The organism is Roseateles sp. 22389, from assembly GCF_052044995.1.
In the GTDB taxonomy this organism is placed as follows: Bacteria; Pseudomonadota; Gammaproteobacteria; order Burkholderiales; family Burkholderiaceae_C; genus Roseateles.
Map to the genome: position 1 here is coordinate 34,908 of NZ_JBQEOF010000021.1, position 56,447 is coordinate 91,354.

A 56,447-nucleotide genomic window follows, 5' to 3' on the forward strand; every position below is an offset into this window, starting at 1 on the left:
CGCGCGCCTGGGCGTGGCCTTCCGCCACCAGCAGGTCGTAGGCGGCAACCACCGTGTTGCGGCCGACGCCCAGCACCTCGGCCAGGCGCCGCGTGGACGGCAGCGCGAAGCCCGCCGGCAGTTGCCGCTCCAGGATCGCCGCCCGCAGCTGACGATGCAGCGAGCGGGTCAGCCCGCCATTGCGGACGTCGTCCAGGTCCAGTTCAAAGGGCAGAACTGGTTCCATGAGATTGGTCGAAACTGGCGCTTTCATCGGGCCAGCGTATCCGTAGAGTACCGACTCATGCAACACCACCTCTGCGACACCTGCGGCACGCAATTCGCGCTCAGCGACGCGCCGCCACGCGCTTGCCCGATCTGCCAGGACGACCGTCAGTACGTCGGCTGGAGCGGCCAGCACTGGACCACCCATGAGGCGCTGGCCACGCGCTTCAAGCTGCGCATCGGCGAGGACGACGGCCTGCCGGCCTTCGCGGTGGCGGGCAGCTTCGCCATCCCGCAGCGCGTGCTGCTGCTGCCCACCGAAGCCGGCAACGTCCTGTGGGAATCGCTGAGCCTGGTCACCGGCGAGGCCGTCGCCGCGCTGCGCGAACGCGGCGGCGTCGACCGGATCGTGATCTCGCATCCCCACTTCTATTCGTCGATGGTGCAGTGGAGCGAGGCTCTCGGCGGCGTGCCCATCCTGCTGCATCACAACGACCGCGCCTGGGTGCAGCGGCCCGCGCGCTGCATCGAGCACTGGCAGGGCGACCGGCTGAGCCTGGGCGCCGGGGTCACGCTGGTGCGCACCGGCGGCCACTTCCCCGGCAGCACGGCGCTGCACTGGGCCACCGGGCCGCGCGGCGGCGGGGCGCTGTTCGTCGGCGATTCGCCGCAGGTCGCATCGAACCGGCGCAGCGTGAGCTTCCTGTACAGCTCGCCGAACTTCGTGCCGCTCGGGCCGCGCGAGGTGATGGCGATGCGCGAGCGCCTCGCCGGCCTGGCCTATGACGATGTGTATGGCTACAGCTGGGGGCGCAACATCATCGGCGGCGCACAAGCCGCGGTGGAGGCCTCGTTCGACCGCCACCTCCAGATCATGACCACGGCCTGAACCTGCCTGAATCCGCCTGAACCGAAGAAGGAGCCCCCATGCCACTCGTCCGCATCTCCCTGCTCAAGGGCAAGTCCCGCGAGCATGTGCGCGCGATCGCCGACAGCGTCCACCAGGGCCTGATCGACGCCTACAAGATCCCGCCCGATGACCGCTTCCAGCTGATCGATCAGCATGACCCGGAGGACTTCATCTTCGATGCCGGTTACCTGGGCATCCATCGCAGCAGCGACGTGGTGTTCATCCACCTGGTGGCCGGCAACTGGCGCGACACGGCGCAGAAGCAGGCGCTCTACCAGGCCATCGCCGACCGGCTGGCCATCAGCCCCGGCCTGCGGCGCGAGGACGTGCAGATCGTGCTGAGTTCCAACCAGCGCGACGAGTGGTCCTTCGGCAACGGTGTGGCCTCCTACGTGAAGGCGGACGGCACCGGTCCATGACCGACGCGTTCTAAGCGGCGCGCTCCTGCCTGCGGTCCGCGTGGCAAGGCCCTGGCCTGCCGCCATTTCGTTTCCCTGGCGGCATGGATGTAAGCCCTTGTGATCAGCGGGCGGCCAGATGCAAGCAAACGCGCGCTGAGCGCGCGCCGGGACCGGAGGTTGCCGCGTCCAGCGCATGTTTTCTCCTCTGAAAGGACCCGACATGCCGCCGACGCGACTCCTTGCCACCGCCTGCCTCGCCGCCGCGCCGCTGCTCTCCTTCGCCCAGGTCACCGTCAAGAACGACGGCCAGTGGCGCGCCCTGTTCACCGCCGGCGCGAGCGTCTCCTCCGGCAACAGCGACTCGACCACCGTCAACCTGAGCGGCGAAGCCGTCAAGGCGAGCACCACCGACAAGCTCTCGCTCAACGGCCGTGCGATGTACCTCAAGGACGACGATTCGGACTCCGAGCAGCGCTACGCCTTCGGCGCGCATTACCAGCGCGATCTCACCGATCGCATCTTCGGTTTCGGCCAGTTCGACGCGCTCAAGGACGAGCCGGCCAACCTGTCCTCGCGGCTGTCGGTGGGCGGCGGCGCCGGTTACCACCTGATCAAGCGCGACGACCTGACCTGGGATGTCTCCGGCGGTCTCGGCTACACGCACGAGCGCTACGTCGCGCCCGCCATCGTCGATGGCGTCACCCGCAGCCGCTACGGCAACCTCGAGGTGCTGCTGGCCGAGGAGTCCAACCACAAGGTCTCCGACAACACGACGCTCAAGCAGCGGCTCGCCTATCTGCCCGACCTGCGCAACAGCGGCGAGTACCGCGCGACCTTCGACGGCGGCCTGTCGGTCGCGATGACCAAGCGCCTGAGCTTGACCGCCACCGTCCAGCACCGCTACGACAGCAATCCCGGCGAAGGCCTCAAGAAGAACGACACGCTGTTCATCACCGGCGTGTCGTTCAGGATCGACTGAGCCCGGCGCTCAGCGTTCCATCTGGCGCGGGCCGGGTTCGCCGCGACCGCGCGGCGGTTCCGCACGCGGCGCCGGCGTTGGTGCCGGACGGGATGGCTCGGCGCGCGGTGCCGGCGCAGGCGCCGCCGGGCGTGGGGCCTCCATGCGCGGTTGCGGCTGCGGCATCGGACGCGGCGCCTCCACGCGCGGCTGCTCCATCCGAGGCTGTTCCATCCGCGGCTGCGGACGCTCGAAGCGAGGCTGCTCGGCGCGCGGCGGCTCGAAGCGCGGGGACTCCACGCGCGGTTGCTCGATCCGCGCCGGCGGCGCCACGCGCACCGGATCCTGGCGTTCGGGCCCTTGCCAGTCGCGGCCACGGTGGCCCCAGTCGCCCCGGCCGTTGCCGCGATCGTTACCGCGATCGTTAGCGCGATCGTTGCCATGGTCGTTGCGCTCCGCGCCGTCCTGGCCGCGCGGACGCCACGGATCCCGGTCACCTTCACGTCGCTCGGATGGACGCTGGACGTCCGGACCACGCTGCGGCACCACCGTCTGTGCCGCCGGTGACGGCGCGGCCGTGGGCAGCTGGGGTCGGACGGTGGCCGCGTCGGGTTCCGGTCGGATCACGCCGCGCACTGGCCGGCTGTCGCCGGGGCGTGCGTCGCCGATGTTGTCCGGACGGCCATCGCCATTGCGGTCGAGGTAAGGCCGACCTTCGCGGCCATCGGGGCGACCATCCGGGCGGCCGTCACGGTCGCGGTCGATGAACGGTCGGCCGTCCGGGCGGCTGTCGGCCTGCCCGCCCGGCCGCGGCGGCCAGGAGCGCTGCGGCTGCAGCGCCGTGGCGGGCAGCGGCGCGGCCACCGGCCGTTGCGTGAACAGGGCGCCATGCTCGCGTTCATGGCGGTAGTACGGCGGGCGTTCGCCCGGCCGGACGACGGTCGCGGGATTCGGCCCCGGATTGACCCGGCGCCAATAGGCCTGGCTGTAGCGGTAGGACGGCGTCCACGCCTCGCGCGGCGCCAGCGGCACCCAGCCACCGTAGCGCGGCGGCGGCGGACGACGTCCGCCCCCGACGACCACGCCGACCGAGATCCCCGGCCCCACCCAGCCCACCAGCGCCGGCGCGTAGGCCGGCCGGCGCACGTAGGGCCCCGGCACCCAGCACCAGCGGTCGCGCCAGTAGGCCCAGCGGCCGTAGTGGAAGGGCGCGAAGCCCCAGGGCATGTCGTCGACCCAGGTGTAGCCCCAGCGCGCGCTCCACACCCAGCGGCCGTAGCGGTACGGCGCCCAGTCGGCCACGACCACCGTCGGCACCCACACCGCGCCGTAGTCGGGGCTCTGCTCCCAGGCGCCGTAGCGCGCCAGGTCCTCGGCGCCGGTCATCTCGGGAGAGACATAGGGCACGGGCGTGCCGCTGCCCACCAGCGGCTGCGCGCCGAGGTCACGGTTGTCCTCGAGGATCAGCCGCGCGAAGCCATCCTGCTGCAGCGGTTGGCGCTCGGTGCGCGGGCCGTTGTCCCACCAGAACTCGGCCTGCTCGTTCGTGCCGAGCCAGACCGGCTGCGCGTCGGTCGCGCGCGAGTCGAAACGCAGCTTGCCCTGCCAGGCCTGCGCCTCGCTGCCGCGATCCAGCTGCGAGACGCGGTACAGGCCCTCGCGCTCGAAGCCGAAGCGGCCTTCCAGCGTGCGCAGCGTCCATTCATCCGCCGACTCCTGGCCGCGCACGCGCAGCCCCACGCCGCCCTTGACGATCTGCACCGCGATGCGGGAATCGGCGAGCGCGTTGAACTCGATCTCGCTGCGCTGGTCCATCCACAGCGTCGCCGTCCCGATCGTCACCGTGGCGCCGCTGCCGTCGTCGGCGCGCAGGCGGTCGCCCTCGCCGACGGTCTGGTTGCGGTGCATCTGCACCCATTCGCGCTCTTCGGCGTCGTACAGCCAGACGGTGCCGGTCATCTCGGCCAGTCGTCCGGCGCGGGACGGGGGATCCGCCCAGGCCGGCGCATGCGCCAGCGCCGCGGCCAGCGTGAGCAGCAGCATCGCCAGGGTCATCAGCCAACGCGCCCTCGGCACGCCGGCCGGCCATCGATTCAGGGACTCAGTCATGACCAGTAGCCTCCCCCGGAGGACGCCGGGGCTGCGGGACGCGGAGTTCCGCGATCGTTTTTTAACGCGGCGACGACAAGCCGGTGCACGGATGCTTACAACTTGTCGCCCTGTTGCCGAACCGTCAATCGGGCAGCGTACACCTGCGCCGGGGCCCGGCGCCGGGCCGCCTCAATCGTCGGTGTTCGGGTCCAGGCCCGGGAACAGGACCTCGGTGAAGCCGAAGCGGCTGAAGTCCTTGATCCGCATCGGATAGAGCGTGCCCACCAGGTGGTCGCATTCATGCTGGACGACGCGGGCATGGAAGCCCTCGGCCTCGCGGTCGATCAGGCCGCCGAAGGCGTCGAAGCCGCGATAGCGGATGCGGCTCAGCCGCGGCACCACGCCGCGCAGGCCCGGCACGGACAGGCAGCCTTCCCAACCCTCCTCGGTCTCGTCGGTCAGCGGCTCGATCGTCGGGTTGATCAGCACCGTCATCGGCACCGGCGGCGCCTCCGGGTAGCGCTCGTTGCGCTGGAAACCGAACACGACCACCTGCAGGTCCACGCCGATCTGCGGCGCGGCCAGGCCGGCGCCGTTGGCGGCCTTCATCGTGTCGAACATGTCCTCGAGCAGCGCGCGCAGCGCCGGCGTGTCGAAGGCCTCGACCGGCTGGGCATGGCGCAGCAGGCGGGGATCGCCCATCTTCAGGATCTCTCGAACGGCCATGGCGGGGTCCTCAATGCGGTGGGCTTCCGGGGAAGCGTGGGAACGGGCGAACGGGGAACGGGAGCAGGAGCGCGGAAAGAGCGCGTCCTGCGCGCGACGGCGCCCAAGGGCGGCATCGCGTAACCTGCGGGCCATTCTAAGAACCCGACCCGGAGACCTCCCGTGAGCGACAACACCGCCCTGCCCCCGGCCCCGGCATCGCTGCCGGCCTACCTGGAAGCGCTCGGCCCCGGCCTCTATGCCGTGGACACCGCCTTCCAGCGCGACCACTTCGATGCCGCCTTCCTGGTCGTGGACGGCGGCCGGGCGGCCTTCATCGACACCGGCACGCGCCATGCGCTGCCGCGGCTGCTCGGCGCGCTGGAGGCGCTGGGCCTGCCGCGCGAGGCGGTGGACTGGGTGATCCCGACGCACGTGCACCTGGACCACGCCGGCGGCGTCGGGCCGCTGATGGCGGCGCTGCCGTCGGCCACGATGCTGGTGCACCCACGGGGGCTGCGGCACATGGTCGATCCCTCGGCGCTGTGGGCCGGCGCGTTGGCCGTCTACGGCGAGGAAGAGATGCGCCGCTCCTACGGCGAGCTGGTCGGCGTGCCGGAGTCGCGCGCCCAGGCCAGCAGCGACGAGCAGCGCATCGCCGTGGGCGCGCGCACGCTGCGGCTGATCGACACGCCGGGACATGCGCGGCACCACCACTGCCTGTGGGACGACGCCAGCGGCGGCTGGTTCACCGGCGACACCTTCGGCCTGTCCTACCGCGAATTCGACGATCCCGAGCGGGGCGCCTGGATCCTGCCGACCAGCACGCCGGTGCAGTTCGAACCCGACGCGCTGCGCGACTCCATCCGCCGGATGATGGCGACGCGGCCGTCACGCATGTACCTGACGCACTACAGCGCCGTCGGCCGCGATGCGGCGGACGTCGAGCGCCTGGCGGCGCTGCTGCTGTCGCAGATCGACGAGATGGTCGCGATCGCGAGCGGCCTGAAGGACGCGCCCGATCGGCATGCCGCGCTCAAGCGCGAGCTGCTCGCGATGTTCCAGCGCCGGGTGCGCGAGCACCTCGGCGACCGGATGGCGCCCACGCGCGTGGCCGCCCTGCTGGCGATGGACGTCGAGCTCAACGCCCAGGGACTGGGCGTGTGGCTGGACCGCCTCACGCGTCGAGGTTGAGCTCCTGGATCTTGCGCGTGATGGTGTTGCGGCCGATGCCCAGCTTCTGCGCGGCCTCGATGCGGCGGCCGCGGGTCAGGTCCAGCGCGGTCAGGATCAGGCTGGCCTCGAAGCGACGGGTCAGCACGTCCCAGACGTTGGGCTCGCCGGCCGCGAGCAGCCGGCGCGCCTCGCGCGCCATCTCGGCGATCCAGGCGTCGGGCGACGGCGGGATCGGGACCGCCGGCAAGGGCAGCGGTGCCGCCGCGCCGGCGCCGGTCAGGCCGCTCGCGAGCGGCACCACCTCGGCCGAGAGCCCGCCCGAGGGCGCCGCGTGCGCGCCCGGCGTCGCGAGCAGCTCCTGCGGCAGGTCCTTGGCCTCGACCACCAGGCTGGGTGCCATCACGCTCAGCCAGTGGCAGATGTTCTCCAGCTGCCGCACGTTGCCCGGGAAGTCGAAACCGACCAGGCGCTGCAGCGCCGCCTCGGACAGCCGCTTCGGCTCGACGCCGAGCTCGCCCGCGCTGCGCTGCAGGAAGTAGCGCGCCAGCAGCGGCACGTCCTCGCGGCGCTCGCGCAGCGGCGGCAGCCGCAGGCGGATCACGTTCAGGCGGTGGAACAGGTCCTCGCGGAAGCGGCCTTCCTTGACCAGCGTCTCCAGGTTCTGGTGCGTCGCCGCGACGACGCGCACATTGGCCTTCTGCGGGCTGTGGCCGCCGACGCGATAGAACTGGCCATCGGACAGCACGCGCAGCAGCCGCGTCTGCAGGTCCAGCGGCATGTCGCCGATCTCGTCGAGGAAGAGCGTGCCGCCCTCGGCCTGCTCGAAGCGGCCGCGCCGCGTCGCCTGCGCGCCGGTGAACGCGCCGCGCTCATGGCCGAAAAGTTCCGACTCCAGCAGGTCCTTGGGGATCGCCGCGGTGTTGATCGCGACGAACGGCCCTTCCGCGCGCGGGCTGTGCTTGTGCAGCGCGCGCGCCACCAGCTCCTTGCCCGAGCCCGACTCGCCGGTGATCAGCACCGTCACGTGGCTCTGGCTCAGGCGGCCGATCGCGCGGAACACATCCTGCATCGCCGGCGCCTGGCCCAGCATCTCGGGCATCTGCACCTGCTCGGCCTCGCCGACCGCCTCGCGCTGGCTCTCCTCCTGCGCGCGCCGGATCAGCTCGACCGCGCGCGGCAGGTCGAAGGGCTTGGGCAGGTATTCGAAAGCCCCGCCCTGGAAGGCGCTGACCGCGCTGTCCAGGTCCGAGTAGGCCGTCATGATGATCACCGGCAGACCCGGCAGCTGCTTCTTGACCGTGGTCAGCAGCTCCAGGCCGGAGCCGCCCGGCATGCGGATGTCCGACACCAGCACTTGCGGCGTGTCGTCCTCCAGCGCCGCCAGCACGTCGCGCGTCTGGCTGAAGCTGCGCACCGGCAGCCCTTCGCGCGTGAGCGCCTTCTCGAGAACAAAACGGATCGAATGGTCGTCGTCAACAATCCAGATCGACTTCATCTATGGCTCCCCTTTTCCCCGTTGTCGACTTGTGGCCGCGGCTCAGGGCAAAGGCAGGGTGATTCGGAAATCGGTCCGGCCCGGCTGGCTGTCGCAGTCGATCATCCCCTGGTGCTGTTGGGCGATCGTCTGCGCCAGCGTCAACCCGAGACCGGAACCGCCATCCCTCCCTGAAACCAGCGGAAAGAAGATGCGGTCCTTGATCTCCTCGGGCACGCCCGGGCCGTTGTCCTCGACATGCAATTCCAATGCCAAGCGCCAGCGCTGCTTGCCGATCGTCACCTGCCGGGCCACCCGTGTGCGCAGGGCGATGACCGCGTCGCCGGCAGCGATGCGCTCGTGCAGCGCCTGCGCCGCGTTCTGGACGATGTTGAGCACCGCCTGGATCAGCTGCTCGCGGTCGCCACGGAAGTCGGGCAGCGAGATGTCGTAGTCGCGCTGCAGCGTCAGCCCGCGCGGGTACTGCGCCAGCACCAGCGAGCGCACCCGCTCGCAGATCTCGTGGATGTTGACATCGCCCACCACCTGCGCGCGCCGGTGCGGCGCCAGCAGCCGGTCCACCAGCGACTGCAGCCGGTCGGCCTCGTGGATGATGACCTCGGTGTATTCCTCGAGCTCGCCCCACAGGTCGGTGGGCTGCAGCTCCAGCGCCAGCAGCTGCGCCGCGCCGCGGATGCCGCCCAGCGGGTTCTTGATCTCGTGCGCGAGGTTGCGCGTCAGTTCCTTGATCGAGTGGACCTGGTCGAGGTTGCGTTCCTCGCGGTCCTGGCGCGTCTGCTGCGCGTTCTCGATCAGCTCGATCACCAGCCGCTGCGGATCGTCCGTCTGGCTGACGATGACATGCACCGGCAGCAGGTCGTCATGGGTGCGCGGCCCGCGGCGGATGGTCGCGTCGAAGCGCGAGCTGGAGAAGGCGTTGCGGCTGACTTCCTCCAGCGCCTCGACCAGGCGGCCGGTGTCGGTGAACCACTCCAGCAGGTTGCTGCCCTGCACCGCGCGGCGCGGCAGGTTGAACAGCGTCTCGACCGCGGTGTTGGCGAACTCGCAGGTGCCGTCGGGACGGACCACGGCGACCAGCGTCGCCAGGAGATCGAAGCACGCGAACGGCTCGTCGGGGGAAACGGGGGAAACGGGTTTGGGATTCATGCGGTGTCGCCCTCGTCGCCGTCGTCGCCAATGACGCGCGACACCGCGGCGGTGCTCCCCGCCGATCCCCGTTCAGAGGTTGGGCGGCGGCAGCTTCGCGAGCTCGCGCTTGATGGCCTGGACGTCGGCCTCCTGGCGCGAGACGGAGGCCTTGAGCTCGGTCGTGCGGTCCAGGTATTTCTGGTAGTTGCGCTCGTCGCCACGGCGCTCGGGCTGGCCGTTGTTGTACTCCTGCTGGAGCTTGGCGAGCTTGCCTTCGGCTTCGCGCAGTTCCTGCTCGAGGATGCGGCGGCGATCGTCGTCGCGCACGCGCTGGTCCTTGGCATCGACCTTGAGGTCACCTTGCGTCCCCGAGGCCGACACCGTCGGCGAACGCGGCTTGACCGGCGCGATCACCGAGATCGGCGTGCCCTCGATGCTGCGGCAGCCCTTCTCGGCGGCCTCCTTCGCGGACAGCGCGTCGGTGTACAGCACCGGCGGTCCGGGGCAGCGGTACACCACGCCCTGCGCCCCGGCAGAACCGGCGGCCATGGCCGCCATCGCGACCAGCACCAGCGCCGGCCATTCCCGTCCCACCCGCTTCTTCTGCAGCGTCATCTGCATTCCCTGCTTCCAACTGACCAGAGCCGGGAGGCATTGTGACGCAATCGGTCGCCGATGGGCATGGCGCCATGCGGAAGCGCTGTTGCCAGGTGTAGGGCTGTGGAGCGTCGGACACGCCGCGGCAAAGCAAAAGGGACGGCCATGGCCGTCCCTGCGCGCGGTGGCAAGCGTGCGGAGCGGGCCGTGCCTGGGCGGTCATGGCGCGCTCCGCGCTTGCGATCACAGCGAGTAGTACATGTCGAACTCGACCGGGTGGGTGGTCATGCGGAAGCGCTGGACTTCCTGCATCTTCAGCTCGATGTAGGCATCGATGAAGCTGTCGGTGAACACGCCGCCCTTGGTCAGGAACGCGCGGTCCTTGTCCAGGTAGTCCAGCGCCTGGTCCAGCGAGTGGCAGACGGTCGGGATCTTCGCGTCTTCTTCCGGCGGCAGGTGGTACAGGTCCTTCGTGGCGGCTTCGCCCGGATGGATCTTGTTCTCGACGCCGTCCAGGCCCGCCATCAGCAGCGCGGCGAAGCACAGGTAGGGGTTGGCCGAGGGATCCGGGAAGCGCGCCTCGATGCGGCGGCCCTTCGGGTTGGCGACGTAGGGGATGCGGATCGAGGCCGAGCGGTTCTTGGCCGAGTAGGCCAGCTTCACCGGGGCTTCGAAGCCGGGCACCAGGCGCTTGTACGAGTTGGTGCCGGGGTTGGTGATGGCATTGAGCGCGCGGGCGTGCTTGATGATGCCGCCGATGTAGTACAGCGCGAAGTCGCTCAGGCCCGCGTAGCCGTCGCCGGCGAACAGGTTCTTGCCGTCCTTCCAGACCGACTGGTGCACGTGCATGCCCGAGCCGTTGTCGCCGACGATGGGCTTCGGCATGAAGGTGGCCGTCTTGCCGTAGGCGTGCGCGACGTTCTGGATGATGTACTTCTGCAGCTGCAGCCAGTCGGCGCGTTGCACCAGCGAGCTGAACTTGGTGCCGATCTCCATCTGGCCGGCGTTGGCGACCTCGTGGTGGTGGACTTCGACGGGGATGCCCATCTGTTCCAGGATCAGGCACATCTCCGAGCGCATGTCCTGGCCGCTGTCGACCGGGGGCACCGGGAAGTAGCCGCCCTTGACGGTGGGACGATAGCCGCTGTTGCCGTGCTCGTAGTCCTTGCCGGTGTTCCAGGCGGCTTCTTCCGATTCGATCTTCACGAACGAGCCGGACATGTCCACGTTCCAGCGCACGCTGTCGAAGATGAAGAACTCGGGTTCCGGGCCGAAGTAGGCGGTGTCGCCCAGGCCGGAGGACTTCAGGTAGGCCTCGGCGCGACGGGCCAGCGAGCGCGGGTCGCGCTCATAGGCCTTGCCGTCGGTCGGGTCGATGACGTCGCAGGACAGGATCAGCGTCGGCTCTTCGAAGAAGGGGTCGATGTTGGCCGTGTTCGGATCCGGGATCAGCAGCATGTCCGAGGCTTCGATGCCCTTCCAGCCGGCGATCGAGGAGCCGTCGAAGGCATGGCCCGACTGGAACTTGTCCTCGTCGAAATGGGAGACGGGCACGGTCACGTGCTGCTCTTTGCCGCGGGTGTCGGTGAAGCGGAAGTCGACGAACTTGACTTCGTGCTCCTTCACCATGTTCATCACGTCGGCGACGGTCTTGGTGGCCATCAATCACTCCTAGGGGGGCTGGATGAGAAAGAAAGAGTCGTGGGGCTTCGGCCCAGCGCGGACGATTTAGCAGTTTGCATGCCAGCGGATGGCAATCCGGTGACAGCCAGGCGCCAGACCGGTGCATGAGGCGCAAGCCCTTGATGCCGAACGCGCCACCCGAGGGCAATGCCCGTCGTTCAGAGCACAGCGACGCCTGGGCGATCTCCGCATGATCCGGACCGAAGCCCGAATCGGTGCATCATCGCACCAACTCGGTGCTGATGACAGCACCAAATTGGACAACGCCCGCGCGCAGGGCCTCGTAGGCGGCGTCCATGGCCGCCGCATCGCCCTTGACGCCCAGTTCGATGTGGCGTCCCCACTGCGGGTGATCGACGCTGGGCAGCGAGAACACCTTGATGCCGGGGAACTCGGATTCGATCCGCTCCATCAGCGGGGTCAGGCTGGCTTCCATGGCGCCCTGGACGATCAGCGAGCGCTCGCGCGTGCCGACCGCGCGGTGCAGCTCGGCATGGCGGTGGTCCAGCACCCACTCGATCATCGGATGGGCCATCACCGGGAAGCCGGGGACGAAGTAGGCCGTGCCGACCGAGAAGCCGGGGATCTTGTTGTACGGATTCGGAATGATGGCCGCGCCCTGCGGGAACACGCCCATCTCCATGCGACGCAGGGTGTCGGGGTGCTCGCGCTCGGGCGTCGTGCCCTGCTCCGCCGCCATCTGCTGAACGCGTTGCCAGATCAGCTCGGCCGCCTCCGGATGCAGCTCGAGCGGCCGCCCCAGCGCCGCGGCGGCGGCCTGACGCGTGTGGTCGTCGGGCGTCGCGCCGATGCCGCCGCAGCTGAAGAACAGGTCGCCGCTGGCGAAGGCGGCCCGGTACTCGCGCACCAGTTGCTCCCGGTCGTCGCCCAGGTACTTCGCCCAGGCCAGCGACAGGCCGCGCGCGCCCAGCAACTCGATCACCTTGGACAGGTGCTTGTCCTGGCGCTTCCCGGACAGGATCTCGTCGCCAATGATGAAGAGGCCGATGTTCATGCGGGTTCCTGCGAAAACGTGGGAGCGGAAAGCCAATGAAGGCGATGAAAGCGGTCGCGGCGCGCTCGGCGCGCCGGCCGGCTTCAGAGCGGCGAAGGCCGGTTCTCGATCTCGGGCGGCGGCGTCGGGTCCTCGGCATCCAGGGGCGGCGCCGTCGCATAGTTGGCGGGCAACGCGTCCATCACCGGATCGGGCGCGCGTTCGGCGCGGGTGTCGGCGCGGCGCATCTCCTGCAGCGCGGCCAGCGCGTAATGCGAGAACCACAGCGAGCTGAAGGCGAACACCAGCGTGTAGAGCCAGACCGACACCAGGATCAGCACCGGCGCGAAGGCGATCGTCAACGCGCCCATCGCCCAGATCGCCGCCGGCGCCGCGCCCAGGTAGCCCGTCGCCAGGCCCAGCAGCAGCAGCGGCAGCCGGTGCTCGGCCAGCAGGCGGCGGCGCTCGGGCGCGGACGCATGTTCGGCCAGCACGTCGAAGGTGAACACGCGGTAGCCCAGCCAGCCCCAGATCAGCGGCGGCAGGATCAGCGCCAGCGGCGGGATCAGCCAGAACGGCAGCGACGCCACCAGCAGCACGACGCACAGCAGCGTGTGGCCCAGCGACCAACTGAGGCTGGCCACGAAGCCGGCGCCGCGCTTGCGCTCCAGCCCCGCGAAACGGCGCTGCGCGACCAGGTCCACCATCGACGGCGTCATCAGCAGCGCCACCAGCAGCAGGCTCAGCACGACCAGCGCCGGCACGGCCATCGCCAGCACGATGATCGGCGCGAGCACCGTGCGGAAGGACGCGGCGCCGAGGCTGTCCAGCCACTTGAGCAGGCCGTCGATCAGGCTCCAGGACTCGAGCGTCGCGCGCACGCCGGCGACGGCGGCTTCCCAGAAGAAGTAGCCGAGCCCGAACGCCAGCGCCGCCGACACGATCAGCGGCAGCAGCGACAGGCCGATCACCCGCGGATGCAGGCAGTACGCGGCCGCCCGCCAGAACGCGTCCGCGATGCGGCTCATCGGCTTGATCATCCCTGGTTCCCTCCAGCCGGCGCCTGGCCGGCGATGTCCATCGTCGCGCCGCCGGGCGGCAGGGCGCCGCCTCCGGGCGCGGCCGCGATCTTGTCACGTCCGGCGAGGCGCTTCAGCCCCAGCCACTGCTGGGCCCAGAAGCCGCGGCCGTAGTCGCGGCCGCCCTCTTCCGGCAACTGGTCGCGCACGCCGGTCGGGTCCCAGCGGTCCTCGAAGTTGGCGGTGCGGAACAGCACGTCCCAGATCGGGAACATGACCGCGAAGTTGTGGCCGCCCAGCGTGCCGCGGCCGAAGCCTTCATGGCCGATGCCGATCGAGTGATGCAGGCGGTGGAAACGCGGGCTCACCAGCAGACGCTCGCCGATCGCGCCGAAGCTCAGCCGCAGGTTGGCGTGCTGCAGGTTCTCCAGCAGCTGCGAGATCGCGACCAGCGCGACGAACTGGCCGGGCCCGACGCCGATCAGCACCGCCGTCAGCGCGACCGCGCTGTCGATCAGCAGGTCGTCCAGCAGGTGGTTGCGGCTGTCGCTCCACATCGTCATCTGGCGCTGGCTGTGATGCAGCGCATGCAGCGCCCACCACCAGTGCCATGAATGCTGCGCGCGATGCAGCCAGTACTGCAGCAGGTCGAAGGCCACCAGGTACAGCACGAAGCTGACCCAGGCCTGGTCGGTGACGCCGGGCCAGATCGCGTCGAGCTGGAAGGACGGCAGGCCGATCATGCGCATCTCGCCGACCAGGCTGTCGACCACCGGATCCAGCGAGAAGAACATCGCCAGCCGGAACACGCCCAGCCGCTGGATCAGCGTGTAGACGATGTCGATGCGGATCGCATGGCGATCGGTGACCGCCTCGGCGGGCCGCCAGCGCTGCAACGAACCGATCACCGCCAGCATCACGACGATCTGGATCAGGCCCACCAGCAGCCAGCCGGTCGCGTCGAAGGCGTCCTCCAGCAGGTTGCCGTAGCCCAGGTGGAAGACGACCGGTTGAATGACGCTCTCGAACAGCGCCTGCTGCGCCTGTGCGAACAGATCGGTGAGCCAGTCCATCACGCTGTCGGTCCTTCCATGAATCGGTGGATCGCGTCCGTGCCGCCCGCGCGCCTCAGCGCTTCAGGGCGTCCTTCGGCCCGGCGGGCCCGGGGGTGGCCGGCACAGCCGAAAGGCCGGCCGGAACGCCAACCGGCACGCCGCTCGCGGCCGCCTTCGCGACCGCCTCCTGCGGCCGGCGCATCCAGGCGACGTAATCCGGATGATCGCGCAAGGGCGCGAAGCACATGCCCCGGGATTTCAAGCCTTGCAGCAGCGGCTCCAGCACCGCCGGCGCCCACGGGTCCTGGCGCGACCAGATGCCCAGGTGCGCCATCAGGATGTCGCCCGGCTTGACGCGCCGCAGCGCCTGGTCGAGCAGCGCGGGGTTGGGGTACTTGTCGCTGGGCAGTTCGTCGCCGAGGAAGCCGGAGGCACTCCAGCCCACGTGCCGGAATCCGCAGGCCTGCGCCGCCGCGAGCAGCGCCGGCGAGGTGCGTCCGGCCGGCGCGCGGAAGATCATCGACATCGGCCGGCCGGTCATCTCGAGGAAGCGGCGCGCGGGGCGCTTGAGTTCCTCGCAGTACTCGGCCGCGCTCAGCACGACGTTCTGCGGCACCTGCTCGCCGGCGGCGCGCTTGAAGCGGAACCGGCCGTCGGGCAGGTCCGCCGACCAGGCGTCGTGGAACCAGGTGTGCGAGCCGAAATCGTGGCCCTGCGCAGCGAGCTGCTTCCACCACGGCGCCCACTTGTCGTCGAGCGTCTGCCCGCCGTCCATGGTCGGCTCCTGGGCGAGGAAGAAGGTCGCCTTCGCGTCGAAGCGCCGCAGCGTGTCGACGATCAGCGGCGCCACGCCCATGTGGCCGGTGTCGAACGTGAGGTAGACGGGCTTGTCGCAGGGAGCCGGCGCCGGGGCCGAGGCGCCCTGCGGCTGCGCCTGCGCCACCACCGTCAGGCCGAGGGCGAGCGCCACGGCGGGACGCGCCAGGCGACCGGGGCGCGCCGGATGTTCCGGACGCGCCGGACAACGCGGGACGAACAGGATCTTCACGGCCAGGGCCCTCGTCAGCCGGCGCTCACTGGCGCGGCATCTGGTCCAGCGTCCAGACGCCGTGCGGCGACTTGCCGACCTTGACCTGCTGCAGGATCTGCTTGGTCTGCAGGTCCATCACGGTGAGCTTGCGCGCCCAGCGCGAGGTGAACATCAGCGTGCGGCCGTCGGTCAGGATCTCCATGTCGTCCGGACCGCCGGGCGCCTTGAAGGTGTCGACCACCTTGAAGTCCGCCAGCGCGATCTTGCTGATCGTGTTGGCCGCGCGGTTGCTCACCAGCACATGCTTGCGGTCGCCCAGCGCGCGGAACGAATGCGCGCCGTCGCCGGTCTCGAGCTTCTTGACCAGCCGCGGCTGCGCGCCGCCGACGTCGTAGACCTCGACGCTGCGCTCGCCGGTGAGCGCCACCAGCAGGTACTTGTCGTCGGGCGTCAGGTAGAGGTCGGCCGGCAGCTTGCCGACGGGGATCTTCCAGCGCGGCGCCATCGTGTTCAGGTCGATGGCCAGCAGCTCCGAGCTGTCCTGCAGGCTGGCGTAGACGACGCTGCTCTTCGTGTCGATGGACAGGTGGCTCGGCGTCTTGGGGGCGGAGAAGCGCTTGAACAGCGCCAGCGGCTGCGCCGCGTTCTGCGGCTGCCACTTGTAGATGTCGACGTGATCCAGGCGGTTGCCGGCCAGCACCAGCCACTTCATGTCGGGCGAGAAGCGCAGGTGATAGGGGTCGGGGATGCCGTGGACGGTGCGCTGCACCTCGGCCGTGACCGGGTCCAGGAAGGTCAGCGAGTCGCCCAGCGCGTTGGCCACGACCATGGTCTTGCGGTCGGGCGTCAGGTAGAGGTGGTGCGGCTCCTTGCCGGTCGGGATGCGCTTGACCTGGCGGAAGTCCTTCGGATCGATCACGCTGACGTCGGCGTCCAGCGAGTTCAGCACGAAGATGGGACTGCCGGTGGTGGCCAGCGCCGACGGCGCCGCGATCGACGCGCTCAGCGCCACGGCCAGGGCGGCCAGCAGCGGCCGCGCGAGGGAAGACAGCATGGAGATCCTCAACAGGGAGATGCCCGGCGAGCCAGGCGGCACGCAGCCCTCAAGTGTAGGCGGGTTCTCCCTAGGCCCGACCCGGAACAGCGCCGCCAAGGCCCGCCTGATGCGGGTTTCGGGCGGACCTGGGCGTCAGGCAGGCGGCGTCGAAGCGGCGCGTTCACGCGCGGACGCGGCGGGCGTCGGAGCGGGTGGAGCGCACCGCCGCCGTTGCATCCCGTTGCGGAAGACTTGCCGCCAGGGTTGCGGCAAGTCTGCGCATCGCGAACTTCTTGGGCCGGTTACTCGTCGTCGCCGCCGAGCAGGCCGCCCAGCAGGCCACCGGTGGCGAAGCCGCCCAGCACCGAGCCCTCCTCGCGCGCGCCGCCGCGCTGCGGGGCCGCGGCGAAGACGCGCGACGCCAGGCGCGAGAACGGCAGGCTCTGCAGCCAGACCTCGCCCGGGCCGGTCATCTTGGCCAGGAACAGGCCTTCGCCGCCGAACAGGGCGGTCTTGATCTTGCCCACGTACTGGATCTCGAAACTCACGCTCGGCGTGTAGGCGACGACGCAGCCGGTGTCCACCAGCAGCGTCTGGCCCGGTTGCAGCGTGCGACGAACCACGGTTCCGCCCGCATGCACGAACGCCAGCCCATCACCCTCGAGCTTCTGCATGATGAAACCTTCACCACCGAAGAAGCCAGTCGACAGCCGCTGCTGCAGCGCGATGCCCAGAGACACGCCGCGGGCCGCGCACAGGAACGCGTCCTTCTGGCAGATCAGCGTGCCGCCGAGCTTGCCCAGCTCCATCGGCAGGATCTTGCCGGGGTACGGCGCCGCGAAAGCGACGCGCTGCTTGCCATGAGCCTGGTTCGTGTAGACCGTGGTGAACAGCGATTCACCGGTCACCAGCCGCTTGCCGGCACCGAGCAACTTTCCGAAGAAGCCGCCCTGGTTGGCGGAACCATCGCCGAACACCGTGTCCATGCCGATGCCGGCATCCATGAACATCATGCTGCCGGCCTCGCCGATGGCAGCTTCGCCGGGGTCGAGTTCGACCTCCACGAACTGCATCTCGGCACCCTTGATTTCGTAGTCGACAACGTCCATCGCCATGGTGTTCACCCTCTGTCACATCACAAAGAAACGGGCGCGATATTAACGTTTCGCGGCCTTTCTATACTGCGGTCATGACGCCCATGTCCCCTGACGAAAGCGCACCCCTCACTCCCTTGAAACCCGGCGACAGCTACGTGCAATCCTTCGCGCGCGGCCTGTCGGTGATCCGGACCTTCGACAGCCACCACGCCCGGCAGACCCTGACCGAGGTGGCCAAGCGCTGCGGCCTGACGCGCGCCGGCGCGCGCCGCATCCTGCTGACGCTCCAGACGCTGGGCTACGTCCGTTCCGAGGGGCGGATGTTCGAGTTGACGCCGAAGATCCTGGACCTCGGCTTCGCCTACCTGTCCTCGCAGCCGCTGTGGCGCTTCGCCGAGCCGATCGCGATGCAGCTGGCCAACGACGTGCGGGAATCGGTCTCCATCGCGGTGCTCGACGGCGACGACGCGGTCTTCGTGCTGCGCGTGCCGATGCGCAAGGTGCTGTCGGACCCGATGGGCGTGGGCAGCCGGCTGCCGGCATGGGCCACAGCCACCGGCCGCGTGCTGCTGGCGGCACTTCCCGTCGAGGAACGCGAAGCCCGGCTGGCGCAGGTGCAACTGGCGCGTCGCGCGGTCAACACCGTGCGCACGCCGGAGGAGCTGCGCGCCGCGGTCGAGCAGGCCCGGCGCCAGCATTGGTGCCTGGTGGACCAGGAACTCGAGGACGGCGTGCTGACCGTGGCCGCGCCGATCGCCGGCCGCGATGGCAAGGTCGTCGCGGCGATCAACATCAGCACCCATGCGTCGCGGACGCCGCCGCAGGTGCTGCTCGAGCAGGGACTGCCCAAGCTGCAGGCGGCGGCGCAGAGCCTGTCGCAGCTGCTGGTGTTGATGAAGAAGGACTGATCGCGCCGCGGAGCCCAGTCCACAGGACTGGGCTCGGTCCCTTCTCACCCCATGTGCAGGCCGCCGTTGCAGCTGAAGTCCGCCCCGGTGGTGAACCCGGACGACTCTCCCGCCAGCCAGCCGACGATGGAGGCGATCTCCTCCGGCTCGCCCAGGCGCTTGACCGGGATGCCGGCGACGATCTTCTCCAGCACGTCCGGTCGCACCGCCTTGACCATGTCGGTGCCGATGTAGCCCGGGCTGACCGTGTTCACCGTGACGCCCTTGGCGGCGAGTTCCTGCGCCAGTGCCATCGTGAAGCCATGCATGCCGGCCTTGGCCGCCGAGTAGTTGGTCTGGCCCGCCTGCCCCTTCTCGCCGTTGACCGACGAGATGTTGATGATGCGGCCCCATCCCTTGTCCACCATGCCGGGCACCACCTGCTTGGTGACGTTGAACATGCTGTTCAGGTTGGTGTCGATGACGGTGTCCCACTCGTCGCGGGTCATCTTCAGGAACATGCGGTCCTTGGTCACGCCCGCGTTGTTGACCAGCACATCGATCTTGCCGTGCTCGGCGATCGCGCGGTCGAAGGCCGCGACGGTCGAGTCCCAGTCGGCCACGTTGCCGACCGACGCATGGAAGGTGTAGCCCAGCGCGGACTGCTCCGCCAACCACTTGGCATGGTCGCGGCTGGGGCCGCAACCGGCGATGACCTTGAAGCCATCCTTGTGGAGGCGCTGGCAGATGGCGGTGCCGATGCCGCCCATTCCGCCGGTGACGTATGCAACTTTCTGACTCATCTTGCTTGCCTCCTGAAGGGCCCGCCGGGCCGCCGCGTCCGCGGCCGGGGTGCCTGGAATGTCGGAACGGATACGACGCGCGAAAGGAAATCCGCGCTCAGCGCTCGACGCACAGGGCCACGCCCATGCCGCCGCCGATGCACAGGCTGGCGATGCCCTTCCTGGCATCGCGCTTGATCATCTCGTGCAGCAGCGTCACCAGGATCCGGGCGCCGGACGCGCCGATCGGATGACCCAGCGCGATCGCGCCGCCGTTGACGTTGACCTTGCTCAGGTCCCAGCCCATCTCCTGATGGACGGCGCAGGCCTGCGCGGCGAAGGCCTCGTTGATCTCGAGCAGGTCCAGGTCCTTGGCCTGCCAGCCGGCGCGCTCCAGCGCCTTCCGCGACGCCGGCACCGGGCCCATGCCCATGGTCTTGGGATCCACGCCGGCGCTCGCGTAGGACGCGATCCGCGCCAGCGGCGTCAGTCCCAGCGCCTTCGCCTTCGCATCGGTCATCAGCACCAGGCCGGCCGCGCCGTCGTTCAGGCCCGACGCGTTGCCGGCGGTCACCGAGCCCGCCTTGTCGAAGGCCGGCTTCAGGCCCGCGAGCGCCTCGGCGGTCGACTTGCGGTTGATGAACTCGTCCGCCGCGAAGACGACCGGATCGCCCTTCTTCTGCGGAATGGTCACCGGCACGATCTCGGCGGTGAAGCGGCCGGCGTCCTGCGCCGCCGCGGCCTTCTGCTGGCTGGCCAGCGCCAGCTCGTCCTGCTGCGCGCGGCTGACGTGATACTCCTTGGCCACGTTCTCGGCGGTGATGCCCATGTGGTACTGGTTGTACACATCCCACAGGCCGTCGACGATCATCGTGTCCACGAGCTTCCAGTCGCCCATGCGCTGGCCGTCGCGCGAGCCCGGCAGCACGTGCGGTGCCAGGCTCATGCTCTCCTGGCCGCCGGCGATGACGATCTCGGAGTCGCCGTCGCGGATCGCCTGCGCCGCCAGCATCACGGCCTTCAGGCCGGAGCCGCAGACCTTGTTGATCGTCAGCGCCGGCACCGTGACCGGCAGGCCCGCCTTGATCACCGCCTGGCGCGCGGGGTTCTGGCCCACGCCCGCGGTCAGCACCTGTCCGAGGATGACCTCGTTGATCTGCTCGCCCTGCAGGCCGCTGCGGCGCAGCAGTTCCTGGATCACGATCGCGCCCAGCTCGCTGGCTGGCGTCTTCGACAGCGTCCCTCCGAACTTGCCGATCGGCGTGCGTGCCGCGGCGACGATGACGATGTCTTGCGGTGAACTCATGACTCGCTCCTCTTTCGAAACTGCTGAACTGCGGATGTCAGCGGGATGAAGGTGATGACTCCTGGACGCGGCGCGGGCGGCCTCACGCGCGCTGCTTCACATAACGGCCCGGCGCCGGCTCGATCGCCGCATGGCCGCGGCCGCCCGGCGCGCGCGGTGCCGCCTTCAGCGGGCCCGCGTGGCCGGCCAGCCACTGCGACCAGTCGGGCCACCAGCTGCCGGGATGCTCGGTGGCGTTCTGCAGCCATTGCTGAGGGTCGGCCGGCAGCGCCGTACCCTTGCCGATCCAGTGGCTGCGCTTCTTCTTCTCCGGCGGATTGATGACGCCGGCGATGTGCCCGGACGCGCCGAGCACGAAACGCCGCTTGCCCTTGAAGACCTGCGTGCTGCGGTAGGCGGCATCCCAGGGGACGATGTGGTCCTCGCGCGAGCCGTAGATGTAGACCGGCGCCTGGATCCGGCCGAGGTCGATCGCCTCGCCGCAGACGGTCAGGCGGCCCGGGATGCGCAGCTCGTTCTGCAGGTAGGTGTGGCGCAGGTACCAGCAGTACATCGGGCCCGGCAGGTTGGTCGCATCGCCGTTCCAGTACAGCAGGTCGAAGGCCGGCGGCGCGTCGCCCTTGAGGTAGTTGCCGACGACGTAGTTCCACACCAGGTCGTTCGGGCGCAGGAAGCTGAAGGTCGTCGCCAGCTCCTGGCCCTTGAGCAGGCCGGGCCCGCTCACCGCCTGGTCGCCCAGCGTCATCTCGCGCAGCTTCACCGCCTGTTCGTCGATGAACAAGTCCAGCACGCCGTTGCTGCTGAAGTCGATCAGCGTGGTCAGCAGCGTGACGCTCTCGGCGGGCTGTTGGCCTCTGGCGGCCAGCACCGCCAGCGCGGTCGCCAGGATGGTGCCGCCGACGCAGAAGCCCAGCGTGTTGATCGTCTCGGTCCCGGCGATCTCGCGCACCACCTCGATGGCCTTGATCGCGGCCTGGCCGATGTAGTCGTCCCAGGTCCAGTGCACGCAGTCCGCATCTGGGTTGCGCCAGCTCACCACGAAGGTGCGGTGGCCCTGCGCGACCGCGTGGCGGATCAGCGAGTTCTCCGGCTGCAGGTCGAGGATGTAGTACTTGTTGATGCAGGGCGGCACCATCAGCAGCGGCCGGGCATGCACCTTCGTGGTGAGCGGCTTGTACTCGAGCAGCTGGAAGAAGTCGTTCTCGAAGACCACGCTGCCTTCGGTCGTCGCGACGTTGCGGCCGACCTCGAAGGCCGATTCGTCGGTCTGCGACACATGGCCGCGCCGCACATCGGCCATCAGCAGCTGCAGGCCGCGGGCGAGGCTCTCGCCCTGCGTGTTCAGCGCGCGCTGCTGGGCCTCGGGATTGAGGGCGAGGAAGTTGCTCGGCGAGGCCGCGTCGATGAACTGCTGCACGGCGAAGCGGACGCGGGCGCGGGTCTTGTCGTCGCCCTGCACCTGCTCGGCCATGCGCTGCAGCGTCTTCGCATTGAGCAGGTAAAGCTGCGCGGTGAAATGGGCCAGACGGTTGCTGTTCCAGGAGGCGTCCGCGAAGCGGCGGTCCTTCAGCGCGGCGCCGGAGGCCGGTGCGCCATCGCTCGCGTGGGACTCGACAAGCGCCGCGTTCCAGAGCTCGCCGGCCTGGCGGAGATAGTCCGATTGCAGCTGCGACCAGGCGTCGGGCGCGACCTGCATGGCCTGCAGCTGCTTGAAGGCGTCGCCGAATCCATGCGACAGGCCGGCCGCGGCCTGCTGTGCCTGCTGGGCCCACTGCTCGAAACCGGGGAACGATGCGCCGGGGAATCCGGCCGCGGCGTTATTCGCGCTCATGTGTCTCCTCATGCCGACTTGAGCAAGAAGCTTGCCACAGCCGATCACCAGGATCACCGAGGTCGCTTCGCATATGCTCAGGCGCTTTGTAGCCCGTTCAGCTTACCCCCGCGTGACGATGATGTCGCCGATGACCCGAGGAATTTGCTGATGTATCTGGTGGTCATCGCCTGGATGTATGTGGTGCTGATGATGGCCGTGGCCGAGGCCTTCAGCCCGCAAGGCACGGTGCTCGGCGCGCTGGTCACGCTGGTGTTCTATGGCCTGCTGCCGCTCTCGATCGTGATGTACCTGATGGGCACGCCACGGCGGCGCGCCGCGCGCCGGCGGGCCGAGGCCGACGAAGCGGCTCAAGCGACGAAAGCGAATCAAGCCGACGAAGCCGCCACGGCGGCCCGCGCGCCGGCCTCACCGCAGCCGGATGACGGCGGCCATGCGGCCGCTGCGCAGCCCATCGACACGTTCGTGGCGGAACGAAAAGAATCGTGACGGCTCGCTCAAGGTGCACCAGCCGCCACCGCTGATCGCGCCCAGGCCCAGCGCCGCCAGCCTGCGCCGCGCCAGTCCGTAGAGATCGGCCCGCCAGCGCGGCTCGCCCTGCGCATTGGGCTCGAAGCGGAACAGCGGCTGGTCGGCGTGCACCGGCTCGGCACCGAAGGCCGTCAGCACGTCGGCGCCGACCTCGAAGCGCGCCGGGCCGATGCCCGCGCCCATCCAGGCCCGGATCTCGCGGGCGTCGCAGCCGGTCGCCTCGCGCATGGCGGCGACCGTGTTCTCCAGCACCCCACCGGCCAGGCCGCGCCAGCCCGCGTGCGCGGCGCCGACCACGCCCGGTCCGGCGAACAGCACCGGCAGGCAGTCCGCCACCATGACCGCGCAGGTCAGCGCGGGGTCGGTGCTGACGGCGGCGTCGGCGGGTTCGGGATCGGCGTCCGGCGCCGCATGCATGGCGCGCAGCCGCAACACCGTGGTCCCGTGAACCTGCTTCAGGAAGACCGGCTGACCGCCGATCGCGGCGGCGACGCGACGCCGGTTCTCGGCGACATGCGCCGGGTCGTCGCCCACCGACCGGCCCAGGTTCAGGCTTGCAAGGCCGCGCCGCTCGGCCGGCCCCTCCGCGCTGCCGCTGACGCCGCCAGCGCGCGTGGTCATGAACGCGACGACCTCGGGCACGGCCCAGTCGGGCCGCAGCCAGTCGGGATGCGGCGCATCGACGAAGTCCATCGGCCCGTCGCCCGCCGGCTCATTCCGCATCGGGACAGGCGCTGGGCTGCGTCTGGCGGAAGGCCTCCTGCGACATGCAGTTTTCGAAGATCGCCATGACCGTGGGCACGTGGTCGAGGCGGCAGTCGAAGCGCTGGGCGTTGAAGATCTGCGGCACCAGCACGCAATCGGCCATCGTGGGCGCATCGCCGAAGCAGAAGCGGCCGGCCCGGCCCTCCGCCTTCAGGCGCTGCTCGACCACGGCCAGCCCGCTTTCCACCCAGTGCTGGTACCAGCGGGTCTTGTTGTCGTCGCCGACGCCGAATTCCTTCACCAGGTAGCGCAGCACCCGCAGGTTGTTGAGCGGATGGATCTCGCAGGCGATGTCCTGCGACAGCGCGCGGATGTAGGCGCGGCACAGCGCGTCGCCGGGCAGCAGCGGGGGCTCGGGATGGACCTCGTCGAGGTACTCGATGATGGCCATCGACTGCGTGACGACGGCTTCGCCGTCCTTGAGCAGCGGCACCAGGCGCGAAGCCGACACGGCCGAATACGACTCGTTGAACTGCTCGTTCTTCGTGAGGTGCACCGACTTGTAGTCGAAGTCCAGGCCCTTGAGCGCCAGCGCGATGCGGACGCGGTAGGACGCGGACGAGCGGAAGTAGTTGTAGAGCTCCATGGCTGGCGATGATGCCACGGGGGGCCTGCGATGGAGGCCGCTACACTGCGCCCCATGTTCCAAGCGCGGCGCTACCAGCATTGCCCCACCTGCGGCGGCCAGATCGAATACCGCGTCCCGGCCGACGACAACCGGGAGCGGGCCACCTGCACCCAGTGCGGCGCGATCCATTACGAGAACCCGCTGAACGTCGTGGGCACCTTGCCGGTCTGGGGCGAACAGGTGCTGCTGTGCAAGCGCGCGATCGAGCCGCGACTGGGCAAGTGGACCTTGCCGGCCGGCTTCATGGAGCTGGGCGAGACGCTGGCCGAGGGCGCGCAGCGCGAGACGGTCGAGGAGGCCGGCGCGCGGATCGAGCTCGAGAACCTGTACTGCGTGATGAACGTGGTGCGCGTCGGCCAGGTCCACCTGTTCTACCGCGCCCGGCTGCTGAGCCCCGACTTCGATCCGGGCCCGGAGACGCTCGAGGCCCGGCTGTTCCACGAACACGAGATCCCCTGGGACGAGATCGCGTTCCACACGATCCGCGAAACGCTGCAGCGCTTCTTCGACGACCGCCGCAGCGGCAACGGGTATCCGTTGCATACGGCGGATATCGACTGACAGATCATCCGCCCGGACCATCTAGAACCGGCCTCAATTGAGCCGTGTGCCAGAACCCGGTGACGAGGATCGCCACGGACTCGATGACGTAGCGAAGCACATACCGTCGGCTTCGCCCAATGCCCCATTCCCGCTGGCGGGGGCCAACGCTGCGGCCGAATTCAGGATTCCGCGCAATCAACGACTCTGCGGCACGGACGTCGAGGAACAGCTGATCCGCTGCACCCAGATTGCGTTCCGCGAGATAGCGGCGTTGATGTTTGTATTGAGTTCGGGCTTCGCGGGACCAACGGACCCTCACTCCGCCTGCCTTTGCCGGCGCAGGATGTCCGCCATCATGGCGGCGTCTTCGGCTTCGATCTCTTCCTCTGGAACGAGATCGCCACGCAACGCGGCCTTGATGCTGTTGTCCTCCTGACGCTCCATGAGCACTTCATGGAGTGTCACATCAGGCTCGTCAGGATCCGTGCGCTCGACCCAGCGCTTGACGAGGAACTCGACGAGTTCGTCCATGTCGATCGTCAGGCGGCTCGCGAGCGCCTCGACGCGGGCCTTGATCTGCTCGTCAATCTGGACGTGGAAATCGACGCGCGGCATGAACGGCTCAAGGGGTTGGAGAACGGCGGACATTCTGCACCTGCTCTTTCAGCGACAAGAGGAAGGCGCGGATTCTGAGAGCTTCAGATCGCTTGGCAAGAGCGCTTGACGGCCGTCAAGCGCTTCACCGACTTGGATCAGTCAGGGCTTGATCTCCTGCGCGGACGCCCACGGACCGGTGATGCCGTCGAGTTCGCAATCCCACAGCGCCTGCGCGTCGAGCGCGTCGGTCACGCCTTCGGCATAGACCTTCAGCGACAGGCTGCGCAGCATGACCACCAGGCTGCGCACGAAGGCTGCGCGCGCCACGTCCGCCGACACCCCGCTCACCACCGAGCTGTCCAGCTTCACGTAGTCCAGGCCCGCCTGGAAAAGACGATCAATTTGAGCCAGTCCCGCGCCCGCGTGTTCCAGGCCCAGTTGGACGCCCAGCGGTCGCAGCTGCCGGCCCAGTTCCTGCAGCGTCTCGAAGTGCTGCACCGCGGCCGGCTCGGCCAGTTCCAGGCCGATGGCGCGTCGCACCGAAGCCGGCGCCGCCTGCACCAGTTCGCGCGCCCGCGCGATGAAGCTGCCGTCGTTGAGCGTGGCCGGCGCCACGTTGACGCAGCGCGCGCGCTGGTCCTGCTGCGTGGCCTGCAGTGCGAGCGCGAGTGCCTGCAGGTCCGCCTCCGCGCTCAGCCGGTGACGCAGCGCCAGCGGCAGCCAGCGCGCGGCCGGCTCGAACTCGCCGACCGGATTGAGCTTGAGCTGCAGCGGACATTCCAGGTGCAGCACCTGCCGCTCGCGGCCGATCAGCGGGAACTCCAGCAGCCGGCTGCGCTGCTGCGCCAGCGCGTCCGAGATCAGCGCGCGCCACGCCCGCTCGCCCTGCGCGACCTCGTCCGACGGCGGCGCCTCGCGCAGCTCCAGCACGACGCCCTCGCCCTGCTCGGCCTTGGCCAGCGCCGCATCGGCCGCGGCGAACCAGGCGCTCATCGGCTGGTCGCGCATCAACTCGACCGCGCCCAGCGCGACGCCCACGCCCGAGCCCAGGTTCTGCAGGCCCGCCCGCAGTGCATCGGCCAGCGCCTGCGCCGTGTCACCGACCACGTTCGGCGCCGGCAGCCACAGCGCGAAGTCCGAGCCGTTGAGCCGGCCGGCCAGGCAACCGCGCACCTGCTCCGGATAGACACGCAGCGCCTGCGCGATCGCCACCAGCGCCTGGTCCGTCGCCCCATGGCCGAGCCGCTGGTTCAGGCCCTGCAGGTCCTTCAGCCGCAGCAGCACCAGGCCGGCGCGCAGCGGGCCGTCATCGCGCTCGAGCGCGGAATTGAGCTCCGCCACGAACTGCCGCCGGTGCGACAGCCCGGTCAGCTCGTCGCACAGCAGCTGGTGATGCAGCGTGCGCAGTTGCTCGGCCTGGGCCTCGAACATCTGCCGGGTGCGCACCACCATCGTGTTCATCGCGCTGGTCAGCTTGCGCATCTCCGGCACGCGCGGCTCGAGCACGGTCTCGAAGCGCCCCTGCGTCACGCCCTCGGCCTGGCGCACCGCCGTGTCCAGCGGCCGGCGCAGCCGCGACAGCACGATCGCCGCCGCCACGCCCGTGACCACGCCCACCAGCAGCAGCCAGCTCGCCGTGCTCAAGGTCGCGCGCCACAGCGCCTCGTGGACGTAGCCGGTCTGGCCGCGCAGCTCGATCTCGCCGACCGCCTTCCAGCCGTCCGACACCTTGGCCACGCCCGGCGCCACGTCCAGCGGCAGCAGGGCCACGAACCAGCGCGGCGCATGCGCGACCTGCGGCGTCTCCAGGTGCCGCTCGAACACCTGCGCCCCGCCGCCATCGCGCCAGCGCACGCTTTCATAGGCGCCCGCGTCGAACTGCGCCGAGATCAGCAGCGACATCAGCTCCGCGTCGCCCTTCTGCTGCGACAGCGCCAGCGCCAGCGCATTCGCGTTGTCGGCGTTCTTCAGCTGGGCCTGCGTCTGCAGCAACTCGCGCAGCGACCAGGTGCTCACCGCCACGCCGCCCAGCACGGACGCCAGCACCGCGCCCAGGACCAGGCACCAGATTTGTCTTATCAGGGACATGTCGTGAATTCTCCGTCGCCCTTCGTCTTGTCGTCTCCGGCCTCTCCCGGGGGACCCGCCGCGCCGGTCCCTCAGAAGCCCTCCGCCTTCGCCTTCGCCAGCAGGTCGCGCCACAGCGACAGCCGCACCAGCGGATTGCCCGCGGTGGTGGCGCCCACGCCGCTCCACAAGCCCTCGCCGTTGAAGCTGAACACCGGCGTGAGGTCCGGCCGCAACGACGCGGGCCGGATCTCCGGATTGATATTGTCCAGAATCAGGGGCTCCGCCTCCGGCTGCGCATAGTAGGCCAGGACCATGTGCGCCTGGGGCCGCCCCTGGAACTGCGCCCGCACGTAGACCATCCGCAGCCGCGACTGCGGCACCCCGGCGGCCAGCAGGCTCATGTACTTCGCGATCGCGTAGTCCTCGCAGTCGCCGGCGCCCTTGTCCAGCAGCTCCAGCGGCGTCGCCCAGTAGTCGATCTGGCCCCACACCTCGATGTCGTCGCGGAACGCCACCCGCTGGTTGAAGAAGCCGTTGACCGCGGCCAGCCGGTCGCGCTCGTCCGGCATCGCGGCCGCGCGGTCGGCCATCTGGATCATCGCCTTCACCGCGGCCTGCGTCCGGGGCGACAGCTTCGCGGCCGATTCGGTCAGCCGGTCCTGGTCCCAGCCCCAGGCCAGCGCCGACCACAGTCCCGCCGTCCACGCGAGCGCCCACAGCACCGGCCGGATTCTCCGGCCAGCACGGGACACCGTACGCGTGACGAAACGTGACATGCGCTGCAATGTATCTGCCTCCACGCCTGCCCGAGGGCGAACCGCGACGCGCCCCCCGGGGACCGGCAATTTGCCGCACCGCCTTCACGCGGCGCCCGGGGAGCGGCCGGGATAATCCGGCGCTCAGATGAAGACCCATGCCATCCGCCAGGAACTGGACCAGGCGCGCGCCAACGGACCGCTGCGCCAGATCCAGATTCCCCCCTGTCCCGAGCTGCTGCAGCGCCTGCGCGCGGCGATGGACCAGCCGCAGCCCGACCTCAACGAGGTGGCGCGCATCGCCGCCGCCGACGTCGCCATGTCCGCCACCCTGCTGCGCGTGGCCAACAGCCCGCTGCACCTGGTGGCAGGCCACGTGCCCTGCACCACCGTGGGCCAGGCGATGTACCGGCTCGGCCTGGACGAAAGCGCGGCGCTGATGCAGGCCTTCCTGGTCCGTCACGCGATCCCGGTCAACAGCCCGCACCTGCTGCGCTTCTGGCAGCGCTCCACCAAACGGTCGATCGCGATGGGTTTCATCGCCGGCCAGCTGCCCGGCATGCGGGTCGACCTGGCGCAGGGCTACGGCCTGTTCTGCCACGTCGGCATGCCGGTGCTGCTGCAGAGCGTGCGCGGCTACGGCGCCACCATGGTCGAGGCCGCCGCCCGCATCGACCGGCCCTTCATCGCCACCGAGAACGTCAATCACCGCACCGACCACGCGGTCGTGGGCGCGCTGGTGATCAAGGTGTGGCACCTGGCGCCGGAGCTGATGACGGCGATCCGGCTGCACCACGACTTCGACGCGCTGCGGGATGAAGGCGTCGAGCCCGAGGTCCGCACGCTGATCGCCGCCGGCCTGATCGCCGAGCACCTGATGCGCCGGCACGAAGGCCTGGACGAGGACGTCGACTGGGCCGCCAACCGCGCGGCGGCGATGGCTTGGCTGCACCTGTCGGAGGATGAGCTCGAGCAGTGGGACGAGGCGCTGCGTCCGAGGCTGGACGAGGCCTGAGGACCTCACGCGGGCGTCACCCGGGGCGCCCGGGGCGCTTCAGCCACGCACCGCGACGCGCGCCGCGGCCAGGTCCCAGCGGGCGCAGCCGACACTCTTGAACAGCCGCGTGCGGCCGTCGTCGACGGGGCGCTGGCCCATCACCAGGTCCTCGATCGAGGCCTGCGGCTCGAAGCGGCCGGCCGCCATCAGGTCGCCGGCCTCGGCCTGCGCGCCCACCGGATCGTCGACCCAGACCTGCGCGCCGCGGACCAGTTCGGGCGGCAACTCGACCATGTCGTCGCGGAACGCGCCGACGCCGATCACCACCGCCCCCTCGCCGACGCCGGGCCGCAGCACCGGCACGCGGCTGGTCGTGGCGCAGACGATCAGGTCCCAGGCGTGGCGCGCCTGAGACTCGGCCGGCAGGGGCTCGACGCCGAGTTCCTCGACGAAGCCCGGCTCCGCCTGATGGCCCTGGACATGGATGGTGGCCTGCGGATGCAGCGCCTGCAGCGCTTCCACATGGGCCCGCGCCTGCACCCCGCCGCCGACGACCAGCGCGCGCCGCGGCGCCTCGCGGGCCAGGTGCTGCAGCGCCAGCATGCTGACCGCGGCGGTGCGGCGCGCCGTCAGCGCGGGGCCGTCCAGCACCGCCAGGCGCTGACCGGTGCGGCTGTCCATCACGACGACCTCGCCCGAGATCGTCGGCAGGCCCAGCGAGGCATTGAGCGGATGCACGCTCACGAGCTTGGTGATCGACAGCGTGTCGCTCAGGCAGGGCATCACCAGCAGCACGCCGTCCTGGCGCAGCGGCAGGACCTGCCGCGGCGGACAGGTCAGGCGGCCGTCGCGATGCTCGCGGCACACCAGCGCGATCTCCTCCATCAGAAGGGACCACGGCAGGGCCCGCGCGGTGGCGGCGGCGTCCAGGACCAGCATCCGCTCGTCGGCTTCCTGCCCGAGGCTTACTTGCGCGGCGGCGGGACGTCGGTGCACGAGCCGTGCGCGACTTCCGCGGCCAGGCCGATCGACTCGCCCAGCGTCGGGTGCGGGTGGATGGTCTTGCCGATGTCGACCGCGTCCGCGCCCATCTCGATCGCCAGCGCGATCTCGCCGATCATGTCGCCCGCATGCGTGCCGACGATGCCGCCGCCGATGATGCGGTGGGTCTCCTCGTCGAACAGCAGCTTGGTGAAGCCCTCGTCGCGCCCGTTGGCGATCGCGCGGCCCGAGGCGGTCCACGGCAGCAGGCCCTTCTTGACCTTGATGCCGCGCGCCTTGGCCTCGTCCTCGGTCACGCCGACCCAGGCCACTTCCGGATCGGTGTAGGCGACGCTGGGGATCACGCGCGCGTCGAAGCGCGACTTGGCCAGCGCGTCGTCGCCGAGCAGCTCGCCGGCGATGACTTCCGCCGCCACGTGGCCCTCGTGCACCGCCTTGTGCGCCAGCATCGGCTGGCCGACGATGTCGCCGATCGCGAAGACATTGGGCACGTTGGTGCGCATCTGCACGTCGACCGGGATGAAGCCGCGGTCGGTGACCACGACGCCGGCCTTGTCCGCGCCGATCTTCCTGCCGTTGGGCGTGCGGCCCACCGCCTGCAGCACCAGGTCGTAGACCTGCGGTTCCTTCGGGGCTCCCTCGCCTTCGAACGTCACCTTGATGCCTTCGGGCGTGGCTTCGGCCGCGACCGTCTTCGTGTTCAACATGATGTTGTCGAAGCGCGGCGCGTTCATCTTCTGCCAGACCTTGACCAGGTCGCGGTCCGCGCCGGTCATCAGCGTGGGCAGCATCTCCACGACGTCCAGGCGCGCGCCCAGCGTCGAGTACACCGTGCCCATCTCCAGGCCGATGATGCCGCCACCGACGATCAGCATGCGCCTGGGCTTGCTGGTCAGCTCCAGCGCGCCGGTCGAGTCGATCACGCGCGGGTCCTTGGGCATGAAGGGCAGGCGCACCGCCTGCGAGCCCGCGGCCAGGATGATCTTCTTGAACTTCAGCGTCTGGGTCTTGCCGGTGCGCTCCTGGCCCTCGCCGCCGGTCTCCTCGACCGACAGGTGGTTGGCGTCCAGCAGCGAGCCGTAGCCGCGCACGACCGTGACCTTGCGCATCTTGGCCATCATGGCCAGGCCGCCGGTCAGTTTGCCGATGACCTTCTTCTTGTGCGTGAGCAGCTTGGGGAGCTCGACCTTGGGCTCGCCGAACTCGACGCCCAGATCGGCGAAGTGCTTGACCTCGTCCATCACCGCCGCGACGTGCAGCAGCGCCTTGGACGGGATGCAGCCGACGTTCAGGCAAACGCCGCCCAGCGTCGCGTAGCGCTCGACCAGCGCGACCTTCAGGCCCAGGTCGGCCGCGCGGAACGCCGCCGAGTAGCCGCCGGGACCGCCGCCGAGCACGATCACGTCGTATTCGCCTTCGGCGGGGCCGGTGTAGGTGGCGGCCTGCGGGGCTGGCGCCGCAGGTGCGGCCGCCGGAGCGGGCGCCGCTGCGGGAGCCGCCGCGGCCGGAGCCGGCGCGGGAGCCGACGGCGCGGGCGCTGTCGCCGCATCGCTCTCCAGCACGACGATCAGGTCGCCCTGGTTGATCTTGTCGCCCAGCTTGACCTTGAGCTCCTTGACCACGCCGGCCGTCGAGGACGGGATTTCCATCGAGGCCTTGTCGGACTCGACGGTCACCAGGCTCTGCTCCTGCTTGATCGTGTCGCCGACCTTGACCAGGACTTCGATGATCGCGACGTCCTTGAAGTCCCCGATGTCGGGAACCTTGACTTCAACTTGTGCCATATGGTGTGTCTCGCAATCAGTTTCTTAGCGCCCCCAGCCGGCGCCGGGCCGCCCCAAGGCGGCTGGGCACCCGCCCGGCGGGTGGGGGCGGTACCCCGCCCCCGGGTGCATCACAACGCGATCCGACGGAAGTCGGCCAGCAGCGAGGCGAAGTACACGTTGAAGCGTGCGGCCGCCGCGCCGTCGATGACGCGGTGGTCCCAGCTCAGCGACAGCGGCAGGATCAGGCGCGGCGCGAACTGCTTGCCGTCCCACACCGGACGCGTCTGCGACTTGCACACGCCCATGATCGCGACTTCAGGCGCGTTGATGATCGGCGTGAAGTAGGTGCCGCCGATGCCGCCCAGCGACGAGATCGAGAAGCAGCCACCGGTCATGTCGGCCGGGCCGAGCTTGCCGTCGCGGGCCTTCTTGGCCAGCTCCGACATCTCCTGGCTGATCTGGAAGATGCCCTTCTTGTCGCAATCACGGATCACCGGCACGACCAGCCCGTTGGGCGTGTCGGCCGCGAAGCCGATGTGGAAGTAGTTCTTCAGGACCAGCGTGTCGCCATCCAGCGAGGCGTTGAACTCGGGGAACTTCTTCAGCGCCGCGACGGTCGCCTTGATCATGAAGGCCAACATCGTCACCTTGATGCCGGACTTCTCGTTCTCCTTGTTCAGCTGGACGCGGAAGGCTTCCAGCTCGGTGATGTCCGCGTCGTCGTGGTTGGTGACGTGCGGGATCGTGACCCAGTTGCGATGCAGGTTGGCGCCGCTGATCTTCTTGATCCGCGACAGGTCCTTGCGCTCGACCGGGCCGAACTTCTCGAAGTCGACCTTGGGCCAGGGCAGCAGGCCCGGGAAGGCGCCACCACCGGCGGCACCACCCGCCGGGGCGGACGCCTTCTGCGCCGAGGTCTGCGCGGTGCCGGCCATCACGGCCTTCACGAAGGACTGGATGTCGGACTCGGTGATGCGGCCCTTGGCGCCGGAGCCCTTCACTTCCTCGAGCGGCACGCCCAGTTCGCGCGCGAGCTTGCGGATGCTCGGCGAGGCGTGCGGCAGCTTGCCGGTGGGCTTGGTCGGCTCATGCGGGGGCAGCGCGGCGGTCGGGACCTGGCGCTCCACCGTCGCGGGGGCCGGGGCGCTCGCGGTGGCCGGAGCCGGTGCCGCGGCAGCCTGCGCCGGGGCGGGCACGGCAGCGGCGGGTGCCGGCGAGGCAGCGCCACCGGTGGCCTCGATCACGGCGATCTTCGTGCCCTTGGACACCTTGTCGCCCAGCTTGACCAGCAGCTGCTTGATCACGCCGCCGTGCGACGACGGGATCTCCATCGAGGCCTTGTCGGATTCGACGGTGATCAGGCTCTGCTCGGTCTTCACCGTGTCGCCGACCTTGACCAGCACCTCGATCACCGCGACCTCGTCGAAGTCGCCGATGTCCGGCACGACGATGTCGACCGGACCGGCCGATGCGGCCGGGGCCGCCGCAGCCGCGGGGGCCGGAGCGGGCGCGGCCTGCGGCGCCGCAGCGGCGGCCGCGGGAGCCGGCGCAGAAGCCGGCACGGCAGCGGCCGGCGCGGGGGCTGCGGCGGCGTCGCTTTCCAGCACGACGATCAGGTCGCCTTCGTTCAGCTTGTCGCCGAGCTTGACCTTCACTTCCTTGACGACGCCCGCCGCCGAGGACGGGATCTCCATCGAGGCCTTGTCGGACTCGACGGTGACCAGGCTCTGCTCAGCCTTCACCGTGTCGCCGGGCTTGACCAGCAGCTCGATGATCGCGACGTCCTTGAAGTCCCCGATGTCGGGAACCTTGACTTCCACCAATGCCATAACTCGTGTCTCCAAGCCGCCCGCTTACGCGTACAGGGGGTTGATTTTGTCGACGTTGATGCCGTACTTCTTGATGGCTTCGGCGACCTTGGCCTGCGGGATCTTGCCTTCGTCAGCCAGGCTCTTCAGCGCGGCCACGACGATGTAATGGCGGTTGATCTCGAAGTGCTCGCGCAGCTTGGAGCGGAAATCGCTACGGCCGAAACCGTCGGTCCCCAGCACCTTGTACGAGCGGCCCGCCGGGATGAAGGCGCGGATCTGCTCCGCGTAGTTCTTCATGTAGTCGGTCGACGCGATCACCGGCCCCTGCACCTTGCTCAGCTGCTGCGTCACGAACGGCACGCAGGCCAGCTCGGTCGGGTGCAGCAGGTTCCAGCGCTCGGCGTTCTGGCCATCGCGGGCCAGCTCGTTGAAGCTGGGGCAGGACCAGACATTCGCGCCCACGCCCCAGTCGGCCTCGAGCAGCTTCTTGGCGGCCTGGCTTTCGCGCAGGATGGTGCCCGAGCCCAGCAGGTTCACCGTCAGCGGTTGGGCGGCGGCCTCCTCCAGCAGGTACATGCCCTTGAGGATCTGCTCCTCGGTGCCGGCCTTCAGGCCAGGCATGGGGTAGTTCTCGTTGAGCAGCGTCAGGTAGAAGTAGACGTTCTCCTGGTTCTCGACCATGCGCTTCAAGCCCGAATGCAGGATCACCGCCACCTCGTGCGCGAAGGTCGGGTCGTAGCTGATGCAGTTCGGGATGGTGCCGGCCAGGATGTGGCTGTGGCCGTCCTCGTGCTGCAGGCCTTCGCCGTTCAGCGTCGTGCGGCCCGAGGTGCCGCCCAGCAGGAAGCCGCGCGCCTGCATGTCGCCGGCGGCCCAGGCCAGGTCGCCGATGCGCTGGAAGCCGAACATCGAGTAGTAGACGTAGAACGGGATCATCACGCGGTTGTTCGTCGAGTACGACGTCGCCGCGGCGATCCAGCTGGCCATGCCGCCGGCCTCGTTGATGCCTTCCTGCAGGATCTGGCCGGCCTTGTCCTCGCGGTAGTACATGACCTGGTCCTTGTCGACCGGCGTGTAGTTCTGACCCGCGGGGTTGTAGATGCCGATCTGGCGGAACAGGCCTTCCATGCCGAAGGTACGGGCCTCGTCGACCAGGATGGGCACGGTGCGCGGGCCCAGTTCCTTGTCGCGCAGCAGCGTGGTCAGGAAGCGGACGTAGGCCTGGGTGGTCGAGATCTCGCGGCCCTCGGCGGTCGGGTCCAGCACGGCCTGGAAGGTGGCCAGGTCGGGCACCTTCAGCGCTTCATCGGCCTGCGGGCGACGCTTGGGCAGGTAGCCGCCCAGCGACTTGCGGCGCTCGTGCAGGTACTGCATCTCGGGCGTGTCGTCGGCCGGCTTGTAGAACGGGATCTTGGCCAGCTCGCTGTCCGGGATGGGGATGTTGAAGCGGTCGCGGAAGGCCTTGATGTCCTCGTCCTGCAGCTTCTTGGTCTGGTGCGCGGTGTTCTTGCCCTCGCCGATCTTGCCCATGCCGTAGCCCTTGACGGTCTTGATCAGCATGACGGTGGGCTGGCCGACGGTGTTGACCGCCTTGTGGTAGGCCGCGTAGACCTTCTGCGGGTCGTGGCCGCCGCGGTTCAGGCGCCAGATGTCCTCGTCGGACATGTTCTCGACCATCTTCAGCAGCTCCGGATGCTTGCCGAAGAAATGCTTGCGCACGAACGCGCCGTCATTGGCCTTGTAGGCCTGGTAGTCGCCGTCCAGCGTCTCCAGCATGACCTTGCGCAGCAGCTCCTGCTTGTCGCGCGCCAGCAGCGGATCCCAGTAGGAGCCCCAGATCAGCTTGATGACGTTCCAGCCGGCGCCGCGGAACTCGCCCTCGAGCTCCTGGATGATCTTGCCGTTGCCGCGCACCGGGCCGTCCAGGCGCTGCAGGTTGCAGTTGACGACGAAGATCAGGTTGTCGAGCTTCTCGCGCGCGGCCAGGCCGATCGCGCCCAGGCTTTCCGGCTCGTCCATCTCGCCGTCGCCCAGGAAGACCCAGACCTTGCGCTTGGAGGTGTCGGCGATGCCGCGCGCATGCAGGTACTTCAGGAAGCGCGCCTGGTAGATCGCCATCAGCGGGCCCAGGCCCATGGACACCGTCGGGAACTGCCAGAACTCGGGCATCAGCTTCGGGTGCGGGTAGCTCGACAGGCCCTTGCCGTCGACTTCCTGGCGGAAGTTGTCCAGCTGTTCCTCGGTGATGCGGCCTTCCAGGAAGGCGCGGGCATAGATGCCGGGCGCGCTGTGGCCCTGGATGTAGAGCAGGTCGCCGCCGTGCACGCCATCGTCGCCATGCCAGAAGTGGTTGAACCCGCAACCCAGCATCGTCGCCAGCGAGGCGAAGCTGGAGATGTGGCCACCCAGGTCGCCGCCGTCTTCCGGATGCAGGCGGTTGGCGCGCACCACCATCGCCATCGCGTTCCAGCGCATGAAGGCGCGCAGGCGCTCTTCCATGTCGATGTTGCCGGGGAAGCGCTCTTCCCGGTCGGCCGGGATGGTGTTGACGTAGGCGGTGGTGGCCGAGAACGGCACGTCGATGCCGGCCTGGCGCGCGTGGTCGATCAAGGTCTCGAGCAGGAAGTGCGCGCGCTCGCCGCCCTCCTCGCCGATGACGGCGGACAGCGCGTCCAGCCATTCCTTGGTTTCGAGAGCGTCGGTGTCATTGGCGGCTGCGCCGAGGAACGACTGGGGCTGCGCGGACATGTGTTGTCTCCTGTGTCTCAATCACGGCCTTCGGACGGGCGGGTCGCGCGGCGCGGTGTCCGTTCCGAACAGGCAATCCTGCCCGAGCTTGAGGAAACACGCATGCGTCGGCACCCTCCAGAAGGGCTATGGCGGCGGAGTGTCGCATAAGCCGTGGATTTTCCAAATAGCGCGATGCGTTTCCGTATCGTGAAATTTCCAAGGCGTTTTCAGCGGGATTTCGTGATGGATGTCTTTCACGATGCGATCCGGGAATGCCCGGATCGGGAATGCCCGGGGCCGCGGGAGCCGGGTCGCACCAAAGGCGCCGGGATAATCGCGCCCATGTTGTCCCGCCTCGATGTCCAAGGCTTTGCGCGCCGTGCCCTGAACCCTCTCAAACGCCTGGTCTCGGCGTGGTGGCGGCGGCAGTCGCCGTCGCGGCAGGACCGCTTCGCGACGCTGGGCCCGCTGCTGTCGGTGGTGCTGTTCCTGGCGGCGATCGTCTCGGCCTTCTGGTACCTGCGCAACGAGGAGATCGAGCGCGAGGCCGAGGCCGTCAAGCGCGACACCGAGATGGCGCAGCAGCAGATCCGCTCGCGCCTGATCGAGAACGAGGACTTCCTGATCCCGCTGCAGCGCGACCTGGCCAACCGCGCGATCGACAACCTCGAGTTCACGCAGCGCGCGATGGCGATCGCCCGCAACCGCCCCGAGATCACCCACATCACCTGGCTGAACGCGCGCCGCGAGCGTCGCGTCAGCGTGGCGGCGATCGGCGAGCAGGCCGACTCGCTGATGACGCTGGACGGCAGCGACCCGTCGATGCCCAACGGCCATGCCAACAGCGAGCCCGAGCGCGCCTTCCAGGGCGCCCGCGACCGGCGCACCCGGGTGTATTCGGCCTCCTTCGCCGACGCCAACAACACCACCGTCTTCCAGCTGCAGCTGCCGCTGAGCGACCGCGCCGGTTTCGCCGGCGTGCTGATCGCCGAGTACGCGGTGGAGGGCCTGCTGCGCTATTCGGTGCCCAACGAGCTGACTTCGCGTCACGCGGTGGCGGTGCTCGACCCGCGCGAGCAGGTGGTCGCCAGCACGGTGACGCCGATGCCGGGCAGGCGCATCACGCGCGCGCCGATCTATTACGAGGTGCCGATGGCGCCGGCCCCCGGGCTGGTGCTGCGCGGCCAGGGCTACCGGACCTCGATCGGGCTGATCTCCAACACGCTGTTCTGGATGGTGATGGCGCTGTCGGTGCTGACCGTCTGGATGCTGCTGGGCACCTGGAAGCACATGCGCCGGCGCGCGCAGGTGCAGAACGCGCTCGCCGCCGAGACCAACTTCCGGCGCGCGATGGAGAACTCCATGCTGACTGGCATGCGCGCCATGGACCTGGAGACGCGCATCAGCTACGTCAACCCGGCCTTCTGCGCGATGACCGGCTTCGCCGAGTCGGAGCTGATCGGCCGCAAGCCGCCCTTCCCCTACTGGCCGCCCGACCGCTACGAGGAGAACCTGCGCCTGCTGCAGCAGGAGATGCAGGGCCGCAGCCCCGCCGGCGGCTCCGAGGTCAAGGTGATGCGCAAGGACGGCAGCATCTTCGACGCCCGCATGTATGTCTCGCCGCTGATCGACCCCAAGGGCAAGCAGAACGGCTGGATGACCTCGATGACCAACATCACCGAGGCCAAGCGGGTGCGCGACCAGCTGTCCGCGTCGCACGAGCGCTTCACCACGGTGCTGGAAGGCCTGGACGCGGCGGTGTCGGTGCTGTCGGTGCAGCAGGGCGAGCTGCTCTTCGCCAACCGCAGCTACCGGCTCTGGTTCGGGGCCGATCCCAAGGGGCACGCGATGCTCGCGGGCTCGCAGCTGGCCGGCGCGACCAGCACCAAGGAAGCGAACTTCGAGACCGACGAGGACGTCGACGACTACGGCGGCCTGCCGGCGCAGCACCTGACCGAGGTCGGCGGTGATTCGCGCGAGGTCTTCATCGCGCAGCTCGACATGTGGTTCGATGTCCGCGCCCGCTACCTGCAGTGGACCGACGGCCGCCTGGCGCAGATGCTGATCGCCACCGACATCACCGCGCGCCGCCATGCCGAGGCCCAGCAGCAGCAGCAGGCCGAGAAGGCGCAGGTCACCAGCCGCCTGATCACGATGGGCGAGATGGCCTCGAGCGTCGCGCACGAGCTCAACCAGCCGCTGACCGCGATCACCAACTACTGCAACGGCATGGTCTCGCGGGTGCGCAACGACAACATCCAGAAGGACGACCTGATCGTCGCGCTGGAGAAGACCGCCAAGCAGGCGCAGCGCGCGGGCCAGATCATCCATCGCATCCGCGCCTTCGTGAAGAAGAGCGAGCCGCAGCGCCAGCCGGCCTTCGCGGCCTCGATCGTCGAGGACGCGGTCGAGCTCGCCGGCATCGAGCTGCGCCGGCGCAACGTGCAGATCCACACCTACGTCGCGCAGCGGCTGCCGGTGATGCGGGTCGATCCCATCCTGATCGAACAGGTGCTGCTGAACCTGCTCAAGAACGCCGCCGAGGCCATCGACAACGCGGCGCTGCCGCCCTCGCGCCGCCACATCGAGCTGCGCGTCGTGCCCAAGCACACCGCCGAGCTCGGCGCCAACATCGAGTTCTCGGTGACCGACATGGGACCGGGCCTGCCGGTCGAGGTCATCGAGCGCATGTACGAGGCCTTCTTCTCCACGAAGGCCGATGGATTGGGCATCGGCCTAGGGTTATGCCGGTCCATCATCGAGTCCCACCAGGGTCGGATCCGCGCCGAGAACCTCTACAATGGCCCGTCCATCGTCGGGTGCCGGTTCGCGTTCACGATCCCCGTGGACATTCCGCGTCCGGAGCCCCAGCTGGCTCCGCTCGACAAGAGCGGCGACCCGGGGACGGGCACTGCTCACAACACCGCAGCAACACCATGAGCTTGATTCCGAAGAAGGGTAATGTCTACGTCGTCGACGATGACGAGGCCGTGCGAGATTCCTTGCAGTGGCTGCTGGAAGGCAAGGACTACCGGGTCAAGTGCTACGACTCCGCCGAGAGCTTCCTGAGCCGCTACGACCCGCGCGAAGTGGCCTGCCTGATCGCCGACATCCGCATGGAAGGCATGAGCGGCCTGGAGCTGCAGGACAAGCTGATCGAGCGCAAGAGCCCGCTGCCCATCGTGTTCATCACCGGCCACGGCGACGTGCCGATGGCGGTGCAGACGATGAAGAAGGGCGCGGTCGACTTCATCGAGAAGCCGTTCAAGGAAGAAGAGCTGCTGTCGCTGGTGGAGCGCATGCTGGACCAGGCGCGCGGCGCCTTCGCGACGCAGCAGGAAGCGGCCAGCCGCGACGCCCTGCTGTCGCGCCTGACGACGCGCGAGGCGCAGGTGCTGGAGCGCATCGTCGCCGGTCGCCTGAACAAGCAGATCGCCGACGACCTGGGCATCAGCATCAAGACGGTGGAGGCGCACCGCGCCAACATCATGGAGAAGCTCAACGCCAACACCGTGGCCGATCTGCTGAAGATCGCGCTCGGCGCGAACACGGCGGCCGCCAAGGCGGGCTGATCCGACGTCCCATCCGAAGGCCGCTGCGAAGCGGCCTTTTGCATTCCCCGGGCAGAGCGATCCTCTGCCCTTGCGCTTTTCTGATTCCGGAGTACCGACCATGACTGCTCAACTGATCGACGGCAACGCGCTGTCCAAGCAACTGCGCGCCGAGGTGGCGACGCGCGCCGCCGCGCTGACCGCCAAGGGCCTCAAGCCCGGCCTGGCGGTGGTGCTGGTCGGCGAGAACCCCGCGAGCCAGGTCTACGTGCGCAACAAGGTCAAGGCCTGCGAGGACGCCGGCATGCATTCGGTGCTGGAGAAGTACGCCGACACGATGACCGAGGCGGAGCTGCTGGCGCGGGTCGATGCGCTGAACAACGATCCGGCCATCCACGGCATCCTGGTGCAGCTGCCGCTGCCCAAGGGCATCGACGCGCACAAGGTGATCGAGGCGATCGCGCCGGAGAAGGACGTCGACGGCTTCCACGTCGCCAGCGCCGGCGCGCTGATGGTGGGCCAGGACGGCTTCAAGCCCTGCACGCCCTACGGCTGCATGAAGATGCTGGAGTTCATCGGCTATGACCCGAAGGGCAAGCATGCGGTCGTGATCGGCCGCAGCAACATCGTCGGCAAGCCGATGGCGATGCTGCTGCTGCAGGCCAACGCGACGGTGACGGTGTGCCACAGCGCGACGCCGGACCTGGCGCACTTCACCCGCCAGGCCGACATCGTCGTGGCGGCGGTGGGCAAGCGGAACGTGCTGACCGCGGACATGGTCAAGCCGGGCGCGGCGGTCCTGGACGTGGGCATGAACCGCACCGAGGAAGGCAAGCTCTGCGGCGACGTGGACTTCGACGGCGTCAAGGAAGTCGCCGGCTGGATCACGCCGGTGCCGGGCGGCGTCGGCCCGATGACGATCACGATGCTGCTGGTCAACACCATCGAATCGGCCGAGCGCGCCGCCGCACAGCGCTGACCGAGGCTCTTTCGCTATAGGGAATAGACCAACTCAAAGAGGTCGGTCGGCCGACTTTGAAGATGGTTTGAAGCGACTGACGGAAGTGAGGTCGGTTCGCACACTGCGCTCCCCTTCAAGTGCAGAAAGCGAACCATGCGCTCCACATTCAAGCTTCTTTCCCGTCCCACGATCCGGCGCTGCGCCGCATCGGCTTCCGTGCTGCTCGCACTGGGGCTGGTCCACGGCCTCTCGCTGGCCCAGAACTGCGATGTGCTCGGCGGCGGGCGCGGCTACAGCGCCGCGCTTCGCGCCGAACAGATGCCGGGACATGTGGCGGCCCGCGACTTCGCATCGCTCAAGGCCGCCGTCGACAGCGGTGCCCGCCACATCCATGTGCCGAGCGACGCGACCATCGAGCTGCCCAATCAATCCTCCGCCCTGTGGCTGCGCGCCGGGCAGACGCTCTTCGGCGACCGCGGCCTCGAGGGCCGCCCCGGCGGACTGCTGCGCACCCGATGGGTCGATGCCGCCGCGCGCAACTATCCCGTCATCGTGGTTGAAAGCGGCGCGCGCATCTCCGGCCTGCGCATCGAAGGGCCGTCGGGCGAGGTCACCTCCACCAACAGCACCATCGGCATCCAGCTGCTTCCCGGCACGCAAGGCGTCGAGATCGACAACAACGAGCTCTACCACTGGCCCTGGGCGGCGGTCAGCGTCAAGCAATCCGTCGACAACCGGATTCACCACAACCACATCCACGACAACCTTCGCTCCCAGCTGGGTTATGGCGTCGTGGTCCAGAACGGCCATGCCCAGGCGGACATCCACTGCAACGTCTTCAACGCCAATCGTCACGCGATTGCCGGCAGCGGAGAGCCCGGCGAGCGCTACCAGGCCCGGGACAACCTGGTCCTCAACGGCGGCGGCAGGGGCGCGTATCACCAGTTCGACATGCACGCCGGGTCGACCGGCGCTGGCGGGCAATCCGTCGAGATCACCGGCAATGTCTTCGACTTCGGCCGCTTCGGCACCTCGAACCGATCCAGCGTCCTGATCCGGGGCGTGCCCAAGGAGGGGCCGATCACCGTGGTCGGCAACCTCTTCACGCAGGGATGGGTGGTGGGGTCGCAGACCGCGGTCGCCGGCGTGGCGGGCTCGATTCCCGACGTCGAGCAGATCCATCAATGGAACCGCTTCCAGACTCCGGCCGTCTACAGCAGCCATCCGGCGGGAGAGTGCCGCCTGACCATCGCCGGCCGCACGACCCGGGTGAATTGCGAGGCCGTGCAGCAGCCCGTGCTTCCCTGAGCGCTGATCAGTTGGTGTCGGCCTCGCGCAGCGTCTGCACCACCGGGCGCTGCAGCACGCCGCGCAGCGCCCACCAACCCGCGAGCTGGGCCAGCACCGCGCCGCCGATCGTCGTGCCGATCAGCACCCAGGGCTTGAACTGCCATTCGAACTCGAAGGCGTAATGCGTCAGCGCCCAGCCCAGCGCCTGCGCCGCGAGACCCGCCAGCAGACCGGCGAGCGCACCCAGCCCCAGCAACTCCGCGCGCTGCACCGCCGCCATCAGCGCACTGGACGCGCCGAAGGCCCGCATCAACGCGAACTCGCGCGTGCGCGCGTCCCGTGAACCCACCGCCGCCACCAGCAGCACCACCACGCCCAGCGCCAGCGCGACCGCGAACAGCAGCTGCACGGCCATGATCACCTGCTCCAGCACCTGCTGGACCTGGTGCAGTTCAGCCGAGACATCGATCAGCGTCAGGTTGGGGAAGGCGTTGACCAGCTTGCGATCAAGCGCCGCGGCGCCGCCCTCGCCTTGCGGCGACCGGTAGGCGGAAATGAAGCTGACCGGCAGCTCCGGCATGGCCGCATGCGGGTACAGCACGAAGAAGTTGACCCGCATCGAGCCCCAGTCCACCTTGCGCAGCGAGGTGATCCGCGAATCGACCGGCACGCCGGCGATGTCGAAGCGCAGCGTGTCGCCGAGCTTGAGCCCCAGTTGGTCCGCCAGGCCCTGCTCGACGCTGACGCCGCCTTGCTCCTCGGCGGTCCATTTGCCGCCGGAAATCTGGTTGTGCGACGGCAGTTCGGCGCTGTGGCTGAGGTTGAACTCGCGCTCGACCAGGCGCTGCGCGCGTTCCTCGGTGAAGCGGCTGGCCTGCACCGCCTCGCCGTTGATCGCGACCAGGCGGCCGCGGATCATCGGGTACCAGTCGTAGTCCTTGACGCCGGCCCGTTCGAGCTCGCCGCGGAATCCCGCGCCCTGGTCCGGCTGGATGTTGATGACGAAGCGGTCCGGCGCGTTCACCGGTGTCGCGGCACGCCAGCTCTCGATCAGGTCGGTGCGCATCAGCACCAGCAGCGCCAGCGCCAGCAGCCCCAGCGACAGCGAGCCGACCTGCAGCACCGCGAAGGCGGGCCGGGCCGCGACCTGCCGCGTCGCCAGCAGCAGCCAGCGCGGCGCGCCGGCCTGCGGCACCAGGCGCCGCAGCGCCAGCACCGCGCCATAGGCCAGCAGCGCGAAGCATCCCAGCGCGATGGCGAAGCCGCCGGTCGCGACCAGCCCCAGACGCCAATCGGCCGACAGCGCGGTGAGCACCGCCGCGAAGCCCATCACGCCGGCCAGCAGCACGGCAATCGAGCCCATCTTCGGCCGACCCAGTTCGCGCCGGATCACCCGCAGCGGCGGCACGGCCGACAGCTGCAGCACCGGCGGCAGGCCGAAGCCCAGCAGCAGGCTCATGCCCATGCCCAGGCCCAGCAGCACCGGCCAGGCGCCGGGCGCGGGCAGGTCGACCGAGATCAGGCCGGCCAGCAGCGCGATGAAGCCGTAATGCAGCAGGAAGCCGAGCAGCACGCCGATCACGCTGGCGACCAGGCCGACCGTGGCGAACTCCAGCGTGAAGACCCAGGCCAGGCGCCGCTGCGGCTGGCCGAGCACGCGCAGCATGGCGCAGTCGTCGAGATGGCGGTTGGCGAACTCGCGCGCCGCCAGCGCGACCGCGATCGCGGCCAGCAAGGCGGCCAGCAGCGCCACCAGGTTCAGGAACTTGGTCGCGCGGTCCAGCGTCTGGCGCATCTCGGGCCGGCCGGTCTCCAGCGACTCCAGCCGCACGCCGCGCCAGTGGCCGTCCTTCATCTGCTGGCGGGTCTGCGTGGTGAACTGCTGCACCGCGCTGCCCGGTTCCTGCCCCTGGCCGATCACCGCGAAACGGTAGGTGACCCGGCTGGCCGGCTGGATCAGCGCGGTGGCGGCGAGGTCCGACTGCGCCAGCATCACCCGCGGCGCGAAGTTGAGGAAACCGGCGCCCCGGTCGGGCTCATTGGCGATCTCGCCGGCGATGGTGAGCGTCGCGTCGCCCAGCAGCAGCGGATCGCCGACCTTCAGGCCCAGCGCGCTCAACACGCCTGCGTCGACCCAGACCGTGCCGGCGGCCGGCGCACCGACCTGGCGACCGTCCTTCAAGCTCAGCGCGCCGCGCAGCGGGTAGCGCGCCCCGACGGCCTTGACCGCCACCAGGCGGCTGCCGCCGCCCTGGTCCTCGCCGGCGCGCGCCATGCTCGGGAAGTTCAGCGTGTCCACGCTGCGCAGGTTCAGGCGATCGGCCAGTTGCCGCACCGCGGCAGGCGTCGGCTGGTCGCTCGCGACGACCGCGTCACCGCCCAGCAGCTGGGCCGCGTCGCGTCGCAGGCCCTGGTCCAGCCGGTCGGACAGGAAGGCCACCGCGCACACGGCAGCCACGGCCAGCATCAGGGCCAGGATCAGCAGGTGCAATTCGCCGGCGCGCGCATCGCGCCAGGTCTGCAGGGACATCTGACGCCACAGGGACGGCGGACGCCGGCCGGCCGGATCGGCGGCGGGCCGGGCCGCGGAAGCTGCAGCGGGGCCGGCAGGGTCGGCGGAGGGGGAAGACGGGTGCGCGCTCATGCGCGGACTGTAGCGAACCGCATGCCCGCCTGCTGCCGCGGGGAGACGGCCATGCAATCGGCTTGAACAGTCCGTGCAACCGGTTTTGACGATGCGGCCGGGCGCCGGGCGTTCAATGGCCCCATGAAGCCTCCCTTCCCTTCCCTGTTCGTCTCGCATGGCTCGCCGATGATCGCGCTGGAACCCGGCGAGACCGGCGCCTTCCTGCAAGGTCTCGGCCGGACGCTCGCTGCCGGCTGGGGCCGGCCGCGTGCGGTGCTGGCGATCTCCGCGCACACCACCGCGCGCGCGGCGGTGCTGCTCGGCGCGCAGCGGCACGAGGCGGTCTACGACTTCGGCGGTTTCCCGCCGGCGCTGTCCGCGCTGCGTTACGACGCGCCCGGCGATCCGGCGCTGGCCGCGCGGCTCGGCCAGACGCTGGCCTTGCCCGTCGTCGAGCACGGCGGACTGGACCACGGCATCTGGACCGCGCTGCGCTACCTGATCCCCGCGGCGGACGTGCCGGTGATCCCGTTGACGCTGACGCCGCACGCGTCGCCGGCGCAGCTGATGGCGCTCGGCGAGCAGCTGCAGGGCCTGGGCGCGGACGGGGTGCTGGTCCTGGGGACCGGCAGCATCACGCACAACCTGAGGCTGCTGATGCGCTCCGCGGTCACCGGGACCGCCGCTGGCGACGGCGTGCCGGAGATGCCGGAATCGGCCGCCTTCCGGCGCTGGTTCGCGGAGCGCTCGGCAGCCCGGGACTGGCCGGCGCTCGCGGCCTACCGGACGCAGGCGCCCAATGCGACGCTGATGCACCCGACCGACGAGCACCTGCTGCCCTGGTACGTCGCCGCCGGTGCCGGCGGCCGCGACCATGCGCCGCTGCGGATCCACGAGGGCGTCACCTTCGGCTGCCTGGGGATGGATGCCTACGCGTTCGGGCCGCAGGCCGGCGCGCTCCAGGGCGCGCTGGCGCATGCCGATGCGCCAGCCGATGCGCCGGTCGATGCGCCGGTCGATGCGCCCGCCGCGGCCTCCTGATCCACCGGTCCACCAACGACAACGGCCCCGAGGGGCCGTTGTTCATCAGGACACCGCGTCGGCGATCAGAGGAAGATCGCCGCGAGGATCCCGAGGATCAGCGCCCACTTGACGACGTAGTAGCCGAGGCGGGATCTCGCCTTGAACGCCTTGAAGAACAGGCGCACCTTGTACGCGTGATAGAAGAACTTGTTGAGGCCGCCGATGGGCTCGCTCTCCAGGTTCTGCGTCGCCGCCGAGGTCATCACCAGCTTGCCGAAGGCGCGGTTGAGCCAGCGGATCGGCGCGAAGTGGACCGGGCGCTCCACGTCGCAGAACAGGATCACGCGCTGATGCGTCGTGGTGTTCTCGGCGTAGTGGATGAAGGTCTCGTCGAACATCACGTCCTCGCCGTCCTTCCAGTGGTAGCGCTGGCCGTCGACCTCGATGTAGCAGCCCGGGTCGTTGGGCGTGGTCAGGCCCAGGTGGTAGCGCAGCGAGCCCGCGTAGGGGTCGCGGTGACGCACCAGCTTCGCGCCCGGCGGCAGCGACGCGAACATCGCTGCCTTCACGCCGGGGATCTGCTTGAGCAGCTCGACCGTGCGGGGGCACAGCGCGTTGGCCGAGGCCATGTCCCGGTCATACCACTTCAGGTAGAAGCGCTTCCAGCCGGTCTTGAAGAAGGAATTGAAGCCGATGTCGTTGTAGCCGGACGCGGCCTTGATGAAGCCCTCGTCGTTGAGCTTGAGGGCTTCCTCGCGGATCACCTGCCAGTTGTCGCGCAGCAGCTTGAGTTCGGGGAACTCGGCCGTGTTCAGGTAGGGCGTGGCGGGGGCGCGGGAGAACAGGTACATGACCGCGTTGATCGGCGAGATCAGCACGGTGAAGTCGGTGAGCGCGCGGGCCAGCTTGAAGCGGACGCGACCGCGGAAATGGGCGTACAGCGCCGAGGCGATGAAGATCGCCAGCACCCAGTAACGCGTGGGCGGCAGCCAGTCGGCCATGTGTCGGGACTCCTGAAGACAAGCGGCGGATTATCGGCGATCGAGCGCCAGCGACGCCGCCCAGAAGGCCATTCCCCCGAAGGCCAGGGCGACGCCCACCCACCCGGTGGAGGTCCAGCCGTGGCCCGCGGCGATCGCCAGCCCGCCCAGCCAGGGGCCCAGCGCATTGGCCGCGTTGAAGGCGGAATGGTTGAGCGCCGCGGCCAGCGTCTGCGCATCGCCAGCGACGTCCATCAGCCGCGTCTGCAGCACCGTGCCGAGCCCGCCGCCGCAACCGATCAGGAAGACCACCGGCAGCAGCGTCCACAGGTTGCCGGCGGCGAAGGGGTACAGGGCCAGCGACGCGGCGCTCCACAGCAGCAGCCCGCCGACGGTGGGCATCAGCGCGCGGTCGGCGGCCCAGGCGGCGCCGAGCGTGCCGGCCGTCATGCCCATGCCGAAGACGCTCAGCACCACCGGCAGCAGGCCGGGGCCGGCGCGGGTGACCTCGAGCAGCGTCGAGCCCAGGTAGGTGTAGACGGCGAACATGCCGCCGAAGCCGATCGTCGCGATGCCCAGCGTCAACCAGACCTGGCGGCGGCCGAGCGCGCCGAGCTCGCGCATCGCGCTGGCGCCGAGCTCGCGCATCGCGCTGGCGCCGGGCTGGACGCGGTCCTTCGGCGCATGCATCGCGACCAGGGCCGCCGTCAGCAGCGCCAGCAGGGTCACCACGCCGAAGCCCCAACGCCAGCCCGCCCACTGCCCCAGCGCGTTGGCCAGCGGCACGCCGACGATGGTGGCCACGGTGAGGCCGAGCATCATCAGGCTCACCGCCTGGGCGCGGCGCTGCGGCGCCACCATCGACGCCGCGACCAGCGCGCCGACGCCGAAGTAGGCGCCGTGCGGAAGCCCGCTCAGGAAGCGGAACAGCAGCATCGCGTGATACCCCGGCGCCAGCGCGCTCAGCCCGTTGCCGACGGCGAAGGCCAGCATCAGCAGGATCAGCAGCGTGCGGCGCGGCACCTGGGCGCCGAGCACCGCCAGCAGCGGCGCGCCGACGACCACGCCCAAGGCATAGGCGCTGATCACGTGGCCGGCGGCGGGGATGTCGATGCCCAGGTCCGGCGCGAAGAACGGCACCAGGCTCATCGCCGCGAATTCGGTGGTGCCGATCGCGAAGCCGCCGATCGCCAGCGCGAGCAACGCCCAACCGGTGTGGGCGCTGGGCAGGGGATCGTCGGAAAGCTCGGGCGAGGCGATCGGTGAGGCGGCGGACATGTCGGAACGGCTGAAAGAAAACGTTCAGGAAACGTTCAGCATTGCAACATGAATCGATCACCGGGACGGCGCAGGGGTTCTGGAGAGCGCCCCGAAAGCGGGGAGCGTCCGCATCGCGGCAGCCGGAATGGGGAAATCGGGGGGACAGCCCGGGCGGGCCAGGGAGCCAGCGGAACCCAAGGGAGGAGACCCAGCACCGCGCGACGAGCGGCGCGCGTGGGTGGAGCGGGCGAAGGGAGTCGAACCCTCGTCATTGGCTTGGGAAGCCAAGGTAATAGCCGTTATACGACGCCCGCGGTGGGAGCGGATTATGGCCCAAGCCGGCGAGGCGCCGACCCAGGCCTCACAGCATGTACCCCCCATCGATGGTCAGGCTCGTGCCAGTCATGTAGCCCGACTCGGGCCCCGCGAGGAAGGACACCAACGCGCCGATCTCGCCCGGCCGGCCCATGCGGCCCATCGGCAGCTTGTCCTTGAGGTAATCGGCGAACGGCGCGGTCATGTCGGTCTCCACGGGCCCCGGCTGGACGTTGTTGATCGTGATGCCTCGCGGCGCCAGGTCCAGCGCCAGGTTCTGGGCCATCGACGCGACCGCCGCCTTGGTCATCGCGTAGACGCTGGAGCCAGGCGTGCCGGTACGGATCGCCGTGTTGCTGCCGATCGTGATCACGCGCCCGCCCTCGCGCATCTGCGCCACCGCCGCCTGGATCGCGAGGAAGACGCCCCGCACGTTGACGTTCAGCGACAGGTCCAGGTCCTCCAGCGACACCGCGTCGACGGTGCCATGGCGCAAGACGCCGGCATTGACCACGGCCGCGTCCAGCGGCCCCAGGCGCTCGACCGCGCGCTCGACCGCCGCGCGCAGCGCCGCCGGATCGGCGCTGTCGGCCGGGATCGCCAGCCCTCGCCCGCCGGCGGCCTCGATCGCGGTGACCACCGCCTCCGCCGCGTCCGGCCGCGACACATAGGTCAGCGCGACGTCGAAGCCATCGCTGGCCAGCCGCTGCGCGATGCCCGCGCCGATCCCGCGCGAGCCGCCGAAAACCAGCGCCACGCGGCGCGTCCGGGGTAATGTCGTCATCGCTGCTTCCTTCCTTCGATCCTCGGATCATTTACTGGAACAATCGTTCCACAATCAAGAAAAAAAAGGCGGGCTCACTTCAGAGCCCGCAAGGCAAGTCGTGCCAGGGCGCGCAGTTCGGCTTCGCCCGCGCCGCCGCGCGCGGCCAGCCGCAGCGCCGCGATCTGGGCAAACAGGAAACTCACCGCCTGGCGCGGGTCGAGCGCCGCCGAGAGCTCGCCATCGGCCTGCGCCGCGCGGACCCGATCGAGCAGCGCCGTCTGCAAGGCCTGGCCAGCCGGCGCGCGGACCTCGATCAGTTCGGCGCTGCCTTCGCTGTCGGTGCCGAACTCCTGGACCGAGCTCACGCCCAGGCAGGGCCGGTGGGCCGTGGCGGCGACGCGCTTGAGCATCCGCTCCAGGCCATCGAGGCCGGTCTTGCCCGCCTTGAGTTCGCGCAGGTGCTCGCCCGTCTCGTCGTCGGCATAACGGCGCAGCGCCGCGCAGTACAGCGGCCACTTGCCGCCATAGGTGTTGTAGAGGCTCTGCTTGCCGATGCCCATTGCGGTGGTGAGCATCTCGGCGGACGTACCCGCGTAGCCATGCTCGCGGAACAGCGCCACCGCGGCATCCAGCGCGAGCTCGGGATCGAATTGCTTGGGTCGGGCCATGCGGCGGACTGTAGCGATTCTGGAATGTCCGTTCCAGATAGAGGGGATTGGCGGCAGGGCCGCGGCGCGACGCGGTCCGCCGCCGCGATTCGCGCGACCTTGCCGCGCCGCTCAGTCCCAGGCGGGCGCGAAGTCCGGATTGGCCAGGCGCTCGCCGCGGTCCAGCGTGGCGATGCGTTCCATGTCCGCATCGTCCAGCCGCAGCGACAAGGCCTGCAGGTTGGCCGCCTGGTTGGCCGGTCGGGTGGAGGACGGGATCACCGCGAAGCCCTGCTGCAGCAGCCAGGCCAGCGAGACCTGCGCTGGCGTGGTGCCGTGTTTGGCGGCGATGTCCTGCAGCACGGGATCGGCCATGACCTTGCCGTAGGCCAGCGGCATGTAGGCCGTCACGTGCAGGCCCTGCGCCCGCGCGAAATCGACCACCGCGCGGTTCTGCAGGAAGGGATGGCACTCGACCTGGTTGGTGGCCAGCGCCGCGACGCCGACGAGCTCGATCGCCTCGCGCATCTGCGCGACGGTGAAGTTGGACAGGCCGATCGCGTGCGTCAGGCCCTGGCGCCGCGCGTCGAGCAGCGCTTCCAGCGTCTCCTTCAGCGGTACCGCGCCGCCGGGTGACGGCCAATGGATCAGCGTCAGGTCGACGGCCTCCAGGCGCAGCTTGGCCAGGCTCTCGCGCAGGCTCGGGACCAGGCGGTCACCGGTCAGCGATTCGGTCCAGACCTTGGTCGTCACGAAGAGCTCGGCGCGCGGCACGCCGCTCTCGGCGATCGCCTGGCCGACCTCGGCCTCGTTGCCGTAGATCTGGGCGGTGTCGATGTGGCGGTAGCCGAGCGACAGGCCGCTCCTGACGGCGTCGATGACGGTCTGGTCCTTCAGGCGGAAGGTGCCGAGACCGAGGGCGGGCATGGGGCGGGTGGAGGGGGTCATGGGAACTCCAGAAGGGGGAAATCGGGGGAGGAACAGGAAGGACGGCGGCGGGCGGTCGCGCTCAATGTCCGACGACGACCGGACCGGCGCCCGACGCGCGTCGCGGCAGCGGGAAGCGGCGGTCCAGGCGGCCGGCCAGCACCGTCAGCGCGAAGGCGACGAGCACCACGATCGCGCCGATCCACGGCGTGTGCAGCAGCCCGAGCCGGTCGACGATCAGGCCACCGCCCCAGGCGCCGCCGGCGATGCCGAGGTTGAACGCAGCGATGTTCAGGCCCGAGGCGACGTCCACCGCTTTCGGCGCATGGGCCTCGGCCTGCTGGACGACGTAGAGCTGCAGGCCCGGCACGTTGCCGAAGGCGAAGGCGCCCCAGGCCAGCACGGTCAGCACCGCGGCGATCGGCGAGTGCGCGGTGACGCTGAGCACGAACAGCACCACGGCCAAGCCGAGGAAGATGCGCTTGAGGGCGCCGACCGGACCGCGCCGGTCGGCGAGCCTGCCGCCCCAGACATTGCCGAAGGCCACCGACACGCCATACACGAGCAGCACCAGGCTGACCCCGTTGGCCGAGATGCCGCTGACCTGCTGCAGGATCGGCGCGAGGTAGGTGAAGGCGATGAACGAACCGCCGTAGCCGACGGCCGTCATCGCATAGACGAGCAGCAGGCGCGGCTGGCGCAGCGGCTCGAGCTGCTGCAGCAGGCGGGCCGGCGCGGGCTGGGCCAGCTGGCGCGGCACGAAGGCCAGGCTGGCGACGAAGGCGACCAGGCCCAGCGCGGCGACGGCCAGGAAGGTGGCGCGCCAGCCGAAATGCTGGCCGACGAAGGTGCCCAGCGGCACGCCCGTGACCAGCGCGACGGTCAATCCCGAGAACATCGTGGCGATGGCGCTGGCCGCCTTCTCACGGGGCACCAGGCTGGTGGCGATGGTCGAGCCGATCGAGAAGAACACGCCGTGCGCCAGGCCGGTCAGCACGCGCGCGACGACCAGCGCGCCGTAACCGGGCGCCAGCCACGCCAGCAGGTTGCCGGCGGTGAACAGCAGCATCAGCGCCAGCAGCAGCTGCTTGCGCGGCCAGCGGCCCGACAGCGCCGTGAGCACCGGCGCGCCGATGGCCACGCCCAGCGCGTAGAGCGAAACCAGCAGGCCCGCGGAGGGAAGGCTGACGCCGAGGTCGGCGGCCATGGTCGGGATCAGGCCCACGATGACGAATTCCGTGGTCCCGATGGCGAAGGCGCTGACGGTCAGCGCCCAGAGGGCGATCGGCATGAGGAGGACTCCTGCGGTGAGGGGACGAGGGGCGCCAGTGTGCGCATTCGCCCCTTGCAGAAAAAGCCTCGAACGGCCAAATGATTTTTGCCTCTATCGCAAATATGATGCCGTGATCCCCGGGGCGCGGCCGGCCTCGGGCCCGACCTTGGACAGGAGCGCCCGCCCATGAAGAGCACCCTCGACGAACTCGCCGTCCTCGCCGCGATCGTGGACGCCGGCTCGATCAGCGCGGCCGCGGAGCAGCTCGGGCAGGCGGTCTCGGCCGTCAGCCGGGCGCTGAGCCGGCTCGAGCAGAAGCTGGGCACGACGCTGATGCGACGCTCGACGCGCCGCCTGGAACTGACCGAGGAGGGCCAGTTCTTCCTGGCCCGCGCCCGCAAGGTGCTGGCCTCGGTCGAGGAGGCGGAGGAGCAGCTCGCCCTGCGCCGCGACCAGCCGGCCGGGCGGCTGCGCATCAATGCCGCTTCGCCCTTCATGCTGCATGTGCTGGTGCCGCTGATCGGCGGCTTCCGCGAACGCTTCCCGCAGATCGAGCTCGAGCTCAACAGCAGCGACCAGATCATCGACCTGCTGGAGCAGCGCACCGATGTCGCGCTGCGCATCGGCACGCTGGCGGATTCCTCGCTGCATGCGCGGCCGCTGGGCAGTTTCCGGCTGCGCGTGCTCGCCAGTCCGGCTTATCTGGCGGCGCACGGTCGGCCCACCAAGGTCGAGCAGCTGAGCGCGCATGGGCTGCTCGGCTTCACCGCGCCGGAGAGCCTCAACACCTGGCCCCTGCGCTGGTCCGGCGGCGAGGGGTATCCGATCAGCGCCACGCTTAGCGCGTCCAGCGGCGAGACCCTGCGCCAGCTCGCCCTCGCCGGCCAGGGGCTGGTGACGCTCTCGGACTTCATGACGACGCAGGACCGCGCCGACGGGACGCTGGTGCAGGTGCTGGCGCCGCACACCGTCGACACCCGCCAACCGGTGCACGCGGTCTATTACCGCAACACGGCGCTGGCCTCCCGCATCAGCTGCTTCCTCGACTACCTGGCCGAGCGCATGGCCGTGTTGCAGGGCGCCTGAAGCGCGCGTGGCGGGCCGCCCCCCCTGGAGAAGCAGTGCCCCACCTCTCCGTGCGATAGCCCTCGCCGACAGACGCAGATGGGCGGAATGGTGCCCGGCCGCCCGCGCCGCGAGCATCTCGGCTCCCTCACTACGGAGCCGAGCCATGACGCTCTCCTTCCCCCGTCTCCCTCTCCTCGCGCGGTCGATCGTGCCGCCGCTCCTTGCCACTTCCGCCCTCCTGGTCGGCGCGGGTCCGGCCGTCGCGGCGGACGGCGCCACGGGTGGCCACGTGCTGAAGCAGTCGGCCTTGCTCGCCGACGAAGCGCGCCTCACCAACGGTCCGCTCATGACGGCGATCAAGCGGGCGATCGCCACGCTGCCCAATGAGCAGGTCGAAGCGATCGTCCCCAATCGCAGCGCGAACCCCGCCAACGTCCGGCGCGTCGAGCGCCTGATGTCCAGCGCCGACTGGGACTATCTGTTCCCGCTGCGCGCGCCCGAGTACACCTATGGCGGCTTCCTGCGCGCGATCGGCAAGTTCCCGGCGGTCTGCGGCGACTACACCGACGGCCGGGATGCCGACGCCATCTGCCGCAAGACCCTGGCGACGATGTTCGCCCACTTCGCGCAGGAAACCGGGGCGCACGAGAGCTACCGCCCCGAACCCGAATGGCGCCAGGGCCTGCGCTGGGTGCGCGAGATGGGCTGGACCGAGGAGATGCGCGGCGGCTACAACGGCGAGTGCAACCCGGCCACCTGGCAAGGCAAGACCTGGCCCTGCGGCACCTTCGCCAACGGCGACTACAAGAGCTACTTCGGCCGCGGCGCCAAGCAGCTGTCCTACAACTACAACTACGGCCCGTTCTCGCTGGCGATGTTCGGGTCCGTGCGCCCGCTGCTGGACAAGCCGGAACTGGTCGCCGACACCTGGCTGAACCTGGCCAGCGCGGTCTTCTTCTACATGTACCCGCAGCCGCCCAAGCCGCCGATGCTGTTCGTCGTCGACGGCACCTGGCAGCCCAATGCGCGCGACCTGGAGAACGGCCTCAAGCCCGGCTTCGGCGTGACCACGCAGATCATCAACGGCGGCGTCGAATGCGGCGGCTCGGTGGAGGTCGCGCAATCGCTGAACCGGATCAGCTACTACCGCGCGTTCGCCGCCCACTTCAAGGTGGCGGTCCCCGCCGATGAAGTGCTCGGCTGCAAGGGCATGAAGCAGTTCGACGAAGGCGGCGCCGGCGCCACCCCGATCTACTGGGAGCAGGACTACCGCTGGGTTCCGACGAATCCGGAGGGTCGCAGCTACGCCTGCAAGCTGGTCGGCTACCAGACGCCGCATTCGGCGCTGACGGCCGGGGACTACGTGGCCTGCGTCAAGCACCACTTCCCCGACGCCACCATCGTCGATGACCGCGTCCAGATCTGGGGCAGCAACGACCGCAAGGGCACGCTGGATACCGTCTACGAGTACCAGAATCCCTACACCCGCCAGACCGAGTACTTCAGCCTGCAGGGCCTGGGCAGCGACGGTCGCTACTGGTACTTCCCGACCGACAAGACCAACAACCGCTTCTGGGTCTACCTGGGCACGGACAAGACCGAGGCGCTGGCCGCCAACGGCCGGATCGCCGCGCTCCAGTCCTGGGGTGCCAATGATCGCAAGGCGGCGATCGGCGACCGCTTCCGCTACCTGAACCCGCACAAGGCGGGCCTGCCGATGGAGGTCTACGAGCTCCGCGCCACGGGTTCCGACGGCCGCTACTGGTACTTCCCGACGACGTCCAGCGCCAACACGTACTGGACCTATGTCGGCCCCGCGGTGACGAGCGCCGGCTCGCGCTGACCTGCCGGTCCGCTGATCCGTTGATCCACTGATCGCGGAACGGCGACCGCACCGGNCCGCCGGCCACATCAGCGATTGACGTCGCCGATGCACAGGTATTTGGTCTCGACGTATTCGTCGATGCCCTGGTGCCCGCCCTCGCGCCCCAGCCCCGACTGCTTCACGCCGCCGAACGGCACCTCCGCCGACGAGATCAGCCCCGTGTTGATGCCCACCATCCCGGACTCCAGACCCTCCGCCACGCGGTAGATGCGGCCGATGTCACGGCTGAAGAAGTAGCTCGCCAGCCCGAACTCGGTGGCGTTGGCCATCGCGATGCCCTCGGCCTCGGTGGTGAAGCGGAACACCGGCGCCACCGGCCCGAAGGTTTCCTCGCGCGCGCACAGCATCTCGGACGTCGCCTCGGACAGCACCGTCGGCTGGAAGAAGCGGTCGTGCAGCCGCGCGCCGCCCACCAGCACCTTGGCGCCCTTGGCCACGGCGTCGGCGAGATGGCGCTCGACCTTCTCGATGGCGGCGTCCTCGATCAACGGTCCCTGCGTCACGCCGGGCTCGAAGCCGTTGCCCACCTTCAGGCCACCCACCTTCTCCGCCAGCTTCGCCACGAAGGCGTCGTAGACCCCGGCCTGCACGTACAGCCGGTTCGCGCAGACGCAGGTCTGGCCGGCGTTGCGGTACTTGCTGGCGATCGCACCCTCGACGGCACTGTCCAGGTCCGCGTCGTCGAAGACCAGGAAGGGCGCGTTGCCGCCCAGTTCCAGCGACAGCTTCTTGATCGTCGGCGCGCACTGCGCCATCAGGATCCGGCCGACCTCGGTGGAGCCGGTGAACGAGAGATGCCGCACCATCTCGTTCTCGCACAGCACCCGGCCGATGGCGATCGAGTGCTCGCCGTCGCCGGTGACCACGTTCAGCACCCCGGCCGGCATGCCGGCGCGCTGCGCCAGTTCGGCCGCGGCCAGCGCGGTCAACGGCGTCTGCTCGGCCGGCTTGATCACCACCGGGCAACCGGCCGCCAGCGCCGGCGCGACCTTGCGGGTGATCATCGCCAGCGGGAAGTTCCACGGCGTGATGGCGGCGCACACGCCCACCGGCTGCTTGATGACCAGGGTGCGCTTGGACGCGTCGGTGGTCGGCACCACCTCGCCGCGCACGCGCTTGGCCTCCTCCGCGAACCATTCGACGAAGCTCGCGCCGTAGACGATCTCGCCGCGCGCCTCGGCCAGCGGCTTGCCCTGCTCGGCCGTCAGGATGCGCGCCAGGTCGTCGGCATGCTGGATCAGCAGGTGGTACCAGCGCATCAGGATGGCCGCGCGCTCCTTGGCCGTCTTCGACCG

Annotated in this window: 49 protein-coding genes and 1 tRNA gene (1 of these 50 only partly in view); 15 read left to right on the forward strand and 35 right to left on the reverse strand. The window is 69.6% G+C overall.

Annotated features, from left to right (window positions below):
• Positions 1-226, reverse strand: a 226-nt coding sequence (locus tag ACTJKJ_RS22745) for a GntR family transcriptional regulator (RefSeq protein WP_440822255.1), incomplete at its 3' end; no start/stop codon positions are given.
• 57 nt (positions 227-283) lie between these two features.
• On the opposite strand from ACTJKJ_RS22745, the gene ACTJKJ_RS22750 reads away from it, so the two are divergent.
• From ACTJKJ_RS22750 to ACTJKJ_RS22760, 3 genes are all read left to right on the forward strand, one after another.
• Positions 284-1,093, forward strand: a complete 810-nt coding sequence (locus tag ACTJKJ_RS22750; RefSeq protein ID WP_297383969.1) for a hypothetical protein — start codon at positions 284-286, stop codon at positions 1,091-1,093.
• A 38-nt stretch (positions 1,094-1,131) separates the two neighbouring features.
• The gene (locus ACTJKJ_RS22755; RefSeq protein WP_297383971.1) at positions 1,132-1,533 is read left to right on the forward strand and encodes a tautomerase family protein; all 402 of its coding nucleotides are present in this window, start codon (positions 1,132-1,134) and stop codon (positions 1,531-1,533) included.
• Between the two features lie 202 nt (positions 1,534-1,735).
• Positions 1,736-2,494, forward strand: coding sequence for a DUF481 domain-containing protein (locus ACTJKJ_RS22760; RefSeq protein ID WP_175538498.1), 759 nt, complete (start codon positions 1,736-1,738; stop codon positions 2,492-2,494).
• A 9-nt stretch (positions 2,495-2,503) separates the two neighbouring features.
• Here ACTJKJ_RS22760 and ACTJKJ_RS22765 read toward each other — a convergent pair whose 3' ends face one another.
• Together ACTJKJ_RS22765 and def are read right to left on the reverse strand one after the other, a co-directional pair.
• Positions 2,504-4,582, reverse strand: coding sequence for a DUF6600 domain-containing protein (locus ACTJKJ_RS22765; RefSeq protein ID WP_440822259.1), 2,079 nt, complete (start codon positions 4,580-4,582; stop codon positions 2,504-2,506).
• Positions 4,583-4,753: 171 nt separating this feature from the next.
• Positions 4,754-5,290, reverse strand: coding sequence for a peptide deformylase (def, locus tag ACTJKJ_RS22770; RefSeq protein WP_440822261.1), 537 nt, complete (start codon positions 5,288-5,290; stop codon positions 4,754-4,756).
• Between the two features lie 162 nt (positions 5,291-5,452).
• Here def and ACTJKJ_RS22775 point away from each other — a divergent pair, with 162 nt between their 5' ends.
• Positions 5,453-6,463, forward strand: a complete 1,011-nt coding sequence (locus tag ACTJKJ_RS22775; RefSeq protein ID WP_440822263.1) for an MBL fold metallo-hydrolase — start codon at positions 5,453-5,455, stop codon at positions 6,461-6,463.
• Here ACTJKJ_RS22775 and ntrC read toward each other — a convergent pair.
• The 10 genes from ntrC to ACTJKJ_RS22825 form a co-directional block, all read right to left on the reverse strand.
• Complete coding sequence (ntrC, locus tag ACTJKJ_RS22780; protein WP_091734091.1) at positions 6,447-7,940, reverse strand: nitrogen regulation protein NR(I); 1,494 nt, start codon at positions 7,938-7,940, stop codon at positions 6,447-6,449. The two genes, ACTJKJ_RS22775 and ntrC, sit on opposite strands and share 17 nt — an antisense overlap.
• Positions 7,941-7,982: 42 nt before the next feature.
• Entirely contained in the window at positions 7,983-9,086 is a 1,104-nt protein-coding gene (glnL, locus tag ACTJKJ_RS22785) for a nitrogen regulation protein NR(II) (protein ID WP_343607665.1), read from the reverse strand.
• Positions 9,087-9,158: 72 nt separating this feature from the next.
• Positions 9,159-9,689, reverse strand: a complete 531-nt coding sequence (locus tag ACTJKJ_RS22790) for a hypothetical protein (protein ID WP_440822266.1) — start codon at positions 9,687-9,689, stop codon at positions 9,159-9,161.
• 219 nt (positions 9,690-9,908) lie between these two features.
• Entirely contained in the window at positions 9,909-11,327 is a 1,419-nt protein-coding gene (glnA, locus tag ACTJKJ_RS22795) for a type I glutamate--ammonia ligase (RefSeq protein ID WP_147241287.1), read from the reverse strand.
• Positions 11,328-11,568: 241 nt separating this feature from the next.
• Positions 11,569-12,363, reverse strand: a complete 795-nt coding sequence (locus tag ACTJKJ_RS22800) for a competence/damage-inducible protein A (RefSeq protein ID WP_440822268.1) — start codon at positions 12,361-12,363, stop codon at positions 11,569-11,571.
• Positions 12,364-12,446: 83 nt separating this feature from the next.
• A complete protein-coding gene (locus ACTJKJ_RS22805; protein WP_440822270.1) occupies positions 12,447-13,382 on the reverse strand; it encodes an EI24 domain-containing protein in 936 nt (311 codons plus the stop codon).
• Positions 13,379-14,434, reverse strand: a complete 1,056-nt coding sequence (locus tag ACTJKJ_RS22810) for a sterol desaturase family protein (protein WP_440822272.1) — start codon at positions 14,432-14,434, stop codon at positions 13,379-13,381. Before ACTJKJ_RS22810 ends, ACTJKJ_RS22805 begins: the two co-directional genes overlap by 4 nt.
• A gap of 55 nt (positions 14,435-14,489) precedes the next feature.
• Positions 14,490-15,401, reverse strand: a complete 912-nt coding sequence (locus ACTJKJ_RS22815; RefSeq protein ID WP_440822321.1) for a polysaccharide deacetylase family protein — start codon at positions 15,399-15,401, stop codon at positions 14,490-14,492.
• 88 nt (positions 15,402-15,489) lie between these two features.
• Positions 15,490-16,500 carry a YncE family protein gene (locus tag ACTJKJ_RS22820; RefSeq protein WP_141225480.1) on the reverse strand — a complete coding sequence of 337 codons (1,011 nt, stop codon included), beginning with the start codon at positions 16,498-16,500 and terminating at the stop codon, positions 15,490-15,492.
• Positions 16,501-16,784: 284 nt separating this feature from the next.
• Entirely contained in the window at positions 16,785-17,597 is an 813-nt protein-coding gene (locus tag ACTJKJ_RS22825; protein WP_099863502.1) for a TIGR00266 family protein, read from the reverse strand.
• 83 nt (positions 17,598-17,680) lie between these two features.
• Between ACTJKJ_RS22825 and ACTJKJ_RS22830 the strand changes: the two genes are divergently transcribed.
• Positions 17,681-18,487, forward strand: a complete 807-nt coding sequence (locus ACTJKJ_RS22830) for an IclR family transcriptional regulator domain-containing protein (protein ID WP_091734193.1) — start codon at positions 17,681-17,683, stop codon at positions 18,485-18,487.
• Between the two features lie 44 nt (positions 18,488-18,531).
• On the opposite strand, the gene phbB is transcribed toward ACTJKJ_RS22830, so the two are convergent.
• The 3 genes from phbB to phaC form a co-directional block, all read right to left on the reverse strand.
• Positions 18,532-19,269 (reverse strand): acetoacetyl-CoA reductase, encoded by a 738-nt coding sequence (gene phbB / locus ACTJKJ_RS22835; protein ID WP_099863503.1) that lies wholly within the window; start codon positions 19,267-19,269, stop codon positions 18,532-18,534.
• A gap of 97 nt (positions 19,270-19,366) precedes the next feature.
• Positions 19,367-20,554, reverse strand: coding sequence for an acetyl-CoA C-acetyltransferase (locus ACTJKJ_RS22840; RefSeq protein WP_091734106.1), 1,188 nt, complete (start codon positions 20,552-20,554; stop codon positions 19,367-19,369).
• 82 nt (positions 20,555-20,636) lie between these two features.
• Positions 20,637-22,385: a class I poly(R)-hydroxyalkanoic acid synthase gene (gene phaC / locus ACTJKJ_RS22845; RefSeq protein WP_297383996.1), complete on the reverse strand. Its 1,749-nt coding sequence runs from the start codon at positions 22,383-22,385 to the stop codon at positions 20,637-20,639.
• Between the two features lie 150 nt (positions 22,386-22,535).
• Here phaC and ACTJKJ_RS22850 point away from each other — a divergent pair, with 150 nt between their 5' ends.
• Complete coding sequence (locus ACTJKJ_RS22850) at positions 22,536-22,874, forward strand: hypothetical protein (protein ID WP_297384052.1); 339 nt, start codon at positions 22,536-22,538, stop codon at positions 22,872-22,874.
• Here ACTJKJ_RS22850 and pgeF read toward each other — a convergent pair.
• Positions 22,794-23,609 (reverse strand): peptidoglycan editing factor PgeF, encoded by an 816-nt coding sequence (gene pgeF, locus ACTJKJ_RS22855; RefSeq protein ID WP_297383998.1) that lies wholly within the window; start codon positions 23,607-23,609, stop codon positions 22,794-22,796. The two genes, ACTJKJ_RS22850 and pgeF, sit on opposite strands and share 81 nt — an antisense overlap.
• A 19-nt stretch (positions 23,610-23,628) precedes the next feature.
• Positions 23,629-24,267: a maleylacetoacetate isomerase gene (maiA, locus tag ACTJKJ_RS22860; RefSeq protein ID WP_297384054.1), complete on the reverse strand. Its 639-nt coding sequence runs from the start codon at positions 24,265-24,267 to the stop codon at positions 23,629-23,631.
• 54 nt (positions 24,268-24,321) lie between these two features.
• Here maiA and ACTJKJ_RS22865 point away from each other — a divergent pair, with 54 nt between their 5' ends.
• Positions 24,322-24,870, forward strand: a complete 549-nt coding sequence (locus ACTJKJ_RS22865) for an NUDIX hydrolase (protein WP_183492321.1) — start codon at positions 24,322-24,324, stop codon at positions 24,868-24,870.
• A 4-nt stretch (positions 24,871-24,874) separates the two neighbouring features.
• On the opposite strand, the gene ACTJKJ_RS22870 is transcribed toward ACTJKJ_RS22865, so the two are convergent.
• The 4 genes from ACTJKJ_RS22870 to ACTJKJ_RS22885 all read right to left on the reverse strand — a co-directional run bounded on the left by ACTJKJ_RS22870 (position 24,875) and on the right by ACTJKJ_RS22885 (position 28,241).
• Positions 24,875-25,171 carry a type II toxin-antitoxin system RelE/ParE family toxin gene (locus ACTJKJ_RS22870; RefSeq protein ID WP_440822278.1) on the reverse strand — a complete coding sequence of 99 codons (297 nt, stop codon included), beginning with the start codon at positions 25,169-25,171 and terminating at the stop codon, positions 24,875-24,877.
• The gene (locus ACTJKJ_RS22875; RefSeq protein WP_297384000.1) at positions 25,168-25,500 is read right to left on the reverse strand and encodes a hypothetical protein; all 333 of its coding nucleotides are present in this window, start codon (positions 25,498-25,500) and stop codon (positions 25,168-25,170) included. Before ACTJKJ_RS22875 ends, ACTJKJ_RS22870 begins: the two co-directional genes overlap by 4 nt.
• A 108-nt stretch (positions 25,501-25,608) precedes the next feature.
• Positions 25,609-27,537, reverse strand: coding sequence for an EAL domain-containing protein (locus tag ACTJKJ_RS22880; RefSeq protein ID WP_091734118.1), 1,929 nt, complete (start codon positions 27,535-27,537; stop codon positions 25,609-25,611).
• 71 nt (positions 27,538-27,608) lie between these two features.
• Positions 27,609-28,241, reverse strand: a complete 633-nt coding sequence (locus ACTJKJ_RS22885) for a transglutaminase-like cysteine peptidase (protein ID WP_297384005.1) — start codon at positions 28,239-28,241, stop codon at positions 27,609-27,611.
• A gap of 181 nt (positions 28,242-28,422) precedes the next feature.
• On the opposite strand from ACTJKJ_RS22885, the gene ACTJKJ_RS22890 reads away from it, so the two are divergent.
• Complete coding sequence (locus ACTJKJ_RS22890; RefSeq protein WP_183481038.1) at positions 28,423-29,289, forward strand: HDOD domain-containing protein; 867 nt, start codon at positions 28,423-28,425, stop codon at positions 29,287-29,289.
• Positions 29,290-29,328: 39 nt separating this feature from the next.
• On the opposite strand, the gene ACTJKJ_RS22895 is transcribed toward ACTJKJ_RS22890, so the two are convergent.
• From ACTJKJ_RS22895 to aceE, 4 genes are all read right to left on the reverse strand, one after another.
• A complete protein-coding gene (locus ACTJKJ_RS22895) occupies positions 29,329-30,267 on the reverse strand; it encodes a delta(1)-pyrroline-2-carboxylate reductase family protein (protein WP_297384009.1) in 939 nt (312 codons plus the stop codon).
• Positions 30,237-32,057: a dihydrolipoyl dehydrogenase gene (gene lpdA / locus ACTJKJ_RS22900; protein ID WP_440822282.1), complete on the reverse strand. Its 1,821-nt coding sequence runs from the start codon at positions 32,055-32,057 to the stop codon at positions 30,237-30,239. The genes ACTJKJ_RS22895 and lpdA overlap by 31 nt, the downstream gene beginning before the upstream one ends.
• Before the next feature lie 110 nt (positions 32,058-32,167).
• Entirely contained in the window at positions 32,168-33,868 is a 1,701-nt protein-coding gene (gene aceF, locus ACTJKJ_RS22905) for a dihydrolipoyllysine-residue acetyltransferase (RefSeq protein WP_440822284.1), read from the reverse strand.
• A gap of 24 nt (positions 33,869-33,892) precedes the next feature.
• The gene (gene aceE, locus ACTJKJ_RS22910; protein WP_440822286.1) at positions 33,893-36,598 is read right to left on the reverse strand and encodes a pyruvate dehydrogenase (acetyl-transferring), homodimeric type; all 2,706 of its coding nucleotides are present in this window, start codon (positions 36,596-36,598) and stop codon (positions 33,893-33,895) included.
• A gap of 324 nt (positions 36,599-36,922) precedes the next feature.
• On the opposite strand from aceE, the gene ACTJKJ_RS22915 reads away from it, so the two are divergent.
• The 4 genes from ACTJKJ_RS22915 (at position 36,923) to ACTJKJ_RS22930 (ending at position 42,400) form a co-directional block, all read left to right on the forward strand.
• Positions 36,923-39,520, forward strand: coding sequence for a PAS domain-containing sensor histidine kinase (locus tag ACTJKJ_RS22915; RefSeq protein WP_440822288.1), 2,598 nt, complete (start codon positions 36,923-36,925; stop codon positions 39,518-39,520).
• A complete protein-coding gene (locus ACTJKJ_RS22920) occupies positions 39,517-40,152 on the forward strand; it encodes a response regulator transcription factor (protein WP_091734133.1) in 636 nt (211 codons plus the stop codon). Before ACTJKJ_RS22915 ends, ACTJKJ_RS22920 begins: the two co-directional genes overlap by 4 nt.
• 100 nt (positions 40,153-40,252) lie before the next feature.
• Positions 40,253-41,110 carry a bifunctional methylenetetrahydrofolate dehydrogenase/methenyltetrahydrofolate cyclohydrolase FolD gene (folD, locus tag ACTJKJ_RS22925; protein ID WP_440822291.1) on the forward strand — a complete coding sequence of 286 codons (858 nt, stop codon included), beginning with the start codon at positions 40,253-40,255 and terminating at the stop codon, positions 41,108-41,110.
• A 135-nt stretch (positions 41,111-41,245) separates the two neighbouring features.
• Positions 41,246-42,400: a right-handed parallel beta-helix repeat-containing protein gene (locus tag ACTJKJ_RS22930; protein WP_440822293.1), complete on the forward strand. Its 1,155-nt coding sequence runs from the start codon at positions 41,246-41,248 to the stop codon at positions 42,398-42,400.
• 7 nt (positions 42,401-42,407) lie between these two features.
• Here ACTJKJ_RS22930 and ACTJKJ_RS22935 read toward each other — a convergent pair whose 3' ends face one another.
• Positions 42,408-44,912, reverse strand: a complete 2,505-nt coding sequence (locus ACTJKJ_RS22935) for an ABC transporter permease (RefSeq protein ID WP_440822295.1) — start codon at positions 44,910-44,912, stop codon at positions 42,408-42,410.
• Between the two features lie 237 nt (positions 44,913-45,149).
• Between ACTJKJ_RS22935 and ACTJKJ_RS22940 the strand changes: the two genes are divergently transcribed.
• Positions 45,150-46,049 (forward strand): dioxygenase family protein, encoded by a 900-nt coding sequence (locus ACTJKJ_RS22940; RefSeq protein WP_440822297.1) that lies wholly within the window; start codon positions 45,150-45,152, stop codon positions 46,047-46,049.
• Between the two features lie 65 nt (positions 46,050-46,114).
• Here the strand turns inward: ACTJKJ_RS22940 and ACTJKJ_RS22945 are convergent, their stop codons facing one another.
• The 7 genes from ACTJKJ_RS22945 to ACTJKJ_RS22975 form a co-directional block, all read right to left on the reverse strand.
• Positions 46,115-47,032, reverse strand: a complete 918-nt coding sequence (locus ACTJKJ_RS22945; RefSeq protein WP_183492329.1) for an aspartyl/asparaginyl beta-hydroxylase domain-containing protein — start codon at positions 47,030-47,032, stop codon at positions 46,115-46,117.
• Positions 47,033-47,062: 30 nt separating this feature from the next.
• A complete protein-coding gene (locus ACTJKJ_RS22950; RefSeq protein WP_440822299.1) occupies positions 47,063-48,289 on the reverse strand; it encodes an MFS transporter in 1,227 nt (408 codons plus the stop codon).
• Between the two features lie 221 nt (positions 48,290-48,510).
• Positions 48,511-48,585: transfer RNA gene (locus tag ACTJKJ_RS22955), tRNA-Gly, on the reverse strand.
• Between the two features lie 47 nt (positions 48,586-48,632).
• Positions 48,633-49,370 (reverse strand): SDR family NAD(P)-dependent oxidoreductase, encoded by a 738-nt coding sequence (locus ACTJKJ_RS22960; protein WP_440822301.1) that lies wholly within the window; start codon positions 49,368-49,370, stop codon positions 48,633-48,635.
• 74 nt (positions 49,371-49,444) lie between these two features.
• Complete coding sequence (locus ACTJKJ_RS22965) at positions 49,445-50,020, reverse strand: TetR/AcrR family transcriptional regulator (protein WP_440822303.1); 576 nt, start codon at positions 50,018-50,020, stop codon at positions 49,445-49,447.
• A gap of 111 nt (positions 50,021-50,131) precedes the next feature.
• Positions 50,132-50,947, reverse strand: a complete 816-nt coding sequence (gene dkgB, locus ACTJKJ_RS22970; RefSeq protein WP_440822305.1) for a 2,5-didehydrogluconate reductase DkgB — start codon at positions 50,945-50,947, stop codon at positions 50,132-50,134.
• A gap of 61 nt (positions 50,948-51,008) precedes the next feature.
• Positions 51,009-52,217 carry an MFS transporter gene (locus ACTJKJ_RS22975; protein ID WP_440822307.1) on the reverse strand — a complete coding sequence of 403 codons (1,209 nt, stop codon included), beginning with the start codon at positions 52,215-52,217 and terminating at the stop codon, positions 51,009-51,011.
• 168 nt (positions 52,218-52,385) lie between these two features.
• Here ACTJKJ_RS22975 and ACTJKJ_RS22980 point away from each other — a divergent pair, with 168 nt between their 5' ends.
• Both ACTJKJ_RS22980 and ACTJKJ_RS22985 read left to right on the forward strand, forming a co-directional pair.
• Positions 52,386-53,285 carry a LysR substrate-binding domain-containing protein gene (locus ACTJKJ_RS22980; RefSeq protein WP_440822309.1) on the forward strand — a complete coding sequence of 300 codons (900 nt, stop codon included), beginning with the start codon at positions 52,386-52,388 and terminating at the stop codon, positions 53,283-53,285.
• 145 nt (positions 53,286-53,430) lie between these two features.
• Complete coding sequence (locus ACTJKJ_RS22985; protein WP_440822311.1) at positions 53,431-55,110, forward strand: glycoside hydrolase family 19 protein; 1,680 nt, start codon at positions 53,431-53,433, stop codon at positions 55,108-55,110.
• 68 nt (positions 55,111-55,178) lie between these two features.
• Here ACTJKJ_RS22985 and ACTJKJ_RS22990 read toward each other — a convergent pair whose 3' ends face one another.
• On the reverse strand, positions 55,179-56,447 hold the 3' portion of the coding sequence (locus tag ACTJKJ_RS22990; RefSeq protein ID WP_440822324.1) for an NAD-dependent succinate-semialdehyde dehydrogenase. The gene runs 210 nt beyond the window's last position; only the last 1,269 of its 1,479 coding nucleotides appear in the window; its start codon lies beyond the right edge, outside the window — the gene reads right to left on this strand; the stop codon is at positions 55,179-55,181.

Bases quoted from the DNA above. Each gene is read 5' to 3' on its own strand.
- ACTJKJ_RS22920 (WP_091734133.1), top strand. From the start codon at position 39,517: ATGAGCTTGATTCCGAAGAAGGGTAATGTCTACGTCGTCGACGATGAC.
- ACTJKJ_RS22840 (WP_091734106.1), bottom strand. From the start codon at position 20,554: ATGAGTTCACCGCAAGACATCGTCATCGTCGCCGCGGCACGCACGCCG.
- ACTJKJ_RS22980 (WP_440822309.1), top strand. From the start codon at position 52,386: ATGAAGAGCACCCTCGACGAACTCGCCGTCCTCGCCGCGATCGTGGAC.
- ACTJKJ_RS22765 (WP_440822259.1), bottom strand. From the start codon at position 4,582: ATGACTGAGTCCCTGAATCGATGGCCGGCCGGCGTGCCGAGGGCGCGT.
- glnA (WP_147241287.1), bottom strand. From the start codon at position 11,327: ATGGCCACCAAGACCGTCGCCGACGTGATGAACATGGTGAAGGAGCAC.
- phbB (WP_099863503.1), bottom strand. From the start codon at position 19,269: ATGAGTCAGAAAGTTGCATACGTCACCGGCGGAATGGGCGGCATCGGC.
- ACTJKJ_RS22950 (WP_440822299.1), bottom strand. From the start codon at position 48,289: ATGTCCGCCGCCTCACCGATCGCCTCGCCCGAGCTTTCCGACGATCCC.
- glnL (WP_343607665.1), bottom strand. From the start codon at position 9,086: ATGAATCCCAAACCCGTTTCCCCCGTTTCCCCCGACGAGCCGTTCGCG.
- ACTJKJ_RS22890 (WP_183481038.1), top strand. From the start codon at position 28,423: ATGAAGACCCATGCCATCCGCCAGGAACTGGACCAGGCGCGCGCCAAC.
- phaC (WP_297383996.1), bottom strand. From the start codon at position 22,385: ATGAGCGCGAATAACGCCGCGGCCGGATTCCCCGGCGCATCGTTCCCC.
- ACTJKJ_RS22865 (WP_183492321.1), top strand. From the start codon at position 24,322: ATGTTCCAAGCGCGGCGCTACCAGCATTGCCCCACCTGCGGCGGCCAG.
- ACTJKJ_RS22965 (WP_440822303.1), bottom strand. From the start codon at position 50,020: ATGGCCCGACCCAAGCAATTCGATCCCGAGCTCGCGCTGGATGCCGCG.
- ntrC (WP_091734091.1), bottom strand. From the start codon at position 7,940: ATGAAGTCGATCTGGATTGTTGACGACGACCATTCGATCCGTTTTGTT.
- aceF (WP_440822284.1), bottom strand. From the start codon at position 33,868: ATGGCATTGGTGGAAGTCAAGGTTCCCGACATCGGGGACTTCAAGGAC.
- ACTJKJ_RS22945 (WP_183492329.1), bottom strand. From the start codon at position 47,032: ATGGCCGACTGGCTGCCGCCCACGCGTTACTGGGTGCTGGCGATCTTC.
- aceE (WP_440822286.1), bottom strand. From the start codon at position 36,598: ATGTCCGCGCAGCCCCAGTCGTTCCTCGGCGCAGCCGCCAATGACACC.
- ACTJKJ_RS22935 (WP_440822295.1), bottom strand. From the start codon at position 44,912: ATGTCCCTGCAGACCTGGCGCGATGCGCGCGCCGGCGAATTGCACCTG.
- ACTJKJ_RS22755 (WP_297383971.1), top strand. From the start codon at position 1,132: ATGCCACTCGTCCGCATCTCCCTGCTCAAGGGCAAGTCCCGCGAGCAT.
- ACTJKJ_RS22750 (WP_297383969.1), top strand. From the start codon at position 284: ATGCAACACCACCTCTGCGACACCTGCGGCACGCAATTCGCGCTCAGC.
- ACTJKJ_RS22960 (WP_440822301.1), bottom strand. From the start codon at position 49,370: ATGACGACATTACCCCGGACGCGCCGCGTGGCGCTGGTTTTCGGCGGC.
- ACTJKJ_RS22875 (WP_297384000.1), bottom strand. From the start codon at position 25,500: ATGTCCGCCGTTCTCCAACCCCTTGAGCCGTTCATGCCGCGCGTCGAT.
- folD (WP_440822291.1), top strand. From the start codon at position 40,253: ATGACTGCTCAACTGATCGACGGCAACGCGCTGTCCAAGCAACTGCGC.
- ACTJKJ_RS22850 (WP_297384052.1), top strand. From the start codon at position 22,536: ATGTATCTGGTGGTCATCGCCTGGATGTATGTGGTGCTGATGATGGCC.
- ACTJKJ_RS22805 (WP_440822270.1), bottom strand. From the start codon at position 13,382: ATGATCAAGCCGATGAGCCGCATCGCGGACGCGTTCTGGCGGGCGGCC.
- lpdA (WP_440822282.1), bottom strand. From the start codon at position 32,057: ATGGCACAAGTTGAAGTCAAGGTTCCCGACATCGGGGACTTCAAGGAC.
- def (WP_440822261.1), bottom strand. From the start codon at position 5,290: ATGGCCGTTCGAGAGATCCTGAAGATGGGCGATCCCCGCCTGCTGCGC.
- ACTJKJ_RS22820 (WP_141225480.1), bottom strand. From the start codon at position 16,500: ATGCTGTCTTCCCTCGCGCGGCCGCTGCTGGCCGCCCTGGCCGTGGCG.
- ACTJKJ_RS22790 (WP_440822266.1), bottom strand. From the start codon at position 9,689: ATGCAGATGACGCTGCAGAAGAAGCGGGTGGGACGGGAATGGCCGGCG.
- ACTJKJ_RS22985 (WP_440822311.1), top strand. From the start codon at position 53,431: ATGACGCTCTCCTTCCCCCGTCTCCCTCTCCTCGCGCGGTCGATCGTG.
- ACTJKJ_RS22880 (WP_091734118.1), bottom strand. From the start codon at position 27,537: ATGTCCCTGATAAGACAAATCTGGTGCCTGGTCCTGGGCGCGGTGCTG.
- ACTJKJ_RS22810 (WP_440822272.1), bottom strand. From the start codon at position 14,434: ATGGACTGGCTCACCGATCTGTTCGCACAGGCGCAGCAGGCGCTGTTC.
- pgeF (WP_297383998.1), bottom strand. From the start codon at position 23,609: ATGGACTTCGTCGATGCGCCGCATCCCGACTGGCTGCGGCCCGACTGG.
- ACTJKJ_RS22760 (WP_175538498.1), top strand. From the start codon at position 1,736: ATGCCGCCGACGCGACTCCTTGCCACCGCCTGCCTCGCCGCCGCGCCG.
- dkgB (WP_440822305.1), bottom strand. From the start codon at position 50,947: ATGACCCCCTCCACCCGCCCCATGCCCGCCCTCGGTCTCGGCACCTTC.
- ACTJKJ_RS22800 (WP_440822268.1), bottom strand. From the start codon at position 12,363: ATGAACATCGGCCTCTTCATCATTGGCGACGAGATCCTGTCCGGGAAG.
- ACTJKJ_RS22830 (WP_091734193.1), top strand. From the start codon at position 17,681: ATGTCCCCTGACGAAAGCGCACCCCTCACTCCCTTGAAACCCGGCGAC.
- maiA (WP_297384054.1), bottom strand. From the start codon at position 24,267: ATGGAGCTCTACAACTACTTCCGCTCGTCCGCGTCCTACCGCGTCCGC.
- ACTJKJ_RS22975 (WP_440822307.1), bottom strand. From the start codon at position 52,217: ATGCCGATCGCCCTCTGGGCGCTGACCGTCAGCGCCTTCGCCATCGGG.
- ACTJKJ_RS22940 (WP_440822297.1), top strand. From the start codon at position 45,150: ATGAAGCCTCCCTTCCCTTCCCTGTTCGTCTCGCATGGCTCGCCGATG.
- ACTJKJ_RS22825 (WP_099863502.1), bottom strand. From the start codon at position 17,597: ATGGCGATGGACGTTGTCGACTACGAAATCAAGGGTGCCGAGATGCAG.
- ACTJKJ_RS22930 (WP_440822293.1), top strand. From the start codon at position 41,246: ATGCGCTCCACATTCAAGCTTCTTTCCCGTCCCACGATCCGGCGCTGC.
- ACTJKJ_RS22915 (WP_440822288.1), top strand. From the start codon at position 36,923: ATGTTGTCCCGCCTCGATGTCCAAGGCTTTGCGCGCCGTGCCCTGAAC.